Below are 46,063 nucleotides of genomic sequence, written 5' to 3'. Positions count from 1 at the left end.
TGATGAACCGTTTTTTGCCGCAAGAATAAATTCTGTCGCTTCCTCTCCCACCTTTTCAAGGGCCTTGTCCATTCCCTTTCGGTGAGTCAGAATGGAAACAACGTACGATCCTTCCGGGCGCTCTTCCATCCTCTGATTAATCGTATCCCACACTTCAGCAATTACACTGGCATCCATACTATTTTCCTTCCGCTATAATATCTGCAACCTCAGCATTATACATACGACGGCACAGCAGACGCACTTTTTCCGCATTACAACCGCCCCCTGCCTATTGCAATACCGAGGTCGCCCTTCTTTTTAATCACGATCCGGGTTTTTTCGGTATCCGGATCATCCTCTGTCTTCAACACATCAATTGGTCGGAGAATATTTTGGACAAATTCATCAAAAGATCCACCTCCTCAACCATCTCAATACGCTTTCCGAGAACTCTCTGCATCCGGCGAATATTATCCCCATTTTTACCAATTGCAAGACCCATATCACCTTTTTTTACCACATAGATGATCCGTTCAAATCCATCATCTACAATACAGTCAATTGCAATAGATTTAGTAAGAATACGGAGTTCTTCAATATATCTGCGCTCTTTAAAGCCTATGATATTATGCATCAATCAGTCGCTTTACTATTTTTACTATGATACCATATAACCCCCCCTTGTCCTACCTGAAATTATGAAATTCGGGTTGGAATTCACAGAAAGGTTATTATCCCGTTTAAAATCAGTAATTCTATGTACGGGAGATATGAAGTTCCCTTTGAATACTCAGATGAGACTATCAAACTCTCTATAACAGAGGACGGGGGACTTTTTCCGCTATACCCGGCAAATGACAGGAGAAGAGGCAGTACAGAAAACACTCCTGACAACTGCCAGTGCCGTTGTTGCTGTCAATCCCATTGAACCGGTAAATCTTCCAAAAAAGGTCACCCATTACCTGGAAATTGAATTTACTCCTGTTCTCATAGAACCTGAGGGAATTAAGATCATATATCTGTTGTTTCCAATCGAAATCGGTGTCATCGTCTTTGGCAATAAAAAAATGGAAGCAGTAGATATATTCTCATTCTGTCCCCCCCAGAAATACTCACTCTACGGACCATCCGGAGGAGGGGTGATCACCAAATATTATGCAACTGACATCTACTCAGCCCCCCCCGGAATCCAATCGTTACTGCACCGGCGTGCTCCGCCTGGAAATCCAGAATAAAACATTGGAATGGGCAAATATCAGCAGGACCGTCCTTGACGGATATAATATGAGAATCTATTTCGGCCCATATGTATCCATGCTCGCACGCATGAAAATACTCACACCAACCACTGCTGAAACTGAGTTTACCCGCAACCCGGCCGCATCAGATTTCCAGAAGGCGATAGAAATCTACCATACCCTTAATATCCCCCCCTCAATAAGCCGCACATTTCTCATGGAATGGGGGTACTGACCCATGAGTGACATCATTAACACCACCCTCATATTTGAATCATCCATATTCGCAGCCCCCGTCTATGATATAACCACCGTAGGCGACATCCTCTGGTTCTTCATTATCCTTGTTCTTGCAATCATCATCGCCAAAATCGTCTCTCTCAACCTCAGCCGGTTTCTTAAAGACCGTGTCCGGAAAAATGACCTGAACCTCATCACCAAGGCTGCATACTGGCTGATATTTTCCATCGGATTTTTAACAGCCCTTCCAAACCTTCAGGTAGACCTCTCCGGCATCCTTGTTGCAGGAGGGGGGGTTGTCGGTATCATCATCGGATTTGCAGCACAGAGTGTCGTCGCAAATCTGATCTCAGGCATCTTCCTCATCTTCGAACAGCCGCTTAAAATAGGGGGGGAAAATGTGCTCATCGAAGATACCCATATCATCGTTGAGGATATCCGGATATTTCCACCATTGGAAAAACCTTTGAAGGCATCTATGTCAGAATACCCAATGAGAAGATATTCACCACCACGATCACTAATTACGTGGCAAATACCGCCCGCCGATTTGAATACTCGGTAGAAATCCGCTACGAGGACGATGCAGCCCGTGCGATAGAGATCATCAAAGCACTCATTGAAGAGGAACCATTCTGCCTGAAGAACCCGGGCCCCCCTCCATATATGTGGACGAACTGGCAGCAGACGGGGTCATTATCAAGACACGCATGTGGGCGCCTTCAGAGGTATGGTGGGATGTCAGAACAACCATGCTCTGGAAAATTAAGTATGCACTTGAAGAGGATGGAATGGAGATCCCATTCCCCCCCAGCGCACCATCTGGGTCAACCCGGGAGAAGAAGACAACACACCATCCGAACCAACCCCCCCTGAAAGAGACAATGCTTTCAAAAACCGCCTACAGGCGTGCAAACCATCCCCCCCGCCCGTTTTCGAAAAAACCGTTCCCGAAAAAAAACGTCAGGACTATATGATCTCCTATAATGGACCGGACGAATCCGGAAAAGAATGAAAACTGAATGATATATTCATCAATTCAGTTTCGGACAGATAATATCCAACACACCGTTTTTTACGCCAAATTTGCTTTCTTCCGGATTAATCGGAACAGAAAGGGACACATCAAAGTTTCGGCCATCTATGATCACCCGTACTTCCTGATCCCGAAATTCCACACCGGGTGCAGAGGATTCTTCGCCGGATAACTCCAGAGTGATGTAAAAAATCCGGAATCTTCAACGAGGTCATAATCCAGGTCATCCTCGAAATCGTCCATATGGAAGATGTGCCCATCATCACCGGAACCCGATATGATCGTACAGCCGATAAACCGGGGGGGAGGTTCATCTCCGGGCAGGTTGCGGATCATCTCTTCCATTGCTTTTGCAAGATTTCTAAAGACGTCGTCGTTTGGTTCATTTGCCATTTATTTCACGCACCGAATATTTTTGTCCATGACGCGTTACAATCCCCCCCTTCCCCCCCTCAAGCCATGCAAGTGCACTCTCAATCCGGAGAACCGGGATATCTGTTATCCTGTGAATTTCAGGAACAGACAGATCACTGTTACATAGTGCGGTTATAAGATTGATTTCTGTTTCCCCAGCTAATATTTCTTTGCTCGTAGACACAAGATCATCCATAGCTGCATCAAGGTCACTCTCCAGATATTCCAGTGTCTCAATGTGCCGGTTGTGGGCACCCAGAAGAGAACGAAGATTCACTACCGATTGCAGAAACAGGTCATGAGATGAGGAGATCTGCTGTTGCACCATGCCCGTTGGTTCTGCCATTGTTATCTCAATTTTGATGTCACGGACAAGGCAGTAATATTTCCGCCTCCGCGTATCTGTGCGTGAAGAAAGAAACTCTGCGCGCTCCATGTACTGGAGATGATCAACCACTGCCTTAGGGTTTAGGGCCAGTCGCTCCGCTATCTCAGTCACATAACATGGTTTTTCCCGAAGAAGCACAATGATACGCCGTCTGTTGCGGTTTCCAAGAATATCGAGAAGACCAGAATCCCCATCATCACCGATCATATTTACCAAAAATAAATGAAATGGATACAATTAAATTTTGTTTAGTCCATCACGCGGTAGTTGGGTGCCTCATCGGTAATGAGGATATTATGCGGATGACTTTCGGCATATCCAGCTGACGTAATCTGAACAAACCGTCCGTTCTTCTTAAGATCCATAATGGTCTTTGAACCGGTATATCCCATTGCAGATTTCAGGCCGCCTGTGAGCTGATAGAGTATATCAGAGACATTGCCCACATAGGGGGGGTCGCCCCTTCCACGCCCTCAGGAACAAATTTATTCTTACCGATATCCTTCTTCTGGAAGTAACGGTCACTTGACTGTCCGCCGCTCATCACTCCAAGGGAACCCATACCACGGTACTGTTTGTAGCGCCGCCCTTTCATTGCAATAAGGCGACCGGGGCCTCATCCGTTCCTGCGAGAAGACTTCCCACCATTACAGAATCTGCACCTGCAGCAATTGCCTTTGCAATGTCACCACTGTAGCGGATACCACCGTCTGCAATGACAGGTACGTCATACTCCTGCATCACCTCTGCAACATTTGCAATAGCAGTTATCTGGGGGGGCACCCCCGACACCTGCGACCACACGAGTCGTACAGATGGATCCCGGGCCGATTCCAACCTTCACTGCATCAACATCTGCACCCAATTCCTTTGCAGCCTCTTTGGTTGCAAGATTCCCTGCGATGACATCTGCAGAGACACTCTCCACAATATCACGGACAGCCGATACGACATTCATATTATGAGCATGTGCACAGTCAACGGCAAGGGCATCGGCACCGGCCTCGGCAAGCATGACCGCACGTTCAAAATCAAACGGTCCTACTGCTGCAGCAACACGGAGATTGCCATCCTGGTCACGCAGGGCATTCGGATTCTGGTGGCGTTCCAGAAGATCCTGCATGGTGATGATGCCCATAAGAGTGTCGTCTGCATTCGTGACCGGCAGACGCTCCACCTTATTGGTATACATCTTCTCAAGGGCCTCCTCCAGACCAATACCATCTACTGCGGTGATGGGTTCATGGGTCATGACATTGCGGATATTCTCATCACCACGCTTGCCGACGATCCCGCGCAGATCCCTGCGGCTGACAATGCCGATGATCACATTGTCGTCCATCACCGGCACGCCACCAATGTCATGGTAGCGCATCATCTGATCCACCTCACTGACCGTGGAGTCAGACTGAACGGTGAGAACATCACGCTCAATGATATCTTCTGCCTGCTTTACCAGTCGGATCTCTTCGACTTCACGCTCTGCACTCATATTGCGGTGAATGATACCGACACTACCTCCCGGGCAAGTGCAATCGCCATCCGTGATTCAGTGACCGTATCCATCGCTGCCGAGATGATGGGGGGGCTATTGAGTGCAATGTTCCGGGTCAGCCGTGAACGAGTATCCGCTTCCGAGGGTTCCACATGCGACTCAGCAGGAACCAACAGAACGTCATCAAAGGTCAGGGCCAGGGGGGGAATATTCATTTTTTCGGCATACATGGGGGGGATCACTTCAAAAGAGACATGGCCTTTTCAACAAGTTCTTCCCGGATAACACTGCTGCGATCCCCCCCACCGCAGACCATGCCACGGACACCAATAATCTCAGGATTAATACACCGCAGGGGGGGTTCAAGATCCTCAAACTTCAGGGAACCTGCAAGAGCGGTCTTCTGCTTCAGGCTGCGGTTCAGATCCGTAAATTCTCCGAGAACGGATTCGTCCATGAAATCAAAGAGGCTCTTACCGTCCTTAATACCTGTGTCGATCATGGCAACATCTGCACCATTCTCTGTCACAAGGGGCGCCATCTCCAGCGGAGAAATCGTACCCATCCGTTCATAATCCGCATACGCAGCAATAACAACAGTCTTTTCCGGATACTGCCAGTGCACTGCCTTTGCAACAGCCTCAATCAGTTCTGCGGCACGATCCGCGCCATCAAATTTCAGACCGACCTTGACATAATCCGCACCGGCGGACGCTGCACCGTACGCAGCCTGTGAGGCCCCCCCGCCCGGAAGAAAAGCATAATCCCCCCCGATTGCAGCACTGACAGGTTTGTCTGACAGCTCTTTTATTGCATGAATCACCCATGGAAAATTGGCACCGAGTGAACCTTCCGACGGTTTCTTCACATCGATGATATCAGCAGCGAGGGCACTGCGTGCCTCCTCAACACTGCTGGGGCTGACTAATAGTTCCATACTTATTTTTGGATTCTCCTCATAATAGTGATTACGTATGATCATATACGGACAGACATATTTATGCCCTGTTTTCCCCCCCAGTTTTTTTCCGAAAGGGGGGGGATGGGGGCACGCGGGCTGCAATGCTATATCATAAAGTGCAGAATACCGGCAGGAAGGATACACCATGCTGATTACAATCGAGGGAATAGACGGAACCGGCAAATCAACACTGGTCAGAAATCTCTCTGAAATGTTAAACGATATGGATCCGGTCATCACCCGTGAGCCGGGATCCACATGGATCGGCGAACAGGTCAGAAGAGGCATCGCAGAAGAGATTGATCCTATTGCAGAAGCACTGCTCTTCACGGCCGACCATGCCGCACATATTCGTGACGTTATTCGTCCGGCACTTTCTGCAGAAAAAGTGGTCATATCTGATCGCTACAGCGATTCACGCTATGCATACCAGTCTGTCACACTGGATACAATCCTGCCGGATGCACTGGGCTGGCTGGAAGCAGCCCACCGCGGGTGGACTATTGTCCCTGATCGCACCTACCTTCTGACCATACCCGTAGATGAGGCAATGGCACGACTCTCTGACGACCGTGATAACACCGAACACTTTGAAAAAGCAGACATCCTCTCCCGTGTCCAGAAGAACTATCTGATGCTTGCAGAACGTGACCCGGAACGATTTGTCATTGTCGACGCGATGCTTGAAAAAGAAAAAATAGGAAAATTTGTTGCTGATAGTATCAGGCAGTTCGTGAAACGGTGACAATGACCCCCCCGTCATTCAGGGTCAGCACATCCACCTCTTCTCCTGCAACACGGAACGAATACACCGGTTCATAGGCATTCTCCGGGACTGCCACCTCTTCTCCGTCAACCGTCACACTGGACACACCGCAACAGAGATCCTCTTCAGAGAGCGCCCCGCACCGCATCCATAAACCCGCGGGCTTTGTTTCTCAGTGCAGGTCCGATTACTCCCATTGTAAATTTCACGTCGGAGACCACACGCTCAAGCTGCGGTTTTTCTGTGGTCCAGGTCACTGCGGCATTCAGGCACGGGAGGCATCACCGGCATCATCAATCTCCTGATCTGCGTAGACGAAGACCGAGCCAAGGGGGAGCGTTGAGTGCTATTTTATTATCATGCTTGAACCTGCGCACCTCAGACACCACTTCAGCAAGCAGGGCACCGTTACGGTCTGCATACGCATCGGCAAACGAGAGGTCGGGCCATCCTGCGGCATGCACACTTCCGGCACCCAGATACGAATAACACTCCTCTGAGAAGAACGGCGTAATCGGTGCAAACATCCTACAGATGGTGGCAAGTGCAGTCCTCAGGGTATAGAGGGCACTGTCACGTGCAGACCCTTCATCTTCATAGAGTCTGCCTTTCACCAGTTCAATATAATTGTCCGCAAAGACATCACGGGAAAACTCGCGGATGGCACGGATGGCACGGTCAAACTGATAGGCCTCCATTGCCTCAGTCACCTCTGCAACAGTTGCAGAAAGACGGCACATCAGCCAGCGATCGGTCAGAACCGTCACCGAATCTGCAGTAAGAGAACCTGCATCTCCTGCCTGCATCAACACAAAGCGTGCGATATTCCAGAGTTTGGTCTGGAACCTGGACCCGGCCACCACATCATTCCAGGTAAAGACAATATCCGATCCCGTTGCCGCACCGATGGCACTCCACTGGCGGAATGCATCTGCCCCCCCGTAATCCTTGAGAATATCCTCCGGGGGGGAATGATATTGTTACGGCTCTTGCTCATCTTAAAGCCGTCTTCGCCGAGCACCATCCGTTCACCAGAATCTCCTCCCAGGGTTTGGATCCGGTCAGGGCAAGGGACCGCAGAATGGTATAGAATGCCCACGTCCGGATGATGTCATGGCCCTGCGGGCGAATCTGTGCGGGGGGGAAGCGCTCCGGAATATCTCCACCATCCCAGCCAGTTACATTTAAGACAGAGATAGAGGAATCCATCCAGGTATCGAGTACATCTGTTTCTCCGGTAAACGATGTCCCACCACAGACCGGGCAGGGATGCTTCGGTGACTCTGCGGTCGGATCAATCGGCAGGTCTGCCTCGTCCGGGAGAATCTTCTCGCCACAGCCATCACAGAACCACACCGGAATCGGGGGGGTGGCAAAGACACGCTGGCGCGATATGCACCAGTCCCATTCCATCTGTGATGCCCAGTTTTCCAGACGGGAATACATGTGATCCGGCGTCCACATGATATCCTTTGCTGCTTTGATGATGCCTTCGTTATGAATCTTCACAAACCACTGGCGCTCACTGAGAATCTCTATCGGGGGGGTCTTGCAGCGCCAGCAGGTACCAACACGCTGATCCAGTTTTTCCTGCCGGTTAAGAATACCCTGTTCCTTCATATCAGCAAGGATTCTCTCACGGCACTCCTTTGAGGTCAGACCATCATAGGGGGGGCTGCAATGGCGGTCATCTTTCCAGAGGAGTCGATTGCCTTTCTCAGGTCAAGATTATGCTGTTTCCACCAGTAGACATCCTGCTTGTCACCGAACGTACAGATCATCACCGCACCACTGCCAAACTCCGGATCCACTGCCTCATCGGTTATCACCGGCACATTGTGGCCAAAGAGCGGCACCGTCAGGGTCTTCCCCTTTGTTTCTGTATACCGTTCGTCATCCGGGTGAACAGCAACGGCCACGCAGGCAGCAAGAAGTTCGGGACGGGAGGTGGCAATCTCAACACCATCGAACTCAAAAAAGTTCAGGAGCGTGGTACGGTCCTCATAGGCCACTTCTGCAAATGCAATCGCAGTTTCACAGCGGGTACAGAAATTGACGGGGGGGTGCTCACTCTGGTATATGTCGCCTGCCTTAAGCATCCGGAGAAATGAGATCTGTGTCTTCCGGTAGTATTCCGGCATCATGGTGATGTATTCATTGCTCCAGTCAGTTGAGAACCCGCACCGCCGCATCGTCGCGCGCATCTTCTCAATATTCTGAATCGTTAAATCACGCACATCTGCCGGAACTCATCACGGGATACATCATTTTTGGTGATGCCGTGGATCTCTTCCACCTTTACTTCGGTGGGAAGACCATGACAGTCCCACCCCCCCTGGGGGAACATAACGTTGAACCCGCGCATCCGCTTATACCGTGCGATAAAATCGATATAACACCAGTTAAACCCGTTTCCAATATGGAAGTTGCCTGTCGGATAGGGGGAGGCGTGTCGATAATAAACTGTGGTTTTGTTGAGACAGGATCAAAATAATTGTCCTCATCCTTCCATTCCTGCAGCCAGTGCTCTTCCACAGAATTGGGATCATACGTCTTCGGTATTTCCGTTGATGGAGACATTTTGAGAATATTGGTTGTTTTTTCTCTTAATAGTAATCGCACATATGGCATGCAGAGAGTATCTTCCTGTATTGTCCTGTCCAAAAATGCCGGGTATTTTCAGGAAATCAGAATGCTTCAGGCATAAACCCATAAACCATGAACCACAAATATAAATGCAATGGAATGGGAGACAGGGATGTGGGCAGCATCAGCCCTCGCGCTGATATGCATCATCATTGCTCCGCATATATCTCCCCCCCCTGGCTCCTCTCGCTTTTTGTTGTGCTCATCTGTGCACTGCTCTTTCTCATTAAAAAATCCCGTTATACCTCTCTGTCCATCGCAACGATAGCGGCACTCTACGGCCTTGAACTCATACCGCTGGTGGTGTTTACCACCACATTTGCCATTGTTATCATGGGTGAGGCCGCCTACCGTATCGCAGGAAGAGGTACAAAAGGATACATCCCGTTTACTGTCGTCGCCTTTATCAGTGCATCCCTAGTGATGATGTATTCCGGATACACGGTGCCTTTTGTGGCGGTCACCGGGGTAATCGTCGCCCTGATGCTCCATTCTATTCTGCGCGACCGGCAGGACAGTATCTTTATTGAGACGCTGGGTGTTGCGATGACGATGCTCCTCTTCTACGACATTGACTATCATGTCGAGACAACCATCCTCATCACTGCCGTAATCATCGGATTCGGGTTTGCATTCTCCTCTTACAAACTGAAGGCAGCGGATCTTTCCGGTCTCTTTTCCGGAGCACTGATGGGCATACTTCTCATCGTCTTCACCGATGTGCGCTGGTTTTTGATCATGCTCGCCTTCTTCATTCTCGGTGCAGGTACCACAAAATACCGGTTTGAAAAGAAGACAGAACTGGGTGTGGCAGAGTCCCACGGAGGGGGGGTGCGTGGATACTTCAATGTCTTCGCAAACGGTCTGGTCTCACTCTGCGGTGCCATTCTCTACGGAGTTACCGGCAATCCCCCCCTGTTTATCGCACTATTTCTGGGAAGCGTCGCCTGTGCCACATCAGATACCCTCGCAAGTGAAGTTGGCGTTGTGGGAAAGACGCCCCCCCGCCTCATCACCACGTTCAGAGAGGTGCCACGGGGGAACCAACGGCGGTGTTACCATGGTAGGAGAACTCGCAGCCATTGTGGGAGCCGTCATCATCGCCGTGTTCGCATATGGGCTGAACGTTGCAGACCCGGCACTTGTCGCGGTCACCATACTTGCCGGATTCTTCGGCACAAACATTGACAGTCTCATCGGTGCACTATACGAAAATAAACACCTCATCGGGAACGCCGGGACAAATTTCCTCGCCACTCTGCTCTCGGGTATCTTTGCGATGGCAGTGTATTATCTACTCATCTCTTTTTGACAATCAAAACGGAACAGTCACCTGATACAGCCGGTTTCCTCTTTCTCCGGTGTACCGACGTGGAAAAATAATCATCTGAATCTCGTGGGGGGGGTTGCCCCCCCATACCCGTTTTGGTCACTCTGACCCCCCCCTCTGGCCCGCTGGGAACGCAAATTAGGGGATAAAATGGCCATATTTTTTGTATCCATCTCCTGCTAGCAAAATACGACGATTTTGTCAGTTATTTGCTAAAATGAGGATAAATTGCAGACTACCAAGGGGTTGCCATTGACGGATCTTTTGAAAGGATGTATGGGTTATCTCTGGTTGAGATCGACCCGCTCCGGGCTTCTGTGTGGACGCCGACTTCTGGGCAGACATCCCCCCCCGGATATGCCAGATGAGCAACATCTGGCCCTAAATTACAGGAATACGACCGCACATCCGGTATAAAAAAGGGAATCAGGAATATTTGTACCAGCGTCCCTTCTCATCATAGACTCCCTCTTCCTTTTTTGCTTCCTCCGTCTGATCAGAGACCGCCGCCACATGCCGCCGGTAAAAGGCCGCTTTGAAAGGCAGAAGAATGGCAGTAAAAATACCTGTCACCACTGCATACAGAACAATGATAAGGGACGTCCCTTCCTCTCCAATGAGAGCCTGCTGTTCTTCCACAGTCATATTCAGAAGGGTATTTACATCCAGAGACGGGTCAAAGACCATGGAACCTGCAAGGAAAACAGAACCAATGAAGCACCGGCTATAAACAGCACCACCAGAAGGATACAACAGGCACAATAAAAAGCCATGACCTCAAAGGGGGGGCGGGAGCGGACAAATACCACGCTCCGCATCAGTGATGCAAAGACCTTCTTTTCTTCCAGAACTGCGGCAGTGTCAAAGAAGAAAAAGAAGAACAATAACGGGATGAAAACCCAGAATACCCCCCCCGCAACCATCAGGACATCATCCTGGCCCCCCCCACCAATTGCTCCAAGGATAACGGTGAGAATCAGTGCTGCAATGGCACCAAAGAATGTCACAAATGCTCCCGGCAAGAGGACCGCAAAATACCGGGAAAGACCCCCCCCGCACAAAAAGCGGTGAGCGACCGGTCATCCCTGCGTATCATTTCATAGGATGCCCCCCCGATAAAGAACGGAAAGGCAATGACGCCAAAGAAGCCGATGGACTCTCCATAGAAATCAAGACCATTGAACATACAGTATTCAACAGCTGAAACAATACATCCGGCCCAAATCCCTGAGAGCAAAATCAGGGGGGGATATCGTAGGATATAACTGAATGTTTCCCTGAGTGAGTTCAGTACCATGGTGTCTCAGCGGTTCCTTGGCATGGCTACAATCTCACGAACCTGCAGATCAAAGAACCGGGCCGTATTTGCGGGGGGGAGCACTACACAGACCGTATCAGCACCCTGTGCCGTACCACCCACTGCAATCACTTCTTCACCTACAGGGACTTTACCCTGGTCTGCAGCGATGAGCGTGCATTCCACAGCCACCTTCAGTCCTATTGCAATCGTCCGACGGAGGGTCTCAGCCACTGCATCTGTTCGTGATCCACCACCGATTTTCGGGTTGGCCGACAGTGCGCGTTCAAGGCCTGACAGGACATGCGTCCCCCCCATGATGATGTCTGCACCCTGTTCGTTGAAATATGGCAGGGATGCCTCGTCAAATTCCCACACGCCCGGTTCCCGGAACCCGACCAGATGGGTCACCACAACGAGATGAATCCCCGTGCCTTTCATTGCCTCACCAAATATCTTCGCCGTTTCCCCCGGTGGTGCTTGCGACAACAATCGTAGATATTCCAAGATCCTGTGCACGCTTCACTGCAATCTTTGCAGCGTCGTGTGAATTTTCTTTTCCCGGCCGGTCAAAGTAAAATACCGATTTTTCTGAAAAACTCATGATAACGTTTTTTGCATCTGATCATTTATACTCTGGTGCGCTAATCAGATACCATGTACGAAGGCACGACAAATGCCGGAGATATGAATCCATTTTGAAGAACAGAGGAGAACAATAATGCTAACAATTGCTATTGCAGGAAAACCAAACTGTGGAAAATCAACTTTTTTTACCGCATCTACACTCGCACCTGTCGAGATTGCAAATTATCCGTTTACGACGATTGACGCAAACACAGGCGTTGCCTATCTGCGTATCCCATGCGCGTGCCAGGAATTGGGCATACAGTGTGGCCACTGCACAAACGGTGTCCGGTTCATTCCGGTTGGAATGATTGATGTTGCAGGACTAGTGCCGGATGCGCACGAGGGAAAGGGACTGGGAAACCAGTTTCTGGATCACCTGAAGGACGCGGACGCCATCATTCACATCATTGACGGCAGCGGCGGAACAGACAGTGAAGGAAACCCTGTTGATGCAGGTTCTCACGACCCGCACGAGGATATCGGATTCATTGAATACGAGATGTCGATGTGGGTTTACGGAATTCTCGAAAAGAACTGGGCAAAGTTACAGCGTTCAACCCAGCAGCGGAACTTTGACATCCTTGAAGCCGTAGCTGAAGCACTGGCAGGCCTCAAAATATCCTATGAAAACATCCGCGATGCTGAACGCAATGCAGAGATCGATCTGAAAACCTGCAGCACCGAGGATCTGATCAAATTCTGTTCCATCCTCGTTCCCCTGAGCAAACCGATGGTAGTCGTTGCAAACAAGGCAGATCTTACATCAGAAGAGATGCGCAGCCAGTTGAAGGATACCGGCGTCTCATTTGCGTCTGCAGCAAGTGAACTGGCACTGCGGAAGGCAGCAGAAGGGAAATTCATCACATATCTGCCAGGGGATCCCATCTTTGAAATCCCACCTGAGTCAAACCTCAATGATGCCCAGAAGAAAGGCTGATGGCAATTCAGAATGTGATGGACGTACTCGGTGGAACAGGTGTTCAGCAGGCAATCAATGGATCCGTCTTTGATCTCCTGGATATGATCGTTGTCTACCCGGTAGAGGATGAGAACAAATACTGTGACGGGAAAGGCAGAGTACTACCGGATGCATTCCTCATGAAGCACGGATCAACACCCAAGGACCTTGCATACCAGGTACACTCCGATATCGGGGGGGACAAATTCCTGTATGCGGTTGACGCGAAGACAAAGATGAGAATCAAAGAAACCCACGAACTGCAGACCGGGGACGTCATCAAGATCGTCTCAACCAAATAGAAATATTCCATTTTTTCACAACAGATATAAACCATCAGCGAACAGATCCTGTTTACTATGGGCGGAGAGATCTATCAGGCTCAGGTGATCAGGAACTTCTTCGAGACTGTCACCGGTCCTGACCGGAACATGACACGGATATTCATGTGTGTTGTCAGTACGGCAAAACTCCGAATGGAACCGCCTGAGAGGATTGCATTCCTTGTGGACCAGATAAAAAAGTCCAAGCAGAAACGCGAACTCTCCATTGATATCATCGATTACATGTGCGAGGCAGCAATCGACATCGACATCACATCCGTGATGACCGCGTTCGGGGTGCAGGAAGTGGCCGGGCTTGCAGATGATATAGGCGACATCAGTTTTGGCACCCTCTGACACAGAACAGTCCTAAATTGTAATATTTTTCCATTTTCCTGACCGAAACATCAGATAGAGTGCAACGGTCTGAACAAGAATACCTGTTGCCATTGCATACCACACTCCCACAATGCCTGTTCCGGTAAGGTCAGGCAAAATAAGCGCAAGCGGCACCTGGACCAGAACATAGGAGAGGAGCGTTGCATACATCGGTTTTTTCGTATCTCCTGCACCGTTCAGGGCAAACGAGAGGACAATCGCAACAGCAATCAGCACATAAAACGGTGACACGATATAAAAATACGAGACCGCATATGCATCCGAGAGGCCGCTCGGGTCAAAGAATTCAGTGAGGCCTGCACCAAATGTCAGGAACAAAACCGTAATCACTGCCATAAAACTGCCGTATAATGTCAGCGCCTTCCATACCGACTCTTCTGACCGGTCCGGGTGTCCCGCACCAAGATTCTGACCGACCATCACCGCCGCTGCGGTTGCGATGCCAAATCCCGGCATCAGGGCAAGCATCTCTATCCGGCTGACAATACCAAAGGCGGAGAGGGCAAGGGTGCCGTATGACGCGATTATGATGTACATGACGAGATACGCCACACTCCGCACGCCGGACTGCACCATATTCGGGACGGCCACCCGCAGGATTCGGCGCATCAGGCAGATATCAGGCTCTGCCTGCCGGGTAAACTCCATCTGTGCATTCAGGCGGTACAACAGCACGACTCCGATGCCAAGTCCCACAGCCCGGGTGATGACTGTTGCCATCGCGGCACCCGAAACCCCCCCCATCGCCGGTACCACTCCGATACCAAATATGAGAACCGGATCGAGGATGATGTTGAGCAGATTGATGACCAGAATAATGAGAAGCGGTGTTTTCGTATCACCAATACTCTGGAAGAAGGTTGAGACGATCCAGAATTCAACGAGCGTCACAATCCCCCAGAGAGAGTACCTGAGATATGCGGCACCCTCAATTATCACCTCCTCCGGCGCCCCGAAGATCTCCAGCAGATCTGCTGCAAAGAGCACTCCCACAACAGAGATTGCTGCTGAGAGGATGAGTCCAAGGATTAACGCCTGAATCAGCACCCGACCAGCATACGGATAATTCCCTTCTCCATAATAGCGAGAGACAAACGCAGTCGTCCCCCCCCGGCAAGCCCGATGATAAGGGTCATCAGAACAAAAATAACGGAGATGGAAAGACCCACACCACCAATTGCCGCCGGACTGATCCGTCCAACAAAAAAGAGGTCGGCAACCTCCACCAGGGCCTGAAGGATATTGCCGGCAACGAGAGGTGCTGCTATGGTGAGAAGAGAACGGGTAATCGGGCCGTTCGTCAGATCAACGGATTTCATCTCCCTGCCACCGGTTGGGTCATGCCTCCGGAATGATCCGGACAGTCAGGAAAAATCAGGTATCTTGATAAGGGAGATATGGACACCCTCACCCGCCAGATGGTCAAGGTTCAGCCTGAGGTGTTCTGCCTGCTCAGGGACCGATGCACGGATCTCATCGATGCTGTCCTGAATATCGTTGATCTGTGCTGCATTGGCAGGGATTTTCTCTGTCAACAGATGTATTTTTTCTTCCTGTTCTGCTTTTTTTCCGACAAACAAGAGACTGTTCAGCTCATCCGCCACCCGGACACTCTCTGCATTCAGTTCCTCCGTCCGTGCAATGGCATCGGTCAGAGGAACAATAAAGGCATCCTGTTCAGAAAAGAGGGCCATTTCATCCTTGTTTTTTATAAGAGTATCATTCTCACGACACATCCGGGCAAGCCGCGGGAAGAGGGTGGGATAGACCGCAAGTCCCCCCCGGGTTCGTTCAACAGAAGAAGAGGATTCAAGTCCGCTTCGGACTGCCTTTAACAGTTCAATCGTCTCGGTGTCCCCCCCTGACTGTTCACAGATATGGACTGCCTTTCTGAAGACATTTGCAGAACGGGAGAGTATCTGTTTATAGTCAGCATCTGCCTCATGGAATTTTCCCTCATAGACTGCCTGACGTGCCATGAGTGTATCATATTCCGCCGCTTCCGGCCCTTCCAGATATACCCGGAGATCATGTTTCAGGGCAGAAAGCTCTGCGGGCATGGTGTCGTTTTTTTCCGCCAGATGAGCGGCCTGAAGCTGGATCTCAACAAGCTGATTTTTCTTTGCGAGGAGAAGGGCATGCGTCTCGGTCGCCTCATCAACACCCCCCCAACTGTTCCCGTAATTTTGCAAGAACACCAGACATGGTGTTGATTTCACGTCCAATAACATCGGTCTGGATTCGTATCTCCTTCATCTGTCCGGGGAACACATTTGCGATATAGCGACCCGGCCCGCGGGTATTCTTTGCAATCTGTGAGATGAGTTCGACACAGTCATCGTAATATTCCCCGGGCACTTCTGAGACAGAAAGAGCGAGTGTCTTCTCCATCGCTGCCGCATACCGGGGGGGCACACCCTGTTCAACAACACGGAGCAGTTTGGGATGGAGAACAACGTTCTCATCGGGTTTTGCACCCTTCAGCGCATCAACCGTCTCCTGCAACTCCCGAAGTGCGGCACAGACACGGGGGGGCGTGATTCCCGGACTGCGCGGTCTGCCTCTTCATGTATGGCACATTCTTTTTCCGATATCCATACGGGGGGGATATCCGGAAATGCGAGTTCAGTCTCGTCCGGTTCTGCGCTACGCCCTAATAATTTATCAAGAAAACCCATCTTTATCTCCTCCAATATTCATTCCATTTCTTTCTTCTCACATCACACATTCGTGCAGTATCAGTCACTCCCCGACACATCATGCAGACGCCTGACACCGTCTATTTCATCAATGACATCAGCCACCACGGACGGAACAAGGGACCGCCAGTCTTCCCCTGCAAGCATACGCCTGCGAATCTCTGTTCCACTGTAATTATCCCGTTTATACATCTCCGGGGGGGAGATGACCTCAGTACCTGCTTCACAAAAGAGGCGGACAACCAATGGATTTGAAGAATATACTTCATTAAAGGGAGGAGATATCGACCGTGCATGGGAGACCCATAGTGCATTTCGCTGAATATCCTCTATCGGGATGACATAAAACGGCAGAGAGACAGACTCCTCCATCGCATGGGTGACCATCAGCACCCGTTCGCCCGCAGTAAACGGGTTCTCCGGAGAATGACTCAACTGGGCACTCCCGATACCGATCACAATTTCATCCACCTCTTCAGCGATGTGATTTATGACAGACTCGTGACCATAATGGTAGGGCTGAAAGCGGCCGATATAAAATCCCCCTAATCTTCTCCATCATGCGCCCCCCGTGCGATCAATGCGGCAAATGCGCCCGCGGTAAACCCGGCGTCAATATTGACGACCGCAATCACCGAACACGATTGCAACATACTGGCAAGTGCGGCTTCTCCCTGCCCCCCCATATATCCGTAGCCGGTGGATACTGGTACCCCCCCTACCACCGGACGACTGACAAGTCCGGCAACCACAGCAGGCAGCGTCCCTTCCCTACCAGCGGCAACAACATACACATCAGCGCCCTGCACCTGCCTGAGTGCGGGAAAGAGACGGTGTATACCTGCAGCACCGACATCATATGCCGTTGTAACCCGGCAGCCCATCTCTTCTGCAATAATTCGGGCTTCCTCTGCCACCCGGATATCTGACGTCCCTGCAGTGAGAATACCGACGGTGCCCCCGTGTAGGGATGGGGGGGGAGACGGGACGCCACCAGCGTATGGGAGACAGGATGATATTCGCAGGAAAAATCTTCATCTGCTGCAACCCTTGCAATCTCATCACCGACATCCTCCGGTACTCGTGTTGCAATACATTTCCCGGTCCTCCTGACCAGGGTAAGAATAATCTCTATCAGGTGGTCGCGGTTTTTTCCTTCCCCCTAGCACTACCTCAGGTATTCCGCACCGCACCGTGCGACCGGTGTCAATACGTGCAATATCTCCAAGCTCTTCGATCTGAAGACCCTGGATCTCCTCTTCGGCATCACGAAGAGAAAGATCTCCGGATTTATAGGCGTTCAGTACATCCCTGAGTGTCAGATGGGGGGGATTCATGGCTGATAATTATCATATTGGTATACGTGAAATAACTACGTATTGCATGGCATCAACATACCTTCTCTATGTAACCATCTTCGGAGTCATCGGAGTGGCATTCCTCTGGCTGCGTGATGCACGAATTTTTTACCGGACCGGTGACCAGACATACCGAAAGGCTGCGTATATGGGGGGGGTACTCTTCACCGCATTTGCATCGATGGGGGGGATCTATTTCGCATACCAGCAGGCCGAATTCCTTGGATTAGGCATCGTCCTCATCGCATTATACCTGCAGGGGGGGAGAGTGGAGCGAACGAAACTCTTTGGTTCTGGTGCCACCGCAACAGACCGGTTACTGGGAACAGTGCCGATACAGATATCCGGGGGGGCAAAAATCCCCCCCAAAAAAGGAGAGAAATAGATATATGATACAGCGACCGCGAGGTACACGGGACTTTCTTCCCGATGAGATGGAATTCCGCAGGAATACTGAGAAAAAGATGCGCGAGGCAGCACGGCGGTGGGGGGGATACCGTGAAGTCTGCACACCCACGTTCGAGACACAGGAGCTCTATACCATCCGTTCGGGGGGGAAGGCATCATCCATGAGATGTACACCTTTGAAGACAAGGGCGGACGGGCACTCGCACTGCGTCCCGAAGGCACCGCAGCAGTCCTGCGGATGTATGTGAACGAAGCAAAAATGCTTGCAAAACCCCCCCTTCGCTGGTGCTACCTCTCGGACTGTTACCGGTATGAACGCCCCCAGAAAGGCAGGTACCGTCAGTTCTGGCAGTTTGGTGCAGAACTCATCGGTGCCGACACACCGGAAGGGGGGGATGCCGAAGCAATTCTCCTCGCAGATGACATTCTGCGTGCAGCAGGCGTCACCTATGACCTCCATGTCGGTCATCTCTCCCCGATGCGGGCCATCCTCCGTGATTTACCCGAAGACCGGAAGAGGACGATCATGGCCCTCCTGGATAAGAAAAACATCGAAGGTCTGGAGGAGACCCTTGATTCATGGCATCTGGAAGACCTTGAATCCTCGTTGAAAGGACTGCTTGAGGCTGACACGACAGACGAGGTGTTTGCCATTACCGGCCCCATCCCTGAACAGGAACGCATTGAGTCAGTGGTTAATGTCCTGGAAAACGAAGGCACCGTGTTCCGCCAGAACTATGGCATCGTCCGCGGACTAGATTACTACACTGGCATGGTCTTTGAAGGGTTTGCAGACAACCTCGGGGCGGAAAACCAGATCATCGGCGGCGGGGGGCCTACCGCCTCGCTCATCTCTTCGGCGGCGATGATGTCGGATCCTGTGGATTCGGCATCGGGTTTGACCGGGTGATGGTCTCACTTGGTGAGGTGCCCACCCCCCCTGAGGACACCGTCATCGCCGTGCTCTATACCAAAGAGGCACGGGAATATGCGTTCTCCATCTCACGGCAGTTCCGGGATGCCGGGTTCCGGACAGAGATTAACCTGCTGGATCGTGGCATCGGTGCACAGATGAAACATGCGGCAAAGAAGGCGCATTATGCCGTTCTCGCCGGTGAACGGGAGATGGCAGGGGGCACAGTAACACTCAGAAACCTGACGACAGGAAACCAGAACGAGTGCGGTGTTGCGGAGGCAATACGCGGGGTGAGCCAGGAGTGGCAATAGCCGAGAAGCTGGCATCACAGCAGAAGAGTATCAGTGTTGCAGAATTCTTTGAAAAAAACAAGCACCTCTTAGGATTTGATTCACCAACCGCGGCATCATCACCACCATCAAAGAGGCGGTGGATAACTCCCTGGATGCCTGTGAAGAGGCGGAAGTACTTCCTGACATCTGGGTATCCATCACAAAACTCACCAAAGAGACCATCCGGATAGCAGTCGAGGATAACGGCCCGGGCATTATCCCGGACAATGTCCCCCCCTATGTATTCGGAAAACTCCTGTATGGATCCCGGTTTCATCAGATCCGCCAGAGCAGAGGCCAGCAGGGTATCGGGATATCCGCAGCGGTTCTCTTCGCTCAGCTGACAACCGGCGTCCCTGCACGCGTCATTTCACGCACCGGTGCAGACAAACCGGCCTACCTGTTTGACCTGATGATCCGGACAGAAAAAAATGAACCGGAAATCATCAGAAAAGAGGAATATGACTGGGACCGGACACACGGCACCAGAATCGAGCTGGAATTTACCGGCTCACTTGCTGCCAAACGCCGACTCACTGATTACCTGAAGTATACAGCGGTGGTCAACCCGCATGCCCGGATTCAGGCCGATATCGATGGGGGGGAACGATATTCTTTTGAACGGGTCAGTGACGAGATCATCGTTTCGCCACAGGCGATTGCCCCCGCACCCCCCACGGGATTGAATTTGGCACCCTGAAACGGATGGCCGCCACCTCGACCGACAATCTGCATGACTTCCTTGTGAACGGGTTCTCACGCGTGGGCCAGAAGAGTGCAGAGCAGATGCAGAAGCTCGCAGGCATCAAGGGCACACGAAAGGCAAAAGGCCTCTCATCAGAACACCTCAAGGCACTGCTTGTGGCCATGCAGGAAGTGGATGTACCCCCCCCGCCCCCCTGCCTCCCTCTGCCTCTCTCCGATAGGCGAGGAGATGATCGTGCAGGGACTGGAAAAGGAGTTTGAACTGGACTTTGTAAAGGCACGAACCCGAAAGTCACAGGTATTCTCCGGCCACCCGTTCATTGTCGAGGCAGCCATTGGCTATGGAGGGAAACTGGATCAGGAAGGACAGGCACAACTCCTGAGGTTTGCGAACCGGGTGCCGCTGCTCTATCAGCAGGGCGCCTGTGCAATCACAACCGCAGTCACGGGAATAAACTGGCGATCATATAATCTCTCCCAGCAGTCCCTTCCGCTTGGTCCCGTGCTCCTTCTCGTTCATGTAGCCTCGACAAATGTGCCCTTTACATCTGAATCAAAGGATGCAATCGCGGCCATCCCTGAGATGGAAAAAGAGATCACCCTCGCCCTTCAGGATCTGGGCCGCGAACTGAAGGCATTTATCAACAAACGGGACCGCAACAAACTCGCGGAAGACCGTGCACGTGCGGTCTGCTCCATCATCCCGGATATTGCAGAGAAGGTCGCAGAAATTGTTGAACTCCCTCCCCCCGACATCTCACCGATTGAAGGTCAGATCATGCGCCGGGTGGTGGCAAAGAAAAAGACGGAAGACGGGATGGTCGGGATCTCTGTGGTAAACTACACCCGAAAACCGATTGAGGTGATGGTTTACAGTCTCTCTGAAGACAATCCGGAAGAGGCCGTGCCGAAACCGGATTTCATCGATACCATCGGTTGCGAGTTCAATGCCGTATGGCGGACTGCAATTGAACCGGAGTCCGCATGGAAGGCACGTATCCTGGAAAGGGCAGAGGTTCAATAGATATCCGCGGTGTAGATGAGAAGATGAAAGTAGTGGTGGATCTCGATGGCGAATACTGAAAAGGACAGAATAACACAGGAACGGTTGGTATCAATCGCTGCAGACTGGTACGGCCAGATGGCAGATGGCCGGGTTCCCACAATCACGCTACCTACACGGACGAAGGCAAACATCGAATACGATCCAAAGACCGAGGTCTGGAAATACGGAAGCAAAGGAACAACACGGACAGCAAATTCCGCAAAGAGCGCACAGCATATCCTGAAGATGGCATATGTCGTCGGATTTTTAAAGCAGCAGCTCATTGAGTCCCGCTCATCGACCCTTAGGGAGATGTATTACATCTCAGAAGGTTGGAAACGGGCAAAGTTCGCGGCACAGGATGAGAGCAATATGCTGGTGGAGGATCTGGAGATTGTCACCAGTCTCTCCCGGGAGGCATTCCACTTGCGCCCGGAAGAGGATGGTGCGTCCATCTACGGCCCACTGCGCCTCAGGGAACAGACCAAGCGGGGGGGAAACCGTGACATCCACTGTCAGGAGGATGTGGGGGGGGAAGCAGGGTATCCCATCCCTTCAAACGTGGAAAATATCAAGTTTCTCGATCATGACGCCTCCTTTGTGATCGCAATGGAGACTGGTGGTATGTATGCCCGGTTAATGGAGAACGGATTTGATGAAAAGCATAACGCCATCCTTCTCCACCTCAAGGGTCAACCGGCACGCTCCACCCGGCGCATGCTCAAACGAATGAACAATGAACTGGGTATCCCGGTTGTGATCTTTACGGATGGTGACCCCCCCTGGTCATACCGCATCTTTGCAAGCATCGCCTATGGCTCCATCAAGGCAGCCCACATGTCAGACCTGCTTGCCACACCCGGGGGGGCCCGGTTCGTCGGTGTGCAGCCGAGTGACATCAGTGACTATAACCTGCCATCAGATCATCTCACCGAGGGGGATACCGCCGCCCTGAAAGCCATTCTCACCGATCCCCCCCGGTTTGACACCGAATACTGGAGAACACAGATCCAGCTTCAGCTTGAGATCGGTCTGAAATCAGAACAACAGGCCTTTGCAAGCAGGGGGGGACTGGACTTCGTCACCAAGGAGTATCTCCCGACCCGTCTGAGTGAGATGGGAATACTCTAAGACGCTCCTTTTTTTGAACCGTCATAGAATGCCGGGCGGCAGCAGGGCAATCCCCCCCCTTCCGTTATTCTTTGTACGCTTGTATCTCTGGAGATGGTGTTGCGACCTGATTTGCACTGCATCTTTCGCATCCCCCCCCGGCCGGAATACGTCATTGGACGCCGCATCGTTGAATACGTGGACATCTTTGCAACGGCAGCCGGAACACAGAACCACACCGGAGAGCAGTGGCCGCCGGGCCACCGGGTGTTACCAGGAATCTATGCAAAGTACCTATACTCTCTGTACGCCTCTCTTCTCTCTTTTCACCTCTGTAAAAATAAGGAGTATCCAGCCTGTCGTTTATCATTGCAATTTTTCCCGTTTTTTGCAGCAAAGATGGTGAAAAATCGCAACTGGCACCGATAGCGGAGACTTCCCCTGCTGAATACTGTCCGGTGAAATGTGCCCTCTCTTCACCACAAAAATCAATGACAGTATTCTTATGACACACGGGACTGAAAGGGGGATGAAAATACATGTTATTTCCCTTCAATCTCACGGATTGCATCAATTGTTTCCTGCAGAAGTTTCTCTTTCCCTTCAATCCGTGCCACATCACGGATTGCCTCAAGAGTGTGTACACTATCTTCCAGAAAACTCAGAATATCAGTGGGGGGGTAAATCTCCACACCATAATCATCCACCAGAATTTCACTGATCTGCCGGTGGTCAAGTCCAAGGCGACGGAGTTCAAGAATTTTCAGGGCAAACTTTCTCTCCGGGCATCCGCACTGGGGCGACTCTTTGCATTTGCATTCAAGAAAATCCTTGTAAAATTGAATGATTTGTGACCGCATGGTGCGGTCAAGGGAATCATAATCCAGAGACGAGACCAGAATATCCATGAATGCCCCCCCGTTAAAGGCAAAATCAGGTACACGATACCCTGCTATCCTCTGGAGTTTTTTTGCATATCTGAATCTGGCCTTTGCGGCGATCAAATTCCTTCTCCAAACTGCTCATCAAAGTTTTTGAGGGTCTTGAGTCCATTCCCGATATCATCCACCTCAATCAGCCAATCATCAAAGAGTGTCGGATCATCCATCTCGCCGCGGAGATATTTTCCACAGCACGAACTCCCCCCCTGGATGACAAGAGCACAAACCGTTGCAGCAGTTTTAAGGGCTTCTTCTGCCTGGTCATCACCAAGAGTTCTGCCGTATTTTATGAGATCTTTTACCTCACCGGTGGCAGTGCCGTCAATAACTGCCTTGCACCCGGCAAAGAGTACTAAAAAGCGCATCTGGACACCAGAGACGATATCTGCGATGTCACTTTCGGGCAGAGGTCCCATGACAATCTCCTCGACTTCCTCAATCTTCTTTCTGGCTGCCTCGCCACTATAATTACCAAGAAGGAAGAGTTTGATGATCTTCAGGACAGATACGTTGATATCTTCGGTAAAATTATTGAGTGACTGCAGTCCTTCCGGCATCTCCTCAGAATCCTCGTCATACTCAAAACTCATCTCCTCAAGCGTCTTAATCCAGTTATCCCACCGTTCCTGTGTATAAAAATAATACAGGACTGACTGTGGTTCCACTTTCTCCTTCTTTTTCGCCATAGTTACTACTCAATTGTATATCTGCGTTATTAGTGTTTTCGCGTTGTCTTTTTTTCAGCCCTTACAGGAGGGTAACAATCTACTTTGCCCGTTGGTGCCAACATATCTCCGGTTATTGCCGGCCCGCGGACAGCCGGAAGAGATGAGAAGAATGGAAGAATATATGGAAACAACCGAAGCGGTGATGATACGATATGGTGAGCTTTTTTTGAAGAGCGAATCTGTCATGAAATACTATATCAATATCCTGACAAATAACCTGGCTGCCGCTGTTAAAGCAGAAGGGCTGGAATGTTCAATTAAACAGTTCAGAGAGAGAATCATCATCACCGGAGATGAGCCGGAGAGGATTGCACAGGCTGCGTCACGGGTATTCGGCATTGTCGGAGTCAGCAAGTGCATCATGACACCGCCGGACCGGGATATCATCGAAGAGACAGCGGCTCGACTTGCAGCAGAAAAACTTGCTCCCGGCATGTCATTTGCAGTTCGTGCAAAACGGTCCGGTATGAAAGGATTTACCAGCCGGGAACTGGGTGCCTCAACGGGCGCACGCATCATCGACCGCTGTCCCGGCATCCACGTTGACCTGACCGCACCAGACTATGAGGTATTTGCGGAGGCACGGGTATTCGGGGGAATCGTCTATGACACTCAGATAACGGGGCCGGGAGGTCTTCCTCTCGGCACGCAGGGCAAGTTCCTTTCCCTCCTCTCTGCAGGAATTGACTCTCCGGTTGCTACATGGATGATGATGCGCCGCGGATGTGTCCCGGTATTTCTCCACTGTGACGGCGGGAGGCATGCTGGTGCAGATGTCCGCAGCACGGTAGATAAGAATCTGGCCACCATCTCTGCCTGGTGCCCGGGAAAAACAATCCAGATGACGGTCATTCCCCTTGAACCATTCTACGATGCACTTCTTGCCGCAGGAATTCTCCGGACCCGCTGTATCCTCTGTAAACGGTTCATGCTGCGTGTGGCCTCAGCATTTGCCCGGCAGGAAAATATGGTTGCCATCGTAATGGGCGACAACATCGGCCAGGTGGCAACACAGACCCTCGCAAACCTCGGAGTGGTACAGGAAGTGATCACTCAGGAAATACCTATCCTCCGTCCGCTGCTGACCTATGACAAAGAAGAGATCATTCTCCGGGCACGAATGATTGGAACCTTCCGTGACAATGCCGGAGACCTCGGGTGCACCATCGTCCCAAAGCACCCCCTCTATTGCGGCAGATCCCGAAGTGATACGCGCCGATGAAGCACAGATTGCACTCGATGAGATCTTAAAAGATGCCTTGGCGCATGCTACCATTGTCGAGGCACGGAACGGGAAAATCATTGGCGGCCCGTTTCCATAACATCACCCACTGAAATGCAGACCCCTGGTATAACACATTTCTGAAAGGAAAAATCCGATCCCTTTCATTGTTACCTGCCCACCCGTAAGGGGGGGGACAAGTCACCCTTTTTTATTCCCTGTGATAAGGCAGGCATAAGAAAATAGCTGATTTCTCAGAGGAGGGATACTCCCAAAAAGGATTATCAAACCACTGAAGATTACAAGACCGTAAGCCCGTTTTCCCGGGCAATGTCCTGAAATACCTGGCAGAGATGCGCAATCTGTGCATCAGTCAGCCCATAGGTATTATATTTCCATACACGGGTGGAACCGGGGATAACGCCGATGACTCCCTTCTTTTTAAGCGCCTGTGACAGGAAGTAACCTCTCTTTTTATGGGTTGTAGCCACCGTGTCAAAGGAATCCACCGTATTGATTCTCGTAAGTGTATGCTCACGCGGCATGTCACTCTCTATCCGGCTGCCTCGATGGCACTGAGTGCGTCCACGACCTTGTTGCTGTTTTCTACTTCACGGTCCCAGTGAAGCACCCGCTCTTTTACGGCAGGGAATGATGCCATGAGGCCGACGACAGTCACCCCCCCCATCAGTGTGCATCCCATCATCTCCACTTCCTTGATACCGAAGGTGCGGCCGGTGATATCTCCTTTGGCCTGCGTCGTCCGGAAGACGATGTCGGCATACTCATCTGTTGTTGCAACAAGCCCCCCCGAGGGGGCTGGGGCGGCCATGCTCTTATGTCCGGAACCAATGACAAAGTCCACGCCCAGTGCCTTACCGTCCACCGGCATGATTCCAACACTGTATGCACCGTTTAACAGCACTGGGATGTCATACTGGTGAGCCACCTTTGCAATCTCTGCAATCTCATGGATATTCCCATACTGGTAATCCACATGTTCCACAAAGAGAATGGACGGTGTCCTCCCGGTCTCACGGGTGATATCTTCAATCCGTGCCGCAGCGTTATCGGCGGTGATATGATGGTGTTCATCCATCGGGATCTCGTGAATGTCAGCACCGGACTGTTCCAGGGAGACAAATTCCGTGTAATGGGAAAGGGCTGTCAAAAGGACAGGATCTCCCTTCTCAACCATTGAACTTGCCACTGCCTGAAACCCGCGCCGGGCACCGGGAACCAGCCGGACCGCATCCATGTTCAGCCACTCCGCGCAGTCACGATGAAAATCTGCAATCGGGGGTTTATTGATATAATCCAGACGGAATGGTTTCCGACAGTTATCACATACCGAATATCCGTCAGAATAGGCAAGTGCCGCCTTCTGGGCATCAACGGTCAGACGACCGCCCGCCTGTATGGGATCGATATTAATGTAGAGCTCTTCTGCATCACGGGTATCAATATCAGCGGTACATTTCATCAGCTCAGTTCCTCCTCAAGAATGGTCACCTGTTTTTTCAATTTTTCCATTGCCTTTCCCGCACGAACCTTCTGCTCATCATCGAGTTCGTGGACAGGTGCTGTCTCCCGCAGAATAAACCGAATATCTGTGAGAAGATACAGCGCCTGAAACAGAGCGTCTACTGCACGTCTTGACATCTGCTAACCTGCCTATTCCTCTTTTTTTAATGCATAATAAACCAGACACAAAAAACAAACCCATCTCCCGCTACTGACTGCACGGAAATGATGTTCGCCTGAGATGAATGCATACCCTTAAGAAATATTTACCGATAACTATCCCGACAGGAGAAATATATCGATGCGCACGGTTCAGATCCCTTCAATGCTCAAAGATCTCGTATCTTCAGCGATCCTCTCAGCTGACGGCATCACCTTTACCCGTCTTGATGCCTGCCCATACTGCGGCGGACCGGTAAAGGGGGCATGACATGCGCCGCAAACGGTTTGCCACTCTCAGAAACAAAAAAGGGAAACATACGGTCCATGTATTTGTGAAGAGATATCACTGTGAACAATGCGGAAGACTTTGTTATGCAGAGTCGCCGTTTTATCCGGATACCCGATTGGGGATGCCCATTGTCGACCTCTGCAACGCCCTGATTGAAAAGCACCCCCCCTATCATCATGCCGCCCGGATTCTTGCAGCTCTTGAGATCGTAGTCGACAGAGGGACACTCAGAAACTACGCACAACGCTCATTCCCCCCCCTGCCCGATGTGATTGATATGTATGGGGGGGTGCCGATTCCCATTTCCATCCTCAATATGAATGAACTGTCATTCAGAGGGGGGGATGAGAGCGGTCCCATCCCAGGGGGGGCAGAACTCTTCGGCGCCAGAGGTCTCCCACCCGCAGCACGGGCATTTCTTTATTCGATGCGGGGGGGCACGGCAAACGGAATCAGCGGAATAAATAGGAGAAAGAAGAAGAACGGGAACCCTGCCAGATAGCACACCAGGGTCACCACAAGAGATCCTGCAAGCAGAAGGAGACTCAGAGTTCCGCGTTTCGTTTCGCCACCTCACGAACCGCAAACGCGGGGGGGAACGCATCTGTCATGGTCCCATATATGTCTGAGAGGTCTCTGCCGCCAAATGTCTGTGCAAGAAGGGCTGACCCGATTCCCGCGCAGATCAGATTTGGCATTGTTTCACTGCCCGAGGCCCTCCGAATCTCCTCTTCAATGACGGACCGCTGCTCATCCCAGAATGCAGCAGCCACTGCACGCGCATTCTCTTCTCCAATTTCGGAAAGATCAGAACAGACCATCCGTGCCAGCCGCTGCAGGGATTCGCTGATCATGACGCCTGCGTTATCCGGTGTGGGCACGGCGTATTCCACCTTCCCAATATGTCCCATCACAAGATGGACGTCAGCACTGATGGCAAAGAGTTCGTTTGCAACCAGCGTTCGTGTAGCACCGCAGTCCAGGGAGACTTCCCGGATCAGCGAGGCGACGGGAGCACGCAGAAGGCCGGTGTAAACCAGCATGCCCCGCTGGAGTCTGTCAAGGTCACGCAGTGAGAGCAGCCGGTCAAACGAAGAGAGCGGAATGATGTCCGTGGTGGTACTTCCCATGTCTACAAAGACCGATTCCGGAAATTTCGTGCGCAGGTAATCCGCTGAGGCCAGCCAGTTGGCTGCCGCAAGACTCATGCAGGGTTCGGCATGAAATGCCCCGTCCGTCCCGTAAAACCAGGCATCCGAAATGACCGACCGGACCGCATGAACGATAAAGGCAATGCCTTCTTCCTTGGAGGAGAATCCATCTGCGAGCTCTCCGCTCATCACCACCGCAGCCTTTCGTCCGGCATATGGTTTCAGATATGTTGCAATGGGCGATTCCTTCCAGAGAGGGCAGTAATGGATGATGACATCATCCCCATCCACAATCTTCAGGTTTGCACCACCGACGTCAATGCCTATCATAGCACTGTCACCGTCCCGTCCTTATCGTACCTCGCCCGTCCCCTGAGATGGACGGATTCGGGCACATCCCCCCCTTTCGATGCAGCAACCAGAACCTCAGCAATCTCCTCTTCTATCACCGCAGTAATACCGGTCAGACTGGAGGTGGGTCGCGGGTTGACATCCACGACATAGACGTCATCGCCGACAATCACATCAATCCCTGCATACCCCCCCTGACAGCCAAGGACGGTGGCCGCTTTGATGGCAGTTGCGACAATCTCATCTACGGGGGGGATGATCTACGCCAATTTCACCACCCCCCCCAAACGCCACCAGACCATCATCAAAACGAATGAACTGGCGATTCAGGGAAAGCACCAGGGGGCGGACGCCCGCTGTAGTATGAACAGGCATTTCCTACATACCGGCCGATGACAAGGCTTACACTCATATGCTCGCCTTCGATGAACTCCTGCCCAAACTCACCGGATCCGGGGGGGTCTTCATCGGCAATACGCATATTCAGAGCACCTGCTCCCTGTTTTTCCTTTATCACACGGACACCTTCAGAGACCTCCTTCGGCACAGCGATGCCCTGTGCGGCAAGAATTGCTCCTGCATGCGGTTTTTTTGAACAGAGAGCACAATTGAGACTTCCGCACCCGATATTATGACAGTTGTCTTCAAGAATCTTTGAATATTTTCCGAGCAGATGATCCGGTGCAATAACGAGCCCCCCCACATCGGCGAGAGGCGAGAGGCGCCTGAGTTCTGCTTCAAAATCCCCCCCGGACTCCGGGGGGAAATCACGTCATATCCTGACCGGAGGAAACTCTCTTTTAAGACAGAGAGCATTGCATTGCCTTCCGGTGCCAGTGCAGGATTGTGGAATACCGTATATTCTGCGAGAAGTGCCAGCATTGCATACTATATGCACCTTCGGAAATTATGAGAGTGCCGATCGAACTTTATTTGTAGCCACAAAACCTCATTTTCATCCAGACAAATGAGACCAAAAATACTCCTCACAAACGATGATGGCGTCACGTCAGAAGGGCTGTGGGCAGCCTACGAGGCACTCACCCTTTTGCGGATGTGACCGTTGTCGCCCCCCTCAACACAACAGAGTGCAGTGGGACGTTCCATATCAATATTTGAACCTATCAGGGTCACAAAAATTCCCATGCACAACACCGAGGCCTACTCCGTCGGCGGGAAACCAACAGATTCTGTGATCATTGGCATATACTCACTGAACCTGAAACCTGACCTTGTGGTAAGCGGTGTCAATATCGGAGAGAACCTCTCCTATGAATCCATCATGACATCAGGGACCGTCGGGGGGGCTGCACTGGAGGCATCCAACCAGGGAGTGCCGTCCATTGCCTTCTCACTTGAAGTGGAGGATCAGGGCAAGAAATTTGACGACCCGCGGTATTCTGAACAGAATTGCCGCGGCAAAAACGGTAATCACAGATATCTGCAAGCGGTTGTTAGAAGACGGATTCCCCTTGGGCACCGATGTTGTCAACGTCAATATCCCGGCAGAAGTCACCGGCGGCTATGAAGTCACTCATCTTGCAGAGAAACTTTTCCTCACGGGTGTGGAAGAACGCATCGACCCGGGCGACCATATTACTGGATCAACGGACCCATATGTTCGGATGCGGAGGAAGGCACTGATGTCCACGCTGTCCATGAAGGACGCATTTCAATCACCCCCATCACCCTGGACTGCACTGCATATTCCGGAAAAACCGGTCTCGAAAAACTGTTTTATGATGAATTGTCCTGAGATACCTCAGGTTCATTCTCATCTGTTTCACCGGCATCCGGAAAGAGAATGCCCGACCACACCAGCCAGCCTGCCACAACGAGCACAGGGACACCCACTGGTATGGCAAACCCTCCGCTTGATGAAAACGATGGCCCGTACTGGGCGATAAGAGCAACGAGATAGAGAATACCTGAACCCATGATACAGATGCCACCCCTGCGGAAAGAGGAGAAGTTGAGTATCCGGGACGGGAGGGCAACAGAGACAAGTCCTGAAATTCCGGACACAAGTCCTGCGGTCCAGAAGATAGGCATCAGGCACTTCTGCCGGTGATCGTACCTTCCAGCACATACTGGAGGTCACGAAAATGGTGATCACATTTGCACCCATATAGGTATCCTGATAGCGGAAGAGCGGAAACTGCACCCCGGCACCCAGCGTCGAGCCAATGACATAGACTGAGACAGGTACACAGAAGATTAGACAGGCAAGACCCGCAAGGATCCACCCGCGCATTTCAGGTGCTTCAGGACTCATGCAGCCGCCTATTTTTCCCCCCGCCAAGGTGGATCAGGGCCTCTGTCATCATACCCCGGGTTTTTTCATACGTTTCCCGCTGCAGCACCCTCAATTGCTGGCGCATATGCCACAAGATTCATCTGCCCGAGAGCACGAGCCGCTGATCCACGCACAAACTCATTCTCATCGTTGAGAAGAGAAGCCACCGCATCGGCAGCTCCTGTACATGACGAGAGACCCAACCCTTTTGCCGCCATGTATCTCACATGATCCCTGCCGTCCTGCAGGGCAGTAACCAGCAGGCACATGCCACATCGCCACCGATGATACCAAGGGCTTCTGCAGCACGATACCGGACCGTCCAATCCTCATCGTTAAGCAACAGTGCAAGAGAAGGGACGGCAGCACTGCCGATGCAGCAGAAGAGTTCCATCCCCCCGGTTTCGGATGCGTTTATCGGGTGAATGCAGAAGAGCACACATCTCAGGAAGCACAACTTCGGCAGAAAACTCCTTCAGAGAGGATTCAGCCGTCCGCCTGAGTATATCAGATTCGGATAACAGATCTGCGATGAGATCTCCAACGGGCATTTCCGGCATCATATTCAGATAAGTTTTGAACGATTACAGGCAAAAAACCTCGGATCCCATACGCAAAAACATCATCACTATATATTTATTTCCCCAATAGTACTCTGAATCATCTCAGAGAATATATACCGGAATGGTGCAGATGAAACAACAGAACGTAAAACAGATCATCCTGATCGTTGGCGTGATTGCAGTCCTTGTTTTTTTCGGGCTTGCATACGAAGGAAAAGCCGGGATTGCACTCTTTAACAATACATCCCAGACTCAGGAATCATCCGAAGCAGGCGAACCAATTACCTACCTCATCTCTAACCTGACCCGACCGGCAGAAGTCGAGATAACAGAAGAAGATATCAGGCGTATACCGAAAGTGGAGGGGGGGTAGTGCAGTCCAGCGGTACAGGGGGGGATTCCTCAGAATATGAAGAGACCGTCCTTAATGCATTCCTTCGGGCAGCAGACCGGTTTTCCGGTGCGGGAACGGGAATGGAAACCTATAAGATCGAGACTTTTGATCTGCTTACCGATCCTGACTTTGCCAATCCGGCATTTCTTGGCCGGGATAAAGGAGTGAAGGTATCAATCGTCTACAACAGTTCACCCAGTGTTCTGGAAGATACAAACTGGGCTCACCTGAGTGATGCCTCCACCATTGCCTATGAAATGTATGACAGCACAGCAGGGTCGGATACCGGATATGTAACCGTATCCTATATGTTTGCAGATAAAAAATCCCCCCGGTTTCAGACCTCCCTCACTGCTGAGGAGGCAAAAAGATTCAACGGCGACTGGACAGAAGACAACTATCTTCCGCTGCCTGCATGGTCTGCAGTGACCATCGATTCATCCGCAAACATTGTGCCGTATGAAAATATTGACACCATTGTCCCGGCAGTCCAGGGAATTGACAGCATCTCCTCAGATGCCATATCATCAGGGAGTGTGACTGATGAATATGACCTCTACATATCCAAAGACAATCTAGAGGGTCTTCTTGGCAGATACAGCACTGAGATGCAGGACCACATCCAGAAAATTTCCGGCTATTCTACCGATTCGGATTTTACGGGCATGGCAGATGCCTCAGAACAGATGATGATCCAGGCAGCAGAGATCGAAGATGAGATCACGCATCTCCCGATTGCACCACAGTATGCTGATGTGGCAGACAATTTTCTGGAGGGCGTGAGAAATTACCAGTATGCGGGTTCCTATTTCTGGTATGGGGCAACATTTACTGAGATCGATCCAATTAAAACGGGTAATACCTATGTCCAGAAGGGTTTTTCGAACAATAACAATGCACTCGAAGCGCTGGATATGCAGACCATTGAAACAGCAGTATTTGAACTGCCCAATGGCAAACTCTTCCCTGATGCGATCTATATGTATGAAAACCATGTCTATCCGGACAGCAAGAAGAAAAACGATATCTCAGTTAAATTTAGTTCACTGAGCTATTCAAGAATGTATACCCTGAAACAGGATGACAAAAATGAGAAGAATGTCGCAGGATATGGATACAAGTATGTCTTCCCGGTCATAGAAATCCATCATCTTGGATTCCGTGGAGGCGGGTCATCCCGTGACATGATCATAACCACCCCCCCTGACCAGAAGGATTTCACCATCATCTACAACGGAGAGGAATACAAAAGCATCACCCCCCCTCCCCCCCCTACGTCGGTCGAAAACTGGATCCGACAACCTATATTGAACCAGCCGGATATCCCTATTATAAGGTAAAGCTGGACCGAAAAGGAACATTTGAAGGGGTGCTTGTCTTCCAGGTACCAGATGACTTTGATCCCGCAAAGGCATACATGAAACTCGACCTTAGCAATGGGGAAACAGTCTGGCACATGGTACCACGCTAACCTCCATTTTTAGTGATTTTATTTTGAATGTATAATCTGTGGCCCTGAGAGAATAATCGCCTCTGTATTTTTGTTTAATTGAAAAAAACGTGAAATTTAAATCCATCGTTAATGATCTATTCAGGATCTTAGACTATCGTTAATTTAAGAAGAGTATATAGAAATTTCCCAAAAATAGCGTAAATTACTTATTTTACAATGAAATGGACCTCCGATCATCCATCGGAAGGACTTTTAGTGATTAATCACACCACTTAGTTATTGCTGTTAAATCAGTGACGAGAAGTCCTTAATTCTTCTCTGCGAAGGGTCGATACATGATAGAAATCAAGGTTGACGAGGATGCCTGCGTTGGGTGTGGCCTTTGCGTCAAGGACTGCCCAATGGAAGTACTTCAGTTACAAAATGGTGTTAGTTACCCGGCCCATCCGGAAAACTGCATGGGATGCCTGTCGTGCCATGAAATTTGCCCGGCTCAGGCTCTTGAGCACAAAGGTGCTGTGCCGTCCAGAAGAATGTACATCAGCATGAAAGTTTGCAACATGCTTCGAAAGGTGATCTAAGAATGCCTGCAAGTTACATTGATGAAGCAAAAAAGCAGTTCAAAACAGATCTTGTCTTTAAAGCAGAAGATGTGCCCCCCCTGAGATGTGACCCTCCTGCTGCAGAGTTAGAGGTCACCCTGCACGGTCTCATGCAGATGAATGGCTATATCATAAAATCCCTGGAAGAGATCGCAGGGAGGGGGGCAAATGCTGTTACATACCGTGCGGGAAAAAAATTCGGACACGAAGTTGCGAAGTATTTCGAAAAAAAGGATGACGTGGAAGACGCACTCCGTGAACTCTCATACATTCTGCATGGACAATACTCCTTTGAACCATGGAAACCCGGAGACAGGGACAACTACATTGTAGAGGATGAAAGCGGGACATTCATCTATCTGGTCTTTCATGACTGCATTGTCCGCCAGACACTGAGAAGAATCGGGGAAGAGCAGGGGGGCCCTTTCTGCCAGACGCTGTGTGGATATGTGGTGGGTGCTGTTGAAGAGATCACCGGAAAACGAGGCAAACTGGAAATCATTCACACCGGACCAAATGCCTGCCTCAAAAAACTGATCCTGAAATAATGGAGATAACCGATGAAGATTGCAATAGAAGAACTGGCCGGATGCTCTGGCTGTACCATTGCTGTCCTTGACCTCCATGAAGCAATTCTGGATCTGGTTGAAGCGGCAGACATTGTATATTCCCCCCCGGTAATAATGGATGTAAAGGAACCCCCTGAAGACATTGACATTGCCTTTGTCACAGGAGCAGTGCGAAACGAAGAGAATCAGGAGCGTCTGAAAAAGATACGAAAAAATTCCCGGGTTCTTGTAGCGCTTGGTACCTGTGCATGCTATGGAGGGATATCGGGACTTTCCATGATCAGCAGCAGAGAAGAACTTTTTAAAACCGTGTATACTGCTGTTGATACCGTCAAAGAGGATGGCGCCATTCCTCATGATGTGCCGGGATTTCTGTACCGGGTTTTTGCCGTTGGAGATATGGTAAAAATCGATTATTATATTCCGGGCTGTCCCCCCCCAAGGAGGCACGGTTAAAAGAAATTCTCCTTCCGCTGATTAAGGGAGATAAAATTAATCTCTCCAGAAAATCCGTCTGCTCAGAATGTGACCGCAAAATGGGGGGGGAAGTAAAAGACTGGTCACTGAAACGTCGTCATGTAGGAATCCCGGACCGGGAGACATGCCTGCTGGGTCAGGGGTATCTCTGTCTCGGGCCGGTAACCTTCTGCGGATGTAATGCATCATGTCCTAAAAATAATGTGGCCTGCCACGGTTGCAATGGACCATCTCTCGATATTCTCAGAGAACCATGCAGGGATATATATAATCTGATGGTCCGGAGAATTGCTGATCTGACAGACATCTCTGAAAAGGAGATTAAAAAGGAACTCTACGATGTTGGACATACCATGTATGCCTTTACCATGGGAAGCGAGGTAATGGAGGATAAAGAGATATCAAAAATCCGTGAAGTCATATCCCAAGAGGGGGGGAACCGATGACACGGATTAACATCAGTCCGGTCACTCGTATTGAAGGCCATGCAGAAGTGCGCATTGAAGTCGATAGCACCGGAGGGGGGGTTGAAAGTGCACATTTCAATGTTGTTGAACTGAGGGGGGGATTTGAAAAGTTCATGATCGGTGCAGCAGTTGAAGAGGCTCCGCGAATTACCCCCACGGATATGCGGAATCTGTCCGACCTCTCACCACATCGCGTCAGCAATGGCATGTGATCAGATATTTGGTGCTCAAATCCCCAATACCGCAAAAAATCTTCGTGAACTGCTGATGCATGGACAGTATGTGCACTCGCATTCCCTGCACTTTTTTATGCTGGCAGCCCCGGACTTTCTCATTGGTCATGATGTGCCACCCGAAGAGAGAAACATCCTTAGCCTCGTAAAAAAAGAACCGGAAATCGCAAAAAATGCAATAAAAGTCCGGAAATTTGGTCAGCGGCTCACCGAGGCCATTGGGGGGGGAAACCGATTCATCCATCATCTGCCGTTCCGGGCGGGATGTCACACTCGATTACGGAAAGCCAGAGAACCGAGCTGCTTGAGATGGCAGAAGACGCTGCTCAATAGCTAAAGAATGCTGGAGTCTTGCACGCGACATTCTGGACAAAACGGATCTCTCTTTCGGAACGGTGGATTCGGCATTCATGGGTGCTACGGAAAATGGCCGGTATTCGGTCTGCGGCGGCACAACAAAAGTCATTGACACCGATGGCTCCCCCCCGATTACATCGTTCTCCGGGCAGGAGTATGTAAACAGGATCGAAGAATACTCAGAAGACTGGTCATATCTCAAATTCTCCCGTCTGAAGGATGGACGGTTTTATCGGGTTGGCCCTCTGGCACGTCTGAATATTGTTGATTCAATGGGTACACCCGCTGCAGATGCGGCTCTCGAGGAGTATAGAAAGAAATTCGGGAGGCATGTACAGACGACTCTTGCATATAATCAAGCACGGTATATCGAATTCCTCGCATCCTGTGAACGTGCTGTCGAAATTCTCAGCAACCCATCGATTACCTCAACAGATGTCCGGACACCGGTGGATTGTGTGATCAATAACCGGGGGGGAGTTGGCATCATTGAGGCCCCCGCGTGGCACGCTCATTCATGATTACACCGTGAATGATGAGGGATTCATTGAAAAATGTAATCTGATCGTTGCAACCTGCCAGAATAACTGGGCAATGGATAAAGGTGTAGAAAATGTTGCACGAAAAGTAATTTCTAACGGGAAAATTTCAGAAAGCGGTAAAAATCAAATTGAGATGGTAATCCGTGCCTATGATCCCTGTATATCATGTGCAACCCATGCAATCGGCAAAATGCCGGTCAAATTTACCATCGTGCCAAAAGAAAGACGATTAATTCAAAAAATGAGACGGACAGAATCAGGTGTAAAAGATGCTTAAATCAATATTGACAGAGTTTCTCAGACTGGATGGGATTACCGCGTCGGTGGTTGTCGGAAGGGATGGATTTGTGATAGAGAGCGCAGAAAAAGGTGAGATTGACACTGAGGCACTCGGCGCAATGGCTTCGACCGGAATGGGTACTTCTGAAGCAATGGGTGCGGAACTTGGTAAGGGGGGGGAAATGATCCAGATGCTTGTGGAGTGCGAAAACGGACCAATTCTCCTTTCGCCACTCTCTGAGGATGAACTCATTGCAATTGTCGCGGAAAAAGATGTAAATATTGGAAGAATTCGGTATGAACTAAAGAAAAACCGTGAAAGAATAATTGCTGCACTGTGATACTAATGCTTCCGGAAGGCAGACAGGTTGCAAATCTGAAAGGTCCCTTTAAAGAACTGATTGAATTCACCGGACAAATAATCGCCGGGGGGGTATCAGCAAGGGGGGGACCGAATGGAGAGGGATATCTTCTCATAGAGAATGGAATTCCTGCAATTGCCCAATACAATGAAAATGGAACGGAGCTGAAAGGAAATGATGCAATAATTTTCTTTAGAGAACAGCCGTTTTTAGAATATACGGTCACCTCCTATAATGAATCTGAACTGAGAAAGGTGATTACCTATTCAATCCGGAATAACTGGCTTGTCGATCATAAGTCGCTTCCAACTGAAGATGAGACAACACTTTCCAACGAAGAGAAACTTGACAGGATTCTTCGGCAGCCCGGAGTGATTGCCGTTTCGTCATTTTTTGAAGGATTTCCCATTAATTCGCGGGGGGGAGATGGTGACTTTGAGCATGCTGCAGCCATCGCTGAAGATCTTCTCCGTGCAGGTGCAAAAATATCAGATGATCTTGGAATTGGCATCCTTGAGCAGATAATTCTTGAAACACCACAGGGTAAATGCATACTTGCACCGTTTGAGGACCTCTATCTGGTTGTACTGACCTCAACGGACGCAAATCTTGGCATGATCCGCCTTGCGATAAAAGGAGTGCAAAAGCTGTGATATAACCATGGTATGGGGGAATGGTGAGAGAAGATGAATATTGAAAACGACATTAGAAATGTGGTCGAACATGCTCAGTATGCTGGTGAGTATGAATCTGAAGACCTTATAAACAAAATGAAAGCATCCGGCCGATCCGGACTTGCAATATCTATTGGGGGAAAAGATCAGTGTTTATTAATTTTTGTCGATGGAACCGTTGAAGGTGCTGCCCTTATGGGAAATGAGGGAAACGTCTATGGCGACAAAGCAATTTATCTCTACGATAACAATTTAAAATTTAAGATATATCTGACGGAGAAATTGATCACAGAATCGGTGGCTGCAGGGTGCAGGATATACGACAAAGGACATCTACAAAGCAGCCACCTGGAAACAATTCCTGAGATTGGAGATCATAAAAAAGGGAGGGGGGGTTAATCAGACTCCATATCATCTCAGGACGTGATCCGCTTGCCGGGGGGGCAAGAGTCTCCATGAGAAAAGGCAGGCAACTCCTTCTGAGCGAAGTCACCGGACCAGATGGGATTGTGGCATTTAAACTGGTCAATGGTATCTATGACTGTATCATCGTGGACAGATCGGGGACTGTCCACAAATACAGAATTGAGTTTAATGATGAACTGATTGATACCGTAATCGAGATTTGAGGATTAAAAAATGAAAGAGATGAAATCATTTTTGGGGGATTGCGTCGTGGAAATAAGAAAAAAGAAACCAGTGATGCTGTTTCTCCAGAAGAAAAAACAGAACAGAGTATTCCTGCAGAAAATGAAAAAATCCTGATAGTGGATGACGAAACGGATATTTCAGAAACAGAACATATCTCCGATAAACCGGATGAAATCAGTGTCTCGGATTATACCCGGCCAAATGAAACTCTTGGAGATCTGCTGACTGATGTCCGGAAAATGGATAAAATAACTGAGATTAAGGATGAAAATTCAACACCCGTAATATCACAAGCAGGTAATCCAGTATCCGGTAGCACTGAACCAGAAGGAATGAAACCTACTCTCAGAGACATCATTGCAGGGATTCAGACCAATAAATCAGAACAAGAACCTGCCAAAGATGACCGGAAACCGGAAAATGAGGATGTGTTTACCGGTTCTGCACCAGAAATAATGATGGGGAACATATCCAAAAGCGCAGAAGACGAAGTTCCGGAAGCCGGTGCGAAAGAGCATGATGAAATAACCTTTGATCAGGATACGGACAGAATTATCCCTGAGATTACGGATAAAAACGAAATACCAGAATTTAGCAGAGATAATATCGAACTGAGTGTTACGGTAGATAATGATACCAGATCAGAATCTGCGTCCCATCCGAATTCACCCATCCAGTCACCACAGCATGAATCACCGGAAGAGCATACAGATGAAAAACCTGAGGTCACCGCAGAGACAAAAAATAATCATCTTGGTTCACTGATTGCTGACATCCAGCAGAACACCAATTATTCAGCAGAAAAGGGACCGGATAGTGAAGCTGAAAAGAGAATTGATGGAATTATCAGTGAATTACTGAATAATAAAGAGGATATACCGGAAACGGATTATTTTAGTGAAGAATCCGATGAGTTCCCGTCTGGAGAACTCAGTTCAATCATTCAGGAGATACAGAATTCAGAAGCGACGGCAAACAAGATACCCTCAAAACTGAAACCAGATGATCTTATTAACGAACTGGTGCAGGTATACGATGAAGCTGAACTTGTTTCCGGAACAAATCAGCCACAAAACACAACAACGAAAATTACCCGAATAATTGAAGATCTTTCAAGTGAAGGAAATAAAAATATCCGCAAAGAGCCAGTCGAAATCAAACCTGAAAACGCATACTCCCATTCTGAACCAATAGCTAAGAAAAAATTACGGAAAGATGGAATAATTAGTGCAGAAGAAGCAACAAACATTTCAGATCTGATTCTGTCAGGTGGTGCTGAACTGGACCTTGAGGAGTTCCACATCTCGGACGGTGCACACAAATTTGAGATGAGTAACAGAAAAGAAATCTTCGCTGCACTGGATGGAATTGTTGAGGGCGATCTGGAAAGACTGGATCTTTCAAAGCTAAAACCAGCTGAATTTGTTCCTGAAGACACAAGTCTGGAAGAAAAAACGAAAAAATTTGGCCAGGGTCTGTTTGGCAAAATTCGGGGGGGCAAGGTTGTGGAATATGACCCTGCAATTCATGGCTCCCTTGTTAATCTCTCGCATGATAGTAGTGAAGGAATTGAAGAAATCGAATTATATCCGGTAAATGAACCATATGCCTACATCAGAATCATCTTTGACCACAACAGTCATGAGTACCTCTACACCGTAATTGAACCTGAACTCTCTGATGGAGAAAAAGTACTGTTACAGGAACTGACACAGCGGTTGTTTGAAACACTTGACATCAACACTAAGGACCTCACAAAAGAACGGGCATATTCTACCCTGACAGAGGCAGTTGACAATATTGTCTTTGATTACGGTATAAAACTGGATCCGGTATCACGGGAAAAGATCCTCTATCATATTCATAAGAATTTCATTGGAGACGGGCGGATTGACGCCATCATGCATGATAAATATATTGAGGATATTTCCTGTGACGGTATCAATGCTCCACTATTTGTATTCCATTCTAATTATGAATCTATCCAGACGAACCTCACGTACACACGTTCTGATGATCTGGACTCATTTGTAACCAAACTTGCCCAGCGTGCAGGGAAATATATCTCAATATCAGAACCGATGCTTGATGCAACAATGGCAGACGGGTCACGTATTCAGATGACCCTTGGTCATGAGGTGACCGCCCATGGTTCTACCTTCACCATCCGAAAATTCAAGGATGAACCATTACTCCAACAGATCTCATCGAGTGGGGGACATATTCTCCTCTCTCCATTGCATTCCTGTGGCTCGCGGTAGAAAATGGAAAATCCTGTATATTTGCAGGAGGAACCGCTTCAGGAAAGACAACGTCTCTGAATGCAATATCACTGTTTATTCCACCTATTGCAAAGATTGTCACGCTTGAAGATACCCGTGAACTGAAACTTCCGCACAAGAACTGGATCCCTTCCATTACCCGGGAATCGTTTGACAGCGGCGGGAAAGGATCTATTGACATGTACGAACTGCTGCGTGCAGCACTCCGTCAGCGTCCCGAATATATCCTCGTAGGTGAGGTACGTGGTAAAGAGGCACAGACCCTCTTCCAGGCCATGAGCACGGGTCACGTAACCTATGCAACAACACACGCAGATTCTGTTGCCAGTGTTGTTCACCGGTTTGAAAACCCGCCAATGAATGTGCCCCGTAATATGCTGAGCGCCCTTGATCTGGTCAGCGTGCAGGTGCAGGCGCGGTTTGGAGGACAGAGAATTCGACGAAATAAAACCCTCATCGAAATACTCGACATTGATCCCCGGACAAATGAACTGATCACCAATGAAGTCTTCAAATGGAATGCAGCAACAGATGATATCCGGTTCTCCGGTAAATCCTACATTCTTGAAGATATTATGGAAGGAAAAGGCTGGAGTGATGCCCGTATGCGGGAAGAACTCAAAAGACGCCAGGAAATTCTTGAATGGATGCGGTTAAAAAAGATCCGTCACTTCCAGGAAGTCGGGAAAGTGTTGCTCTCCTATTACCGTGACCCGGAGACCGTAATGGAACTTGTCAGGAGTGATCTCTATGAATAGTTATCAGAGGCTCTGTTTCAATCTTCTTGGAGAACGTATGAAAGCAAAAAGAGACGACTATCTCTTTCTGCGCAATGAGATGATGCGCGCACGAATGACCGTGCCGTTTGAAGCATATCTCTCAACGGCCTACATTACATCTGTCCTTGTCGGACTGGTCTTCGGAGCCCTGATAGGCTTTATTACATACGTGTTCAATCTGCCGGATCTTATCGTCTATTACGGAAGTCTGCCGGATTTCATCATTGCTCTGAATCCGTTTAAAGCACTAATCGGTGGATTAATCGTAATGGTTATCAGCCTGATTGTATTCGGAGGAATTACCTATGCAGTATTTCTCATATATCCGGGAATTATGGCTGGAGAAAGAAAAAGGAATATTGATGCAACGCTACCGTATGCAATTAATTATATCACCGCTATGTCGACAGCAGGCATCACACCGGCAGAAGTATTCCGGTTGCTTGGACAGAGCAAGATATACGGGGGGGAAAGTGCCGTTGAAGCGCGATATATTGCACGGGAAATTGATATTTTTGGAAAAGACCTGCTTGATGCCCTGAGAATCGCCGGTCAGTACACCCCAAGCGGCAGAATGCGTGAGTTCCTCCAGGGTGCGTCTGCAAGTATTTCAGCGGGAAGTAACCTGACGGAATATTTCCGCACCAAGTCAGAACAATATACCCGGGAAAACCGCATGGAACAGAAAACATTCCTGGAAACACTGGGATTGATCTCAGAATCGTATGTGACAGCACTTGTCGCAGGCACCCTTTTTCTGATCATTCTCCAGTCCATCATGTCGACAATCAGCGGCGAAACAGACCCCCCCTTGTTCCTGTATGCAGTGATTTATGCTGTCATCCCACTGGGCAGTGTGATGTTTGTGATTCTCATAAGTTCAATGACCCCCCCGGAGGTGTAGAATGAAACTATTTGATAAGAAAAAACCAGCAAATACCCCCCCAGACAATGCACCACCGGAAATCCAAAAAGATGAAGAAATACTTGCACGGGTGGAAGAGCGGCACAGTTCAGACGAGGGATTTGGAAAATTCATGCGTCACCCAGTTCAGATGCTCACGGAAAAACCGGAAAATATTCTGATTCTCACCATTCCCGTTGCAATTATTGTCTTTGTTATCGGACTGGTACTCCAGGTGAGTAAATACGGAGTCGTTCTCGCACTGACGACAACAGGCATTGACGATTATTTCCTTCTTGCAGTGCTGGTTGCAGCAGTTCCCCCTTGCACTTCTGGATCTGAAACACTCAATGAGAGTGAGAAATCTCAATATATCACTGCCAAACTTCTTCCGGGACGTTGCAGGAATGAATGAAAGCGGGATGACACTGCCAAACGCGATTCACGTTGTTGCAGATGGTGAATATGGTTCCCTGACACCGTATATCAAAAAACTTGATGCAGAGATGTCATGGAATGTTCCGTTTGTCGATGCAATATACCAGTTTGGAGAGCGGATAGGCACATCACTTGCACAGAGGAGTGTTGATCTTATTGCAAAAGCAAGTCGTGCCGGTGGTGATGTGAGTGAAGTTCTGCGTGCTGCCGCAAATGACAGCTTCGAATTTGTCAATCTCGAAACAGAACGACGCAATAATATGCTTATTTATGTCATTATCGTGCTCGTTTCCTACCTAGTCTTCCTCTTTGTGATTGCAGTGATGACAGGGACATTTCTGGAAACAATGGCACAGGCTGGCGAGGCTGTGGCAGAGTCAGGAAGTGGCGGATCAGCATTCGGGGCAACCATTGACATGGAATTTTATCGGCGGCTGTTCCTCCATGCGTCAGTAATTCAGGGATTCTTTTCGGGTCTTGTCGCAGGACAGATGGGTGAAGGACGTGCGGTTGCAGGACTCAAGTACTCGGTCGTCATGGTCGTCATCGGATGGGTTGCATTCAGACTGTTTATCTGAAAAATACCCTACTATTTTAAAAAAAGATTAACTGATATTATCGAGCTTATATCCTTTATCAAGAAGGAGTTTCTTCACCCGTTCACGATGATTTCCCTGAAGCTCAATTGAATTACCTTTCACTGTACCGCCGCAGGCAAGTTTCCCTTTGAGGTACTTCTGCAGTTCATCCAGGTCAATGTCATAGGGATCAAGACCATCAACCACGGTGACCTCTTTGCCGTACCGGCGTCGGTTTATCTTAACACTTATCTGCTGCTGTTCTTTCGCTACTTCTTCGCAGATACAGAGTTCTTTGGGCAGTCCGCACTTTGGACATATACCTCCAGTCATTACCATGTACCTTCATGCTTTGTTTATATATTTGTTGGCATGATTCACTGAATATCCGTTCATTAATGTATTAGGGAATCAGAACATGTAAATCAGATTTTGAGCGATAAAACAAAAAAATTTAACCCACAAAAACGGAATGGTGTACCATACATGTCCCTGATGATTCTTGGAACCGCATCCCACGTAGGGAAAAGTATCACGGTAACGGCAATATGCCGGATTCTCACCAATTATGGTTACCGGGTTGCCCCCCCATTCAAATCCCAGAATATGAGTCTGAACTCATATGTAACCCCCCCATCCGGCGATGAGATCGGTATCGCTCAGGCAGTGCAGGCATTTGCGTCACGCGCCATACCCTCTGCGGAGATGAACCCCCCCATATTGCTGAAACCAAAAGGAGATGGTGAATCACAGATTGTACTTCTGGGAAAACCATTTCGTGATGTCAGGACAGGAGAATACTATACCGAAACCGATTTTTTCCTGAACACTGCACTTCAGGCATTCTGGAACCTACAGGACACATATGAAATGATGGTGATTGAAGGTGCGGGCGGTGCTGCTGAATGCAACCTGTATGACCACGATATTGCAAACATCCTCCTCGCACAAAAACTCGGTCTTCCCATTATTCTCGTTGCGGATATTGAACGGGGGGGGAGTTTTTGCGCAGGTGCTGGGGGGGACGCTGATGCTTCTGCCGGATGATGTCCGCCAGCAGGTAAAAGGGATTGTCATCAACAAATTCTGTGGAGATTACCAGCTTTTTGAAGACGGAAAAAATTTCTGGAAGAGAAATCCGGCATTCCCGTTCTGGGAGTGATCCCCCCCTATTTTGACATTCCTCTCCCCCCCAGTGAGGATTCTCTCTCAATAAAAGATAAAAAGACAAACAAAACGGGCATCAGAATTGCAATAATACATCTGCCACAGATATCAAATTTCACCGATTTTGAACTGCTGGAACAGCAGGCGTCTGTTGAATATGTGCAGCCCGGGGGGGCAACGCTCTCATCCTTTGACTGTATCATCATTCCCGGCACAAAAAACACGATTACCGACCTGCAGTATCTGTATGATTCAGGATTCGCATACCAAATTCATGCTGCGCATACTGCAGGCATCCCCGTCATTGGTATCTGCGGCGGATACCAGATGCTGGGAAAAACAATCACCGATTCGGGTCAAGAATCTGCTGAAGGGACATACCAAGGCCTTGGACTGCTTGATATCACAACAACATTCTTAGAATATACCAAAACAACTGTTCAGGTTACCCGGACACCTCTGAACCATCCCCCCCCGATTCTCCAGAGAATGGAACAGGTCAGCGGGTATGAAATACACGCAGGAGAGACCTCAGTCGGACACTCGAAAAGAGCGTTTGAGGACGAGGGAGCAGTCTCTGATGACGGGCAGGTCTTTGGGACATACATGCACGGACTCTTCCTGAACAGAACCGCAGTAGATGCACTCCTGTCCTGTCTTTCGGATAAAAAAGGCACGGCATACACTCCCGCTGAATCAACCAATCCCATATATGATGACACCGCGTATGATACCGTAGCCCGTAGTTTTGAACGGTCACTGGATGTGCAGACACTTCTTGCCATTGCAAAAGAGGGTCGGCCGGATACCAAAAGCAGACCATCAGCTGATGACGGAGAAAATGCTTGAAAAACCCTCGCCGTGCATAGCATTGCAACATACCGCAGTCACTTTGCTGAGATCGACATCAGCTGTCGTACGTGAGGCGAGGCAGAACGCTCTCGCAGGGGGG

Annotated in this window: 50 protein-coding genes and 14 pseudogenes; 35 read left to right on the top strand and 29 right to left on the bottom strand. The window is 49.6% G+C overall.

Annotated features, from left to right (window positions below):
- A partial coding sequence (gene hisE / locus JCM10550_RS14135) for a phosphoribosyl-ATP diphosphatase (RefSeq protein WP_083475538.1) occupies positions 1-177 on the bottom strand: 177 nt, incomplete at its 3' end.
- A 1-nt stretch (position 178) separates the two neighbouring features.
- Positions 179-616 (bottom strand): annotated as a pseudogene (locus JCM10550_RS14130) (NusA-like transcription termination signal-binding factor).
- 220 nt (positions 617-836) lie between these two features.
- Between JCM10550_RS14130 and JCM10550_RS14125 the strand changes: the two are divergent.
- From JCM10550_RS14125 to JCM10550_RS20850, 3 genes are all read left to right on the top strand, one after another.
- Entirely contained in the window at positions 837-1,217 is a 381-nt protein-coding gene (locus JCM10550_RS14125; protein ID WP_062400040.1) for a DUF432 domain-containing protein, read from the top strand.
- A gap of 241 nt (positions 1,218-1,458) precedes the next feature.
- Positions 1,459-2,025, top strand: a complete 567-nt coding sequence (locus tag JCM10550_RS20855; protein ID WP_218185233.1) for a mechanosensitive ion channel domain-containing protein — start codon at positions 1,459-1,461, stop codon at positions 2,023-2,025.
- Between the two features lie 103 nt (positions 2,026-2,128).
- Complete coding sequence (locus tag JCM10550_RS20850) at positions 2,129-2,437, top strand: mechanosensitive ion channel family protein (protein WP_218185232.1); 309 nt, start codon at positions 2,129-2,131, stop codon at positions 2,435-2,437.
- 170 nt (positions 2,438-2,607) lie between these two features.
- On the opposite strand, the gene JCM10550_RS14110 is transcribed toward JCM10550_RS20850, so the two are convergent.
- The 4 genes and pseudogenes from JCM10550_RS14110 to JCM10550_RS14095 form a co-directional block, all read right to left on the bottom strand.
- On the bottom strand, positions 2,608-2,889 hold the full coding sequence (locus tag JCM10550_RS14110; protein WP_062400035.1) for a hypothetical protein: 282 nt from the start codon (positions 2,887-2,889) through the stop codon (positions 2,608-2,610).
- The gene (locus tag JCM10550_RS14105; RefSeq protein WP_062400033.1) at positions 2,879-3,505 is read right to left on the bottom strand and encodes an ArsR family transcriptional regulator; all 627 of its coding nucleotides are present in this window, start codon (positions 3,503-3,505) and stop codon (positions 2,879-2,881) included. Before JCM10550_RS14105 ends, JCM10550_RS14110 begins: the two co-directional genes overlap by 11 nt.
- A gap of 41 nt (positions 3,506-3,546) precedes the next feature.
- Positions 3,547-5,023 (bottom strand): annotated as a pseudogene (guaB, locus tag JCM10550_RS14100) (IMP dehydrogenase).
- Positions 5,024-5,031: 8 nt separating this feature from the next.
- Positions 5,032-5,730, bottom strand: coding sequence for a (5-formylfuran-3-yl)methyl phosphate synthase (locus tag JCM10550_RS14095; RefSeq protein ID WP_062400044.1), 699 nt, complete (start codon positions 5,728-5,730; stop codon positions 5,032-5,034).
- Between the two features lie 169 nt (positions 5,731-5,899).
- Here JCM10550_RS14095 and tmk point away from each other — a divergent pair, with 169 nt between their 5' ends.
- The gene (tmk, locus tag JCM10550_RS14090) at positions 5,900-6,499 is read left to right on the top strand and encodes a dTMP kinase (RefSeq protein WP_062400031.1); all 600 of its coding nucleotides are present in this window, start codon (positions 5,900-5,902) and stop codon (positions 6,497-6,499) included.
- Here the strand turns inward: tmk and JCM10550_RS14085 are convergent.
- Positions 6,477-9,100, bottom strand: a pseudogene (locus JCM10550_RS14085) (valine--tRNA ligase). The gene tmk and the pseudogene JCM10550_RS14085 sit on opposite strands and share 23 nt — an antisense overlap.
- A gap of 618 nt (positions 9,101-9,718) precedes the next feature.
- Here JCM10550_RS14085 and JCM10550_RS23550 point away from each other — a divergent pair.
- Positions 9,719-10,150: pseudogene (locus tag JCM10550_RS23550) on the top strand (DUF92 domain-containing protein); the annotation flags it as partial.
- A gap of 76 nt (positions 10,151-10,226) precedes the next feature.
- Positions 10,227-10,478, top strand: coding sequence for a DUF92 domain-containing protein (locus JCM10550_RS23545; RefSeq protein ID WP_245619275.1), 252 nt, complete (start codon positions 10,227-10,229; stop codon positions 10,476-10,478).
- A gap of 444 nt (positions 10,479-10,922) precedes the next feature.
- Here JCM10550_RS23545 and JCM10550_RS14075 read toward each other — a convergent pair whose 3' ends face one another.
- The 4 genes and pseudogenes from JCM10550_RS14075 to JCM10550_RS14060 form a co-directional block, all read right to left on the bottom strand.
- Complete coding sequence (locus tag JCM10550_RS14075) at positions 10,923-11,183, bottom strand: hypothetical protein (protein ID WP_062400028.1); 261 nt, start codon at positions 11,181-11,183, stop codon at positions 10,923-10,925.
- Positions 11,156-11,503: a hypothetical protein gene (locus JCM10550_RS14070; RefSeq protein WP_062400026.1), complete on the bottom strand. Its 348-nt coding sequence runs from the start codon at positions 11,501-11,503 to the stop codon at positions 11,156-11,158. The genes JCM10550_RS14075 and JCM10550_RS14070 overlap by 28 nt, the downstream gene beginning before the upstream one ends.
- Complete coding sequence (locus JCM10550_RS14065; protein ID WP_062400025.1) at positions 11,500-11,793, bottom strand: hypothetical protein; 294 nt, start codon at positions 11,791-11,793, stop codon at positions 11,500-11,502. The genes JCM10550_RS14070 and JCM10550_RS14065 overlap by 4 nt, the downstream gene beginning before the upstream one ends.
- Positions 11,794-11,799: 6 nt before the next feature.
- A pseudogene (locus JCM10550_RS14060) lies at positions 11,800-12,397 on the bottom strand (pyruvate kinase alpha/beta domain-containing protein).
- A 117-nt stretch (positions 12,398-12,514) separates the two neighbouring features.
- On the opposite strand from JCM10550_RS14060, the pseudogene JCM10550_RS14055 reads away from it, so the two are divergent.
- Positions 12,515-13,683 (top strand): annotated as a pseudogene (locus tag JCM10550_RS14055) (redox-regulated ATPase YchF).
- Between the two features lie 57 nt (positions 13,684-13,740).
- On the top strand, positions 13,741-14,061 hold the full coding sequence (locus JCM10550_RS14050) for a hypothetical protein (protein WP_062400022.1): 321 nt from the start codon (positions 13,741-13,743) through the stop codon (positions 14,059-14,061).
- 12 nt (positions 14,062-14,073) lie between these two features.
- On the opposite strand, the gene JCM10550_RS14045 is transcribed toward JCM10550_RS14050, so the two are convergent.
- From JCM10550_RS14045 to larB, 7 genes and pseudogenes are all read right to left on the bottom strand, one after another.
- Entirely contained in the window at positions 14,074-15,150 is a 1,077-nt protein-coding gene (locus JCM10550_RS14045) for an MATE family efflux transporter (RefSeq protein WP_281175415.1), read from the bottom strand.
- On the bottom strand, positions 15,144-15,422 hold the full coding sequence (locus JCM10550_RS25305) for an MATE family efflux transporter (RefSeq protein WP_281175414.1): 279 nt from the start codon (positions 15,420-15,422) through the stop codon (positions 15,144-15,146). The genes JCM10550_RS14045 and JCM10550_RS25305 overlap by 7 nt, the downstream gene beginning before the upstream one ends.
- A 45-nt stretch (positions 15,423-15,467) precedes the next feature.
- Positions 15,468-16,301: a hypothetical protein gene (locus JCM10550_RS14040; RefSeq protein WP_157200305.1), complete on the bottom strand. Its 834-nt coding sequence runs from the start codon at positions 16,299-16,301 to the stop codon at positions 15,468-15,470.
- Positions 16,261-16,608, bottom strand: a complete 348-nt coding sequence (locus JCM10550_RS14035; protein ID WP_062400019.1) for a hypothetical protein — start codon at positions 16,606-16,608, stop codon at positions 16,261-16,263. The genes JCM10550_RS14040 and JCM10550_RS14035 overlap by 41 nt, the downstream gene beginning before the upstream one ends.
- Positions 16,584-16,781 (bottom strand): hypothetical protein, encoded by a 198-nt coding sequence (locus tag JCM10550_RS19155; RefSeq protein WP_157200304.1) that lies wholly within the window; start codon positions 16,779-16,781, stop codon positions 16,584-16,586. The genes JCM10550_RS14035 and JCM10550_RS19155 overlap by 25 nt, the downstream gene beginning before the upstream one ends.
- Positions 16,782-16,841: 60 nt before the next feature.
- Complete coding sequence (locus tag JCM10550_RS14030) at positions 16,842-17,336, bottom strand: nicotinamide-nucleotide adenylyltransferase (protein WP_062400016.1); 495 nt, start codon at positions 17,334-17,336, stop codon at positions 16,842-16,844.
- Positions 17,337-17,347: 11 nt separating this feature from the next.
- Positions 17,348-18,139: pseudogene (gene larB / locus JCM10550_RS14025) on the bottom strand (nickel pincer cofactor biosynthesis protein LarB).
- A gap of 46 nt (positions 18,140-18,185) precedes the next feature.
- On the opposite strand from larB, the gene JCM10550_RS14020 reads away from it, so the two are divergent.
- The 4 genes and pseudogenes from JCM10550_RS14020 to JCM10550_RS14005 all read left to right on the top strand — a co-directional run bounded on the left by JCM10550_RS14020 (position 18,186) and on the right by JCM10550_RS14005 (position 22,697).
- Positions 18,186-18,545: a hypothetical protein gene (locus JCM10550_RS14020; protein ID WP_062400042.1), complete on the top strand. Its 360-nt coding sequence runs from the start codon at positions 18,186-18,188 to the stop codon at positions 18,543-18,545.
- A gap of 4 nt (positions 18,546-18,549) precedes the next feature.
- Positions 18,550-19,795 (top strand): annotated as a pseudogene (hisS, locus tag JCM10550_RS14015) (histidine--tRNA ligase).
- A pseudogene (locus tag JCM10550_RS14010) lies at positions 19,786-21,604 on the top strand (DNA topoisomerase VI subunit B). Before hisS ends, JCM10550_RS14010 begins: the two co-directional pseudogenes overlap by 10 nt.
- Entirely contained in the window at positions 21,591-22,697 is a 1,107-nt protein-coding gene (locus tag JCM10550_RS14005) for a DNA topoisomerase IV subunit A (protein ID WP_062400014.1), read from the top strand. Before JCM10550_RS14010 ends, JCM10550_RS14005 begins: the two are co-directional and overlap by 14 nt.
- Positions 22,698-22,718: 21 nt before the next feature.
- Here the strand turns inward: JCM10550_RS14005 and JCM10550_RS19150 are convergent, their stop codons facing one another.
- The 3 genes from JCM10550_RS19150 to JCM10550_RS13990 form a co-directional block, all read right to left on the bottom strand.
- Entirely contained in the window at positions 22,719-22,940 is a 222-nt protein-coding gene (locus JCM10550_RS19150; protein WP_157200303.1) for a hypothetical protein, read from the bottom strand.
- 278 nt (positions 22,941-23,218) lie between these two features.
- Positions 23,219-23,680, bottom strand: coding sequence for a DUF5814 domain-containing protein (locus JCM10550_RS13995; protein ID WP_062400008.1), 462 nt, complete (start codon positions 23,678-23,680; stop codon positions 23,219-23,221).
- On the bottom strand, positions 23,677-24,303 hold the full coding sequence (locus tag JCM10550_RS13990; protein WP_062400007.1) for a DUF2150 family protein: 627 nt from the start codon (positions 24,301-24,303) through the stop codon (positions 23,677-23,679). The genes JCM10550_RS13995 and JCM10550_RS13990 overlap by 4 nt, the downstream gene beginning before the upstream one ends.
- A 151-nt stretch (positions 24,304-24,454) precedes the next feature.
- On the opposite strand from JCM10550_RS13990, the gene JCM10550_RS13985 reads away from it, so the two are divergent.
- Positions 24,455-25,567, top strand: coding sequence for a tRNA sulfurtransferase (locus JCM10550_RS13985; protein WP_245619272.1), 1,113 nt, complete (start codon positions 24,455-24,457; stop codon positions 25,565-25,567).
- Positions 25,568-25,866: 299 nt separating this feature from the next.
- Here the strand turns inward: JCM10550_RS13985 and pscS are convergent.
- Positions 25,867-27,050, bottom strand: a pseudogene (gene pscS / locus JCM10550_RS13980) (O-phospho-L-seryl-tRNA:Cys-tRNA synthase).
- Positions 27,050-27,229 (bottom strand): hypothetical protein, encoded by a 180-nt coding sequence (locus JCM10550_RS13975; protein ID WP_062400005.1) that lies wholly within the window; start codon positions 27,227-27,229, stop codon positions 27,050-27,052. The pseudogene pscS and the gene JCM10550_RS13975 overlap by 1 nt, the downstream one beginning before the upstream one ends.
- A gap of 163 nt (positions 27,230-27,392) precedes the next feature.
- Here JCM10550_RS13975 and JCM10550_RS25300 point away from each other — a divergent pair, with 163 nt between their 5' ends.
- Positions 27,393-27,521, top strand: a complete 129-nt coding sequence (locus JCM10550_RS25300; RefSeq protein ID WP_281175413.1) for a hypothetical protein — start codon at positions 27,393-27,395, stop codon at positions 27,519-27,521.
- A gap of 1 nt (position 27,522) precedes the next feature.
- A complete protein-coding gene (locus JCM10550_RS20085) occupies positions 27,523-28,044 on the top strand; it encodes a hypothetical protein (RefSeq protein ID WP_218185231.1) in 522 nt (173 codons plus the stop codon).
- A 43-nt stretch (positions 28,045-28,087) separates the two neighbouring features.
- Here JCM10550_RS20085 and JCM10550_RS13965 read toward each other — a convergent pair whose 3' ends face one another.
- Entirely contained in the window at positions 28,088-29,023 is a 936-nt protein-coding gene (locus tag JCM10550_RS13965) for a hydantoinase/oxoprolinase family protein (RefSeq protein WP_062400003.1), read from the bottom strand.
- Positions 29,020-29,926 (bottom strand): annotated as a pseudogene (locus JCM10550_RS13960) (ATP-grasp domain-containing protein). The gene JCM10550_RS13965 and the pseudogene JCM10550_RS13960 overlap by 4 nt, the downstream one beginning before the upstream one ends.
- A gap of 85 nt (positions 29,927-30,011) precedes the next feature.
- Between JCM10550_RS13960 and surE the strand changes: the two are divergent.
- A pseudogene (gene surE / locus JCM10550_RS13955) lies at positions 30,012-30,800 on the top strand (5'/3'-nucleotidase SurE).
- Here surE and JCM10550_RS13950 read toward each other — a convergent pair.
- The 3 genes from JCM10550_RS13950 to JCM10550_RS20840 all read right to left on the bottom strand — a co-directional run bounded on the left by JCM10550_RS13950 (position 30,782) and on the right by JCM10550_RS20840 (position 31,779).
- Positions 30,782-31,096: a hypothetical protein gene (locus tag JCM10550_RS13950; RefSeq protein WP_062400002.1), complete on the bottom strand. Its 315-nt coding sequence runs from the start codon at positions 31,094-31,096 to the stop codon at positions 30,782-30,784. The pseudogene surE and the gene JCM10550_RS13950 overlap by 19 nt on opposite strands.
- A gap of 288 nt (positions 31,097-31,384) precedes the next feature.
- Positions 31,385-31,609, bottom strand: coding sequence for a HEAT repeat domain-containing protein (locus tag JCM10550_RS20845; protein ID WP_083475537.1), 225 nt, complete (start codon positions 31,607-31,609; stop codon positions 31,385-31,387).
- Entirely contained in the window at positions 31,564-31,779 is a 216-nt protein-coding gene (locus tag JCM10550_RS20840; protein ID WP_062400001.1) for a HEAT repeat domain-containing protein, read from the bottom strand. Before JCM10550_RS20840 ends, JCM10550_RS20845 begins: the two co-directional genes overlap by 46 nt.
- Positions 31,780-32,033: 254 nt before the next feature.
- On the opposite strand from JCM10550_RS20840, the gene JCM10550_RS13940 reads away from it, so the two are divergent.
- The 18 genes and pseudogenes from JCM10550_RS13940 (at position 32,034) to JCM10550_RS23500 (ending at position 43,944) form a co-directional block, all read left to right on the top strand.
- Positions 32,034-32,276, top strand: a complete 243-nt coding sequence (locus JCM10550_RS13940; RefSeq protein ID WP_157200302.1) for a hypothetical protein — start codon at positions 32,034-32,036, stop codon at positions 32,274-32,276.
- Positions 32,276-33,637, top strand: a complete 1,362-nt coding sequence (locus JCM10550_RS13935) for a hypothetical protein (protein ID WP_062399999.1) — start codon at positions 32,276-32,278, stop codon at positions 33,635-33,637. The genes JCM10550_RS13940 and JCM10550_RS13935 overlap by 1 nt, the downstream gene beginning before the upstream one ends.
- 448 nt (positions 33,638-34,085) lie before the next feature.
- Positions 34,086-34,331, top strand: coding sequence for a ferredoxin family protein (locus JCM10550_RS13930; protein WP_062399998.1), 246 nt, complete (start codon positions 34,086-34,088; stop codon positions 34,329-34,331).
- A 2-nt stretch (positions 34,332-34,333) separates the two neighbouring features.
- Positions 34,334-34,900, top strand: coding sequence for a hypothetical protein (locus JCM10550_RS13925; protein ID WP_062399997.1), 567 nt, complete (start codon positions 34,334-34,336; stop codon positions 34,898-34,900).
- A 12-nt stretch (positions 34,901-34,912) separates the two neighbouring features.
- Positions 34,913-35,377 carry a hypothetical protein gene (locus tag JCM10550_RS23535; RefSeq protein WP_245619270.1) on the top strand — a complete coding sequence of 155 codons (465 nt, stop codon included), beginning with the start codon at positions 34,913-34,915 and terminating at the stop codon, positions 35,375-35,377.
- Positions 35,378-35,457: 80 nt separating this feature from the next.
- On the top strand, positions 35,458-35,844 hold the full coding sequence (locus tag JCM10550_RS23530; RefSeq protein WP_245619268.1) for a hypothetical protein: 387 nt from the start codon (positions 35,458-35,460) through the stop codon (positions 35,842-35,844).
- Positions 35,841-36,077: a hypothetical protein gene (locus JCM10550_RS23525; protein WP_245619266.1), complete on the top strand. Its 237-nt coding sequence runs from the start codon at positions 35,841-35,843 to the stop codon at positions 36,075-36,077. The genes JCM10550_RS23530 and JCM10550_RS23525 overlap by 4 nt, the downstream gene beginning before the upstream one ends.
- Positions 36,067-36,435: a nickel-dependent hydrogenase large subunit gene (locus tag JCM10550_RS23520; protein WP_245619264.1), complete on the top strand. Its 369-nt coding sequence runs from the start codon at positions 36,067-36,069 to the stop codon at positions 36,433-36,435. Before JCM10550_RS23525 ends, JCM10550_RS23520 begins: the two co-directional genes overlap by 11 nt.
- Before the next feature lie 58 nt (positions 36,436-36,493).
- On the top strand, positions 36,494-36,976 hold the full coding sequence (locus tag JCM10550_RS23515) for a hypothetical protein (RefSeq protein ID WP_245619262.1): 483 nt from the start codon (positions 36,494-36,496) through the stop codon (positions 36,974-36,976).
- 7 nt (positions 36,977-36,983) lie between these two features.
- Entirely contained in the window at positions 36,984-37,274 is a 291-nt protein-coding gene (locus tag JCM10550_RS23510; RefSeq protein WP_245619261.1) for a hypothetical protein, read from the top strand.
- Positions 37,267-37,617: a roadblock/LC7 domain-containing protein gene (locus JCM10550_RS13910; RefSeq protein WP_062399996.1), complete on the top strand. Its 351-nt coding sequence runs from the start codon at positions 37,267-37,269 to the stop codon at positions 37,615-37,617. The genes JCM10550_RS23510 and JCM10550_RS13910 overlap by 8 nt, the downstream gene beginning before the upstream one ends.
- Before the next feature lie 5 nt (positions 37,618-37,622).
- Positions 37,623-38,291 carry a roadblock/LC7 domain-containing protein gene (locus tag JCM10550_RS13905; RefSeq protein ID WP_062399995.1) on the top strand — a complete coding sequence of 223 codons (669 nt, stop codon included), beginning with the start codon at positions 37,623-37,625 and terminating at the stop codon, positions 38,289-38,291.
- Between the two features lie 33 nt (positions 38,292-38,324).
- Positions 38,325-38,711: a hypothetical protein gene (locus JCM10550_RS13900; RefSeq protein WP_062399994.1), complete on the top strand. Its 387-nt coding sequence runs from the start codon at positions 38,325-38,327 to the stop codon at positions 38,709-38,711.
- A 56-nt stretch (positions 38,712-38,767) separates the two neighbouring features.
- Complete coding sequence (locus tag JCM10550_RS19140; RefSeq protein ID WP_157200301.1) at positions 38,768-38,941, top strand: hypothetical protein; 174 nt, start codon at positions 38,768-38,770, stop codon at positions 38,939-38,941.
- Between the two features lie 1,176 nt (positions 38,942-40,117).
- Positions 40,118-42,003: pseudogene (locus tag JCM10550_RS13895) on the top strand (type II/IV secretion system ATPase subunit).
- Positions 41,996-42,928, top strand: coding sequence for a type II secretion system F family protein (locus JCM10550_RS13890; RefSeq protein WP_062399991.1), 933 nt, complete (start codon positions 41,996-41,998; stop codon positions 42,926-42,928). Before JCM10550_RS13895 ends, JCM10550_RS13890 begins: the two are co-directional and overlap by 8 nt.
- Position 42,929: 1 nt before the next feature.
- Positions 42,930-43,343 carry a hypothetical protein gene (locus tag JCM10550_RS23505; protein ID WP_245619260.1) on the top strand — a complete coding sequence of 138 codons (414 nt, stop codon included), beginning with the start codon at positions 42,930-42,932 and terminating at the stop codon, positions 43,341-43,343.
- Positions 43,336-43,944: a type II secretion system F family protein gene (locus JCM10550_RS23500; protein WP_245619258.1), complete on the top strand. Its 609-nt coding sequence runs from the start codon at positions 43,336-43,338 to the stop codon at positions 43,942-43,944. The genes JCM10550_RS23505 and JCM10550_RS23500 overlap by 8 nt, the downstream gene beginning before the upstream one ends.
- Positions 43,945-43,971: 27 nt before the next feature.
- On the opposite strand, the gene yciH is transcribed toward JCM10550_RS23500, so the two are convergent.
- Positions 43,972-44,277, bottom strand: a complete 306-nt coding sequence (gene yciH / locus JCM10550_RS13880) for a stress response translation initiation inhibitor YciH (RefSeq protein WP_062399989.1) — start codon at positions 44,275-44,277, stop codon at positions 43,972-43,974.
- A gap of 153 nt (positions 44,278-44,430) precedes the next feature.
- Between yciH and JCM10550_RS13875 the strand changes: the two are divergent.
- Positions 44,431-45,960, top strand: a pseudogene (locus tag JCM10550_RS13875) (cobyric acid synthase).
- The last annotated feature ends 103 nt before the right edge of the window (positions 45,961-46,063 follow it).

Origin of the sequence: Methanogenium cariaci JCM 10550 (assembly GCF_001315945.1) — an archaeon.
In the GTDB taxonomy this organism is placed as follows: Archaea; Halobacteriota; Methanomicrobia; order Methanomicrobiales; family Methanomicrobiaceae; genus Methanogenium; species Methanogenium cariaci.
Note: the sequence above shows the minus strand (reverse complement) of the source record. Positions and strands in the feature narration are given on the sequence as shown.

What these genes read in the sequence shown, in the direction of transcription:
- JCM10550_RS19140 (WP_157200301.1), top strand. Translation starts at nt 38,768, where the DNA reads ATGAGAAAAGGCAGGCAACTCCTTCTGAGCGAAGTCACCGGACCAGAT.
- JCM10550_RS14110 (WP_062400035.1), bottom strand. Translation starts at nt 2,889, where the DNA reads ATGGCAAATGAACCAAACGACGACGTCTTTAGAAATCTTGCAAAAGCA.
- yciH (WP_062399989.1), bottom strand. Translation starts at nt 44,277, where the DNA reads ATGACTGGAGGTATATGTCCAAAGTGCGGACTGCCCAAAGAACTCTGT.
- JCM10550_RS23530 (WP_245619268.1), top strand. Translation starts at nt 35,458, where the DNA reads ATGGGGGGGGAAGTAAAAGACTGGTCACTGAAACGTCGTCATGTAGGA.
- JCM10550_RS13985 (WP_245619272.1), top strand. Translation starts at nt 24,455, where the DNA reads ATGGAAGAATATATGGAAACAACCGAAGCGGTGATGATACGATATGGT.
- JCM10550_RS14075 (WP_062400028.1), bottom strand. Translation starts at nt 11,183, where the DNA reads ATGGTCTTTGACCCGTCTCTGGATGTAAATACCCTTCTGAATATGACT.
- JCM10550_RS14020 (WP_062400042.1), top strand. Translation starts at nt 18,186, where the DNA reads ATGGCATCAACATACCTTCTCTATGTAACCATCTTCGGAGTCATCGGA.
- JCM10550_RS13910 (WP_062399996.1), top strand. Translation starts at nt 37,267, where the DNA reads ATGCTTAAATCAATATTGACAGAGTTTCTCAGACTGGATGGGATTACC.
- JCM10550_RS14065 (WP_062400025.1), bottom strand. Translation starts at nt 11,793, where the DNA reads ATGGTACTGAACTCACTCAGGGAAACATTCAGTTATATCCTACGATAT.
- JCM10550_RS23545 (WP_245619275.1), top strand. Translation starts at nt 10,227, where the DNA reads ATGGTAGGAGAACTCGCAGCCATTGTGGGAGCCGTCATCATCGCCGTG.
- JCM10550_RS25305 (WP_281175414.1), bottom strand. Translation starts at nt 15,422, where the DNA reads ATGAAATCCGTTGATCTGACGAACGGCCCGATTACCCGTTCTCTTCTC.
- JCM10550_RS13890 (WP_062399991.1), top strand. Translation starts at nt 41,996, where the DNA reads ATGAATAGTTATCAGAGGCTCTGTTTCAATCTTCTTGGAGAACGTATG.
- JCM10550_RS23505 (WP_245619260.1), top strand. Translation starts at nt 42,930, where the DNA reads ATGAAACTATTTGATAAGAAAAAACCAGCAAATACCCCCCCAGACAAT.
- JCM10550_RS23500 (WP_245619258.1), top strand. Translation starts at nt 43,336, where the DNA reads ATGAATGAAAGCGGGATGACACTGCCAAACGCGATTCACGTTGTTGCA.
- JCM10550_RS13975 (WP_062400005.1), bottom strand. Translation starts at nt 27,229, where the DNA reads ATGTCAAGACGTGCAGTAGACGCTCTGTTTCAGGCGCTGTATCTTCTC.
- JCM10550_RS20085 (WP_218185231.1), top strand. Translation starts at nt 27,523, where the DNA reads ATGCGCCGCAAACGGTTTGCCACTCTCAGAAACAAAAAAGGGAAACAT.
- JCM10550_RS19155 (WP_157200304.1), bottom strand. Translation starts at nt 16,781, where the DNA reads ATGGGTTTTCTTGATAAATTATTAGGGCGTAGCGCAGAACCGGACGAG.
- tmk (WP_062400031.1), top strand. Translation starts at nt 5,900, where the DNA reads ATGCTGATTACAATCGAGGGAATAGACGGAACCGGCAAATCAACACTG.
- JCM10550_RS13930 (WP_062399998.1), top strand. Translation starts at nt 34,086, where the DNA reads ATGATAGAAATCAAGGTTGACGAGGATGCCTGCGTTGGGTGTGGCCTT.
- JCM10550_RS13940 (WP_157200302.1), top strand. Translation starts at nt 32,034, where the DNA reads ATGAAACAACAGAACGTAAAACAGATCATCCTGATCGTTGGCGTGATT.
- JCM10550_RS13905 (WP_062399995.1), top strand. Translation starts at nt 37,623, where the DNA reads ATGCTTCCGGAAGGCAGACAGGTTGCAAATCTGAAAGGTCCCTTTAAA.
- JCM10550_RS14125 (WP_062400040.1), top strand. Translation starts at nt 837, where the DNA reads ATGACAGGAGAAGAGGCAGTACAGAAAACACTCCTGACAACTGCCAGT.
- JCM10550_RS13925 (WP_062399997.1), top strand. Translation starts at nt 34,334, where the DNA reads ATGCCTGCAAGTTACATTGATGAAGCAAAAAAGCAGTTCAAAACAGAT.
- JCM10550_RS14105 (WP_062400033.1), bottom strand. Translation starts at nt 3,505, where the DNA reads ATGATCGGTGATGATGGGGATTCTGGTCTTCTCGATATTCTTGGAAAC.
- JCM10550_RS23535 (WP_245619270.1), top strand. Translation starts at nt 34,913, where the DNA reads ATGAAGATTGCAATAGAAGAACTGGCCGGATGCTCTGGCTGTACCATT.
- JCM10550_RS13965 (WP_062400003.1), bottom strand. Translation starts at nt 29,023, where the DNA reads ATGATAGGCATTGACGTCGGTGGTGCAAACCTGAAGATTGTGGATGGG.
- JCM10550_RS13900 (WP_062399994.1), top strand. Translation starts at nt 38,325, where the DNA reads ATGAATATTGAAAACGACATTAGAAATGTGGTCGAACATGCTCAGTAT.
- JCM10550_RS14005 (WP_062400014.1), top strand. Translation starts at nt 21,591, where the DNA reads ATGGCGAATACTGAAAAGGACAGAATAACACAGGAACGGTTGGTATCA.
- JCM10550_RS23525 (WP_245619266.1), top strand. Translation starts at nt 35,841, where the DNA reads ATGACACGGATTAACATCAGTCCGGTCACTCGTATTGAAGGCCATGCA.
- JCM10550_RS23520 (WP_245619264.1), top strand. Translation starts at nt 36,067, where the DNA reads ATGGCATGTGATCAGATATTTGGTGCTCAAATCCCCAATACCGCAAAA.
- JCM10550_RS20845 (WP_083475537.1), bottom strand. Translation starts at nt 31,609, where the DNA reads ATGTGCCTGCTGGTTACTGCCCTGCAGGACGGCAGGGATCATGTGAGA.
- JCM10550_RS13950 (WP_062400002.1), bottom strand. Translation starts at nt 31,096, where the DNA reads ATGCCTATCTTCTGGACCGCAGGACTTGTGTCCGGAATTTCAGGACTT.
- JCM10550_RS13990 (WP_062400007.1), bottom strand. Translation starts at nt 24,303, where the DNA reads ATGGCGAAAAAGAAGGAGAAAGTGGAACCACAGTCAGTCCTGTATTAT.
- JCM10550_RS14050 (WP_062400022.1), top strand. Translation starts at nt 13,741, where the DNA reads ATGGGCGGAGAGATCTATCAGGCTCAGGTGATCAGGAACTTCTTCGAG.
- JCM10550_RS20855 (WP_218185233.1), top strand. Translation starts at nt 1,459, where the DNA reads ATGAGTGACATCATTAACACCACCCTCATATTTGAATCATCCATATTC.
- JCM10550_RS14095 (WP_062400044.1), bottom strand. Translation starts at nt 5,730, where the DNA reads ATGGAACTATTAGTCAGCCCCAGCAGTGTTGAGGAGGCACGCAGTGCC.
- JCM10550_RS25300 (WP_281175413.1), top strand. Translation starts at nt 27,393, where the DNA reads ATGCGCACGGTTCAGATCCCTTCAATGCTCAAAGATCTCGTATCTTCA.